Here is a 57,671-nt window from a genome sequence, read left to right on the forward strand (position 1 = left end):
GCTTCGGACTTGAGGGCGGCGAAGTCTCCATTCCGGCGCTGCATGCGGTCATCGATCAGGTGGCGCAGCAGGGCGTGAAGTCGGTCGCCATCGGCATGGCCCACCGTGGTCGCCTGAACACGCTGGTCAACGTCGTCCGCAAGCCTTACGTCGCGATCTTCAACGAGTTCGGCGGCGGCTCCTTCAAGCCCGATAATGTGGCGGGTTCCGGCGACGTGAAATACCATCTCGGCTCCTCCACGGATGTTGAGATCGGTGGTCACGCGGTCCACATCTCGCTGCAGCCGAACCCGTCGCATCTCGAAGCTGTTGATCCGGTTGTCTGCGGCAAGGTCCGGGCCGCGCAGGATGATGACGGCGATACCGAGACGCGTCTCTCGCACATGGCGATCCAGATCCACGGCGACGCGGCTTTTGCCGGTCAGGGCGTGGTCTATGAGACGATTTCCATGTCGCAGCTCAAGGGTTACCGCACGGGTGGCTCGGTCCATATCATCGTGAACAATCAGGTCGGTTTCACAACCAATCCCGAGAACGGTCATTCCGGCATCTACGGTTCCGACATGGCGAAGGCCATTGAGGCGCCTGTGCTGCACATCAACGGTGATGACGCGGAAGCCGTGGTCTATGCCGCACGTCTGGCCGCCGATTATCGGCAGAAATTCGCAAGCGATGTGATGCTCGATATCGTCTGCTATCGCCGGAACGGGCACAATGAAACGGATGAGCCCAGTTTCACCCAGCCGATAATGTACAAGGCCATCGCGGCGCATGAGACGCCTCATACGGTGTATGCCAACCGTCTGATCAAGGCGGGCGTCCTGACGGAAGACGAGGTGAAAGCCCAGTGGGATGCTTTCCACGCCCGTCTGGACGAGGATTTCAAGGCGGCCCAGTCCTATAAGGTTAATAAGGCCGACTGGCTGGAGAGCCACTGGTCCGGTCTGCAGGCTCCCCCGAAGGCTGGCGAAGTCACGAAGGTCGAGACCGGCATCCCGAATGATATGCTGACAAAAATCGGCTCGGCGATCACGCAGGTTCCGGAAAATTTCGATCTCAACAGCAAGATCGCCCGTCAGTTCAAGGCGAAGGCCAAGGCGATCGAGACCGGCGAAGGCATCGACTGGGCAACCGGCGAGGCGCTGGGCTTTGGCTCCCTGCTCATGGAAAAGCACCGCGTCCGTCTGTCGGGCGAGGACGTGCAGCGTGGCACATTCAGCCAGCGCCATGCCGTGGTCTTCGATCAGGCCAATCAGCAGCCCTACACGATGCTGAACCACATCGAAGGCGATCAGGCGCAGATCGACATCTGGAACTCGCACCTGTCAGAATTTGGCGTGCTCGGGTTCGAGTATGGCTACACCATGCACAACCCAAATACCCTCGTGTTGTGGGAAGCGCAGTTCGGTGACTTCGCCAACGGTGCGCAGGTCATCATCGACCAGTTTATCGCGTCGGGCGAGACGAAATGGCTGCGGATGTCCGGCCTCGTGCTGCTGCTGCCGCACGGTTACGAAGGGCAGGGACCGGAACATTCCTCGGCCCGTCTGGAGCGCTACCTCCAGCTTTGTGCCGAAGACAACATGTTCGTGTGCAACATCACGTCTCCGGCCAATTACTTCCACGCCCTGCGTCGCCAGCTGAAGCTGCCATATCGCAAGCCCCTCGTGCTGATGGAGCCGAAGTCCCTGCTGCGTCACAAGCTGGCGGTCTCCCCTCTGGCCGAGTTCGAGACGGGCACGAGTTTCCGTCCGGTGATCGGTGAGAGCGATCCTCTGACTGACAGTGCCGTCGAGCGTGTGGTTCTGTGCTCGGGCAAGGTTTATTACGATCTGCTGGAAGCCCGGCGCGCCCAGAGTCTGGATAAAGTGGCGATCATTCGCCTCGAACAGCTTTATCCGTTCCCGGAGGCCGAACTGGCTGCCGAACTGAAGCGCTATCCGAACGCGAAAGACATCGTGTGGTGTCAGGAAGAGACGCGCAACGCCGGTGCCTGGCATTTTGTCGATCGTCTGATCGAGGGTGCCCTTGGGGTTGCGGGGCATAAGGTCGGGCGACCGGCTTATGTGGGCCGTGCTCCCGGTGCGAGCCCGGCGACGGGTCTTGCCAAGACGCATGCCGCGGAACAGGCGGCTCTGGTCCGGAACGCTCTGGGACTGGCCTGAACGTGTGAGAAAGCCGGGCTGCCATGAGGTGGCCCGGTTCTGTTTGTATGCCCTGATGCCTGTCTGTCTCGCAGACGTGATGGTCAGGTGTCGGGGCCGTGAATTCCGAAGCTCCTCTATTAGGGGCATAACGCGATGAGACGGGATTGTGGGTCATTGACCGCAAGCCGTCGATTCGAAAAGGAAAGTGGGAAGCGAGATGTCAGTCGAGATCAAGGTGCCGACGCTGGGCGAGAGTGTCACGACGGCGACTGTTGCGAAATGGCTGAAAAAAGCCGGAGAGCAGGTGGCGGCTGACGAACCCGTTGCCGAACTGGAGACCGACAAGGTGACGGTCGAGGTTCCGGCCCCGCAGGCTGGTGTGCTGGGTCAGCCAGCCGTGAAGGAAGGCGATGAAGTCGAGGTCGGGGCGCTCCTGACCACGATCGATCCCAGCGGTTCAGCCAAACCGACTCCAAAGGCAGAAGCTCCCAAAGCTCAAGCGCCAAAAGCGGAAGTCGCGAAGGCGGCACCTGCTCCGGCGGTGAAGTCGGTAACGCCGGTGGATGCGGCTGCTGCTTTTCCTGCAGCGCGCAAGCTGATGGCGGAGAGCGGTGTGTCCTCGCAGCAGGTGGGCTCGGGGTCGGGCAAGGACGGTCGTATCACCAAAGGCGACGTGCAGACCTTCCTGACGCAGCCGCCGGTGACAGCGCCGGTTGCAGCCCGACCGCCACGCAAGGACGATCCGCGCGAGGAGCGGGTGAAGATGACGCGCCTGCGTCGGACCATCGCCCGTCGCCTGAAGGACGCGCAGAATACGGCAGCGATGCTGACCACGTTCAACGAGATCGACATGACCGCCGCGAAGGAAATGCGCGTCGAGTTTCAGGATCTCTTCGTGAAGAAATACGGTGTGAAGCTCGGCTTCATGTCCATCTTCTCGAAAGCGGTGATCGCGGCGCTCAACGAGTTTCCGGCCATCAATGCCGAAATCGACGGCGAGGACGTGATCTACCGTCACTTCGTCAATCTCGGCATCGCGGTCGGAGGCCCGAACGGGCTGGTCGTGCCGGTGATCCGGGACGCCGAAAAGCTGTCACATGCCGAGATCGAGAAGAAGATCGCAGGGTTCGGCAAGGCCGCTCGGGAAGGCACGCTGAAGATCGACGATCTGGCGGGTGGCAGTTTCTCCATCACCAATGGCGGTATCTACGGCTCGATGCTGTCCACGCCGATCCTGAACGCACCGCAGTCAGGCATTCTCGGTATGCACAATATCGTGGATCGCCCGATGGCGGTGAACGGCAAGGTCGAGATCCGTCCGATCATGTATGTGGCGCTGTCCTATGATCATCGGATCGTTGACGGCAAGGAAGCCGTAAGCTTCCTTGTTTCGGTCAAGAAATATGTCGAGGACCCGCGCAGTTTGCTGCTCGGGCTCTGAGAAATGCTGAAAGGCCCTTCTGTCGCAGGACCGAAGGGCCTTCTGATTTTGGGGGCTGTCGTCTGACGAGGCTCCCGTGCCTCCGTGAGTGAGGAGGCGGACACAGGGCGATGGGCGTGCGGATGTGGGACACCACGGGCGTCGATCGGCTTTCAATCGGGACGGGGAAATATGGCTATCGAAATCAAGGTTCCGGCTCTGGGCGAGAGTGTGACGACGGCCACGGTCGGCAAGTGGCTCAAGCAGCCGGGCGATGCGGTCGCTGTCGATGAGCCTGTGGTCGAGCTTGAGACGGACAAGGTGAGTGTCGAGGTTCCTGCTCCGGCTACGGGTGTGCTGGAAAGCCATGCTGCGAAGGAAGGTGACGAGGTTGAGGTCGGCGCAGTGCTGGCTATTCTGGCCGAAGGCGCGAAGGCTGCCGCGAAACCCGCTTCAGCCTCAAAAGCCGCGCCGGAGCCGAAAGCCGCCGCTCCTGCTGCTGAGAAAAAGCCTGTTCCAGCGGCCGCTTCCGCCGCCCCGCCTTCCGAGACCGACTATGATGTGGTGGTCATCGGTGCCGGGCCTGGCGGTTATGTCTGCGCCATCCGCGCCGCTCAGTTGGGCTTCAAGGTCGCCTGTGTCGAGAAGCGCGCCACGCTTGGCGGCACCTGCCTGAATGTGGGCTGTATTCCGTCGAAGGCGCTGCTCCAGTCGTCCGAGAACTACCACGCCGCCAAGGAAGATTTCGCGGTCCACGGGATCGACATCGCGGGCGTCAAGCTGAACCTCGCCCAGATGCAGAAGCGCAAGGCCGGCATTGTCGAGGCGAACGTCAAGGGCGTCGAATATCTCTTCAAGAAGAACGGCATCACCTGGCTGAAGGGCGAAGGCAAGGTGCAGTCCACCGGTCGTCTGACCGTTGACGGTAAGCCGGTGACGGCGAAGCACATCGTCATTGCCGCAGGCAGCGACAGCGCCGGGCTGAAGGGTGTGGAGGTCGATGAGAAGGTGATCGTCACCTCGACTGGCGCGCTGGAACTGGCCGCTGTGCCGAAAAAGCTGGTGGTCATCGGTGGTGGCGTGATCGGGCTTGAGCTGGGCAGCGTCTGGCACCGTCTGGGCGCCGAAGTGACAGTCATCGAGTTTCTTGATCGTCTTGTTCCCGGCACCGACAACGAAGTCGAAGCCGCTTTCCGCAAGGTCCTGGTTAAGCAGGGCCTTCAGCTTAAGCTGGGCCACAAGGTGACGAAGGCGGAAAAGACCGGTAAGGGCGTGAAGCTGACAGTTGAGCCATCACAGGGTGGCGCAGCGGAGACAGTGGAAGCTGACATCGTGCTGCTGGCGATCGGTCGCACCGCAGCAAGCAAGAACATGGGGCTTGCGGAAGCGGGCATCGCGCTGGACAACCGTGGTCGTATCGAGGTGGATGACCATTTTGCGACCAGTGTGCCGGGTGTGTATGCCATCGGCGACGTGATCCGTGGCCCGATGCTGGCGCACAAGGCCGAGGAAGAAGGCGTTGCCCTCGCTGAGATTCTGGCCGGTCAGGCTGGTCATGTGAATTACGATGCGATCCCCGGTGTGGTCTACACATGGCCGGAAGTCGCGACTGTCGGCTTCACGGAAGAGCAGCTCAAGGAAAAAGGCGTCTCTTACAAGGTCGGCAAGTTCCCCTTCATGGCGAACGGTCGTGCGCGTGCGATCGGCATGACGGATGGTTTCGTGAAGGTCATCGCCGACGCGACCACCGACCGGGTTCTCGGTGTGCACATCCTTGGACCGGTGGCGGGCGAACTGATCGCCGAATGCACCATGGCGATCGAATTCGGGGCATCGTCCGAAGATATCGGGCGTGTCTGCCACGCTCACCCGACGCTGAGCGAAGCGGTCAAAGAAGCGGCGCTCGGTGTGAACGGGATGTCTTTGAATATTTGATCGGGTGTCAGTGTAATACTGGCTGTTGTTGAAAAAGCGCATCGGATTTATATCCGGTGCGCTTTTTTTTTGGCCCCATTGTTTTGGAGTTTTTTTGGCGATTTCAAATGCAGAACAGGAACAAGGAACCTCATAGAGACATCTGTTAATGAACGGTTTTCATCGGTCTTTCCGAAAACTTATACATCCCGGAATACTACCTCTTTCAGGGGTAGAGGTTTTTTCAAGAAAGGCTCTGAGTATCCAAAAAATAGCTAGTGGCTAAAGTGCAAAGAGCAAGAGCCTACGGAACGGCACTCTCCAGTTCATGAATGCGTTTGTTCACATAAGTATGGATGACATCGAGGCGTTCATTTGAGTGTGTGGCCCAGAAATGAAGCAAAACCGGCGTGTGTGTCGCATTCGTAAACAAGCCAAGACCGGTGCCTGTTCCGACGCCGATCAGGGCGGATATGGAGTGTTCATCGACACAGGCAAGCTTGTGTAAAACGTAATTCAACGCTGCCTGATCCACCCAGCCGGTTGTTTCGGACAGAGCGATCATTCTGTTGATCATGGAGACGACGCACGCAAAAGCTTTCGCTGCCACATGTATGGTGGAAAAGCCGATGATTCCTGAATTGAAACCATATTTTGAGGTGGGAAAGAACTGGTCTTTTTCGAAAAAATGCTTTCCCACCGATTCCATTTCTGAATAAATGGATGGATACATAATAATGTTTTGATGATCTTCCGTTCCGACCGAGATGTTTGGCGAGAACAGAATGGGAAGGAGAATATCGTCTATTCTGTCATTACAGACGATATCGGTATCCAGATAAAGAATAGGCTGATAGCGGTCTATTCCGTGTAAGTTTTTTACCGTATAGCGGGCTCTCCACATTTCGATTCTGGAATGCGCTGTTTCTTTCAGGATATGTAATTTTCCCGAAAAACTATCAGGAATGAAAGATCGCATATCCTCTCTGTCGGTGACGATACAAAGGTCGCCCTTGAACTGACCGATAGTGAGCAGAGATCTAAGGCTTTCCTGCAGCAGTTTTACCTGTGTATCGGACCCGAATACGACAAAATAAATAAGAGGATCATATCTTATATAACGATCAACCTGCATGCCGCGTTGAAGAACGATCTCGCTGCAATTCAAAGAAAGAGTATTGAGGGCAGTCTGATTTTCAAGCCGGTCGTAATACAATCCATCAATATAAAATCCATCATTCGATATTCTGGTGTTTTGTGGAAGATGAATCTTCCTGTCATGGGCTGATACCCAACTATGACGAGCAATATCCAGAAACGAGGTTTCAAAAAAAGTTTTGGTTGCTGAATATGTTTCCCATCCGGATACAATCTCCCGGTTGAACATGATTTCCCAGCTATGCGGTTGGGCCGCACCAAAAAATCCGTCTTTTGATAGGTTTATTGTAAGGCTTTCTTCTGACAAACGTTCAGCCGTTACTTTGAAATCCGGCAGAGAGATGATCTTTCCCTCAACGATGATGCAAAGAATAGTGTTCGTATAATACACCGGTGTTGTGGTCGGGGTGGAGATGTACCCTGTTCCCCGAACAAGAGTTTTGGTTTCCCTGTTATAGTAAATGATCGTATCTGTATGGTCTTTTAAAATATAGGCATGCATTTCTGTTCTCTGGCCTTATTGCGGATTGAATGTAATTTTTTCCATTTCGGATCGCAGGGTTTTCATCTGCTCATCCGTTCGCCATGCCTGCCGGTAAATACTTTCATTCCATATTGCATCAAATATGATTCCATTTTCGCGAATGGCTTCCGGATTTCCGGATGATTCGGAATCAAGAACAGTCAGGCCATTGTTAATTGAAAGAAAACGGCAGTCGCGTGTGCCTTCTTTAAGAAGCGTGCCACCATACCCCGCCCGTATCATCCGCATCGTGTGCTCGACGTGTTCATGACCATACTGGCGGAACCGACTATCAAGATATCCAACATAATTCAGGGCCGTTCGTGTAAATCCTGAACACTGGCCCGTCAGAATTTCACTCTCCAGCGGATGATTCCATACGGCCTGTCCCGGAAATGTGGAAGGATACCAGTCCGGTGCATAATTGATGTGGTGATGGATGAGGGTCGCCAGAACCCAGCCTATATCCCAGTCGGGCCCTGTGGCCCTTACATCGTCCTCAATAAGAAGAATGACATCGCATTGCGCTATCTGCTGAAGATAAAATAATGTTCTGTTCTTGTTCCAGGCGATTCCCCGATTTTGTTCACTGAGCCAGCATATGTTTTTGATGCCTGCCAGTACGTCCGGGGTGCCATCAGTGGAGCCGTCGTCAGAAATAAAGATTTCCAAAGGAAGAAAAGCATTTGAACGGAGATTTTCAATGGTTTCTGCAATGACAGAAGATCTATTATAAGTCGTTATCCCGACGCCAACTTTGATATTCTGAAAATTATTTCCGTGGAATTGAAGGGTCCGGGGGAAGAGGTCGACAGATACATGTTTAACATCATTGAAAACAAGGATCAGCTTGCTGGAAAGAATGGTCGCCAGATTGGAACGTGAGTTCAAGGGAATATCCACAGAAAAGCGTGCATACGACGCTTCCGCTCCCCATGCCTGCTCCACATCAGGGCTCGCAACCCTCAAATGGATGGTGGGGCTTGCTTCCAGTTCATTGTCTGAGGCGATGATGATATTCTGAATGGGAGTGAGCGTCTCGCGGTCAAAAGCCCACCCGCGGATCTGGAAAAAGCCGTTCCGAAAAGTTTTTTCGTCTATCGTATAAATATCATGGCGATCAAAAGACATTTATTTCTTCCAATGGGCAATATTCTTAGAAAACATTTAACGAGCGTCTGGTGTCTATCCTAACCACGTTGCGATTCAATGCGATCTTCCGGTCACTGTTTCTATCGGTTTTCCTGCAAAATTCTAATGGTGATAGAGTTTCTCAAGTCTTAACAATTGCTTTCATTTGCTTTTGGGTTCCCATCATGCTTCATCCTTCGATAAAATTTGCAAAGTATGTAACCCAGTGAGCACTCAGAAGGAGATGAGCCGGATGCGGGGGTGGAGAACAGCATTGGGTATTATGGGAATGGCGGCTGTTGTCTGTTCTTCTCCTGCCAAATGTGAAGCATTGATGAATGAGCCGGATGGACAAGCAGCATCCAGTTCTCCCGCTCCCTCTTCAAACGGGACGAACGGACTTCCTTCACCCGTCGAGCCATCACCTGCTGTCGTCATTCCTCCATTGCCCTCTTTGGACGACAAGGCGGCCCGCGCCGAAGCGGTAAAACTCTCTGTTTCCTTGCATAAGGAGGTGGGAGGTGTCCAGCCACTCACGCCGACGCAAAAAGCGCACTGGATAAAACTGGCTCAGGACACGATCGCAGGCTCGGACTTCCGCATAACGCGGGCTCAGGTCATCACGGTCGTCGACCGCAATCCCAAGGTCCAGCGGCTCGCGCTGATCCTGGCGCTTCCTGATTCACCGGACTGGCAGGTGATCGGCAGTGTGAAGGTTTCAACCGGAAACACGGGCAGAAAATACTATTACATTACCCCCACTGGTGTTTTCCCGAATACGCCTGACCGGCTCGGCTACCGTGCTGAAGGCACGAAGAATGAGAACGGGATTCGCGGCATCGGTGCCAAAGGAATGCGCGTCTGGGATTTCGGATGGCATAATGCCGTCAAGGGATGGCTTGTCTCCGGAGAGACGGGGGACATCCGGCTGGAGATGCATGCGACGGACCCGGATTTCCTCGAAAGCCGTCTCGGACGCCCCGCTTCTGAAGGGTGTGTCCGCATCCCAGCCAAATTTAACGTATTTCTGGATCGTCACGGTCTGCTCGATGTCGAATATGAACAGGCCGCCAGCTATGATGATCGCTTCAAGGCTTTGCTGAGGAAGGACAGAACCCCTTCTCCGATTGCAGGAGAGGCGCTTGTCGTTGTGGATTCAGGCGGCGAGACGAAACCTGTTCCTCTACCAGCCCTGGCGTCTCAGAAATCCTGATTTTCCAGCCTGTCTGAGCGCCAAAGTTGATAAAGAAAGCCTTTCCCGTGATGCATGAGCCGGCATCACGGGAAAGGTCCTTAATCCGCCAGCAGGGCTTCCGGCTCGCTGCGGGTCCGCTTGACCAGCAGCTTGTTCAGCGCGTGGATATAGGAGCGTACCGCCGACACAACCGTGTCCGCATCCGCGCCCTGACCGTCCACCATCTTGCCGTTTTCTTCCAGACGAACCGTTGTGCGGGCTTGCGCGTCCGTTCCCTCCGTCACGGCGCCGACGGAGAACAGCGCCAGCCGGGCATCATGCGGGAAGGCGCTGCGGATGGCGTTGAACGCCGCATCCACCGGACCATTGCCATTGGCCGTTGTTTCCACGGCTTCGCCGTCGATCTCGAGATCCAGCGTCGCTTCGGCGGCACGGCGTGAACCAGACGCCACGTCCAGCGACAGGAAACGGATGCGGGCATGGTCCCGCACTTCGTCATCGACCAGCGCGACAATGTCCTCGTCGTAGACGACCTTCTTGCTGTCGGCCAGATCCTTGAAGCGCTGGAACGCCTCGTTCATCTTGTCATCGGCAATCGTGTAGCCGAGCGCTGCCAGCTTGTCGCGGAAGGCCGCGCGACCGGAATGCTTGCCCAGCACCAGCGATGATTTCGACCAGCCGACGCTTTCCGGCGTCATGATCTCGTAGGTCGCGGCGTTTTTCAGCACGCCATCCTGATGGATGCCGCTTTCATGCGCGAAGGCATTGCGTCCGACGATGGCCTTGTTCGGCTGTACGTCGAAGCCCGTCGTCGTGGACAGCATCTTCGACAGCTTCAGCAGCTTCGTGGTCTCGATGCGGTTTGTGTAGGGATACTGGTCGTGGCGTGTGCGGATCGCCATGATGATCTCTTCCAGCGCCGCGTTGCCCGCACGCTCGCCGATACCATTGATCGTGCACTCGATCTGCCGTGCGCCACCACGCAGTGAGGCCAGCGTATTGGCCACGCCCAGCCCCAGATCATTGTGGTTGTGAGCCGAGAAGATCACCTGATCCGCACCCGGCACCCGCTCCTGCAGCATGGAGAAAATGCGCTCCATGTCCTCAGGCGTGGCATAGCCGACCGTATCGGGGATGTTGATGGTCGTCGCACCGGCCTTGATAGCGGCCTCGACACAGCGGCACAGGAAATCCGGTTCCGTGCGCGAGCCGTCTTCCGCCGACCATTCGACGTCATTCGTCAGGTTGCGGGCGGCCTTGTTGCCCGCCGTGACGATGTCCAGAACGGTTTCCGGCTCCATTCGCAGCTTGTATTTCATGTGCAGCGGCGACGTGGAGATGAAGTTGTGGATACGGCCGCGCTCGGCATGGGCGATGGCGTCGCCTGCGGCCTGAATGTCGTTCTTGCCGCCGGAGCGGGCCAGCGCGCAGACGACGGCACCTTTTACCACGCGGGCGATTTCAGCGACGGACTGGAAGTCCCCTTTCGAGGCGACCGGGAAACCGGCCTCGATTACATCCACGCCAAGATCCGCCAGAGCCTCGGCCATACGCAGCTTTTCCTCCAGATTCATGGAGAATCCGGGGGACTGCTCGCCGTCACGCAGCGTGGTGTCGAAAATGAAAACGCGATCGTTGGTGATGCGGCCGAAGGAAGGATGGTCGAAGGTCATGAAAGCCTCGGAATGACGTGTCTGTGTCCCTGTTTCGCCCCGATATCAGGCACGAAACGCTCTTCTTACGATATCCCCTAAACGTACCGACATACGTCGGTATACTCGCTCAGGGGCGAATAAGTCGAAGGAGAAGAAGCTGGGAAAGGCCGCACGCGGTCGTGGCGCGAATGCGCTTCATCGACTCGGAAGGGGTGCGGACAATGGTCATATGGAACAAAATACCGGAACAGCGCGGAGATGCAACCAAAAGACACACACAACCTGCACAGGTGTCCTCACCTACAGGTCACTTGGTCAGATCAGGCCGGTGCACACGCTTACCTCCTGGCGCCTGAAAACGGGAGTGAAGAGCGTCCTGCCGACATTGGTTCGGCCGGCTTGCTTCCCGACGCAGCGCAGCCTGACGCCCTGAGACGTCAGGCTGTTTTGGGAGAAAAATGTCAGTCCTGCAGCGGAAGGATGAACGTGCCGTCATCCAGTTCGATCCCGCGCTGAGCCGCGTGGGCACAGGTCGCGGTGCGAATGTCGCTGTCTGCCGTATTCAGGTCCACCATCTGGCCGGGACCGACCATCAGCTGACCGACACCACCCGCGCCATAGGCGGGGTCCGCTTTGACATCGGAGCGCTTGGCAAGCGAGCGTCCGAGCGAACGCACCGTCGTGTCATCGTCGATATCGTGGGCGTAACAGTAGTACATCAGTCCGGCGATATTGCCGACAGAGGCATTATCCACGGTCGGCCCGGGACCCACTGGTGCCTGTGCGACAGACGCAGGTGCCACAGTGGCTGCGTGAGCACCTGCCATGGCAGAGGTCAGTGTCAGACCGCATACAGCGGCAATGGCCGCAGCTTTGGACAGTGATTTCATGGAAAACCTCCTGAAAGCGAAGTGATGCGTGCAATGTTCGCTTCACTCAGGCAGCGAGCAAGAGGTGTGGATGCTGGTCTGTTATGCGGGAGTTGTTTTGCATTCTGGAGAAATGCTTCTTAGGTATAATTATTTACCATGAAACTGAACCGGAATGGTCTCCATTATTCACTTATATGTAATTTCTGAGTATAATACTCTTCCATATAATGTATGGATTCTGAATGTTCCTGATCAGATCTCGTGCGGTATGAGCACACAGTCCGAATGACTGTATCTCATAGGATCAGGCGATCTTTATGGGAGCATTCGTGTCAGCGCAGGTCAGACGGGAGGAGTGCGAGCGTGCATCGCACCGCATGGGTCAGCCCTCCACATTCTCCGAAGGCGCTGGTCTGTCTGCCAGGCTGGCGATGCCCAAAACCCGACAGACAGATAAAGATGTGCAGTAAAATGCCTTAGATGAGGCCCTGCACCCACGCCTTCAGCTGGCTCTTCGGCATGGCTCCAACTTTCGTCTCGACCGGTTTGCCGTCCTTGAACAGGATCAGCGTCGGGATGCCACGCACACCGAAATTGTTCGGCGTCAGCGGGTTGTCGTCGATGTTGACCTTCGCAATCGTCACCTTGCCTTTGAACTCAGCACCGATTTCTTCCAGTGCCGGGGCGATCATCTTGCAGGGGCCGCACCATTCCGCCCAGAAATCGACCAGAACCGGACCGGAAGCCTTGAGAACATCTGTTTCGAATGTGGTGTCGCTGACGGCGACTGTGTTTTCGCTCATGTGCGTCGTCCTTACTCTGTAGGTCTGGCTGAACAGTTGGTGGGAGTTTGTTTCAGGTCAAGCCCCCGGGTGAGAAACGCCGGAGCCTAGCCCCTCAAACCGGCCAAAAGCAGCAGCTTTGTTCGTCTTTATATCCGACGACTCATTTCTGTCCCGGCCCGTAAACATCCAGCAAGGCTCCTGGCAGCACTGTAACGGTCGGAACTTCGGTCCAGACCAGACTGCATTCCACGTCCCGTCCCGGATACAGCGCCTGAAGCAGGGCGCGGTAGGCCGCCATCTGCCGCAGATAAAGCACCGGTGTCCGCTCTATGGATGATGGCGGTCGCCGGTTGGTCTTGAAGTCGCAGACCAGAACGCGGTCAGGCAACACCGCCATCCGGTCGACCTGTCCGACGATCACGCTTTCGCCCACTACGCCTGCCAGCCGCTGTTCCGCGCGGCTTCCTGTAGCGAACAGGGGAGCCAGTGCCGGGTCTTCCATCACTCTGAGCACACGGGTGATAAGCCGGAGTGCCTCCTGCTCGTCCAGACCATTGCCGGGCCGAAGCAGCCAGTTGTAACCGACATCCGTCCGGTCCGCTTCCGGGCGGTCGGGCAGGAACTGGAGCAGCGCATGGACCAGCGTTCCCCTTCGGAAAGCGGCTTCACGGGCCGCGTTCGGCGTCAAAATAGCCAGATCGAGCGGCGAGCGGGTGGAAGGTTGCTCACCGAGCGCCACGTCATCAGGACGGCTTGGGGAGAGAGGGCGTGCGAGTGCCGGTTCCATCGGCGGCGGCGCAGGTATCCAGTCCGGTGCGCGTCCGGTCCATGATGGCAGAGGTGCTGGGGGCGGCAAGCCAGCCTTTGTCGATGCCGTCCGGCTTGTCGTCGGACGTTCCTGAAGAACCAGCCGCTCCCCTTCCCACCCGAGATCGAACGGTTCGGATGTGGCCTCGGCAGCCGTGAAGCCGTCCACGCAGCGGGCATACCAGCTTTCCTCGCTGAGCGTTCTGCCCGCCTCCCATCCGCACACCACCAGACGGTCGCTGGCACGGGTCAGGGCGACATAGAGCAGACGGTTATATTCCTCAGCCGCCTGCTCGCGCAGCGTCTCCCGGACAGCTTTCGTGGTTTCCGTCGCGGTGTCGGTGCGCGGCACGAAAACCGGGAGTGCCAGCTGACCCGCCTGCGATGGCAGCCAGAGCAGGCGGCTGTCCGAGCGCGGTGTGCCGATCGTGTCAGGCAGGATCACCAGCCGCGCCTGCAAGCCCTTCGACCCATGCGCCGTCATCACGCGCACGGCGTTGCCACTGGCCTCCGCCTCGCGCTTCACGCTCTCGTTGGAGTTGCGGAGCCAGTGCAGGAACCCCTGAAGCGAATGGGCATGGGCCTCCTCATAGCGGAGTGCGGCCGAGAGCAGTTCATCGATTGGTTCGGCGGCTTCCGGTCCAAGGCGCGCAAGGATGCGGGCACGGCCGCCATGAACGCCCAGAGCCTCCGACAGCAGCGTGTAGGGCGAAGCATAATCCACGCGTCGGAACAGCGCCGACAGGTAGGACCATGCCGCCGACCAGTCCGGGCGCTGGGCATGACGCTCACGCAGCACGGTCCAGAGCGGTTCGCCGTCGCGATCCATGGCGAGGGCCATCAGGCTGTCATCACTGAGACCACCGAGCGGCGAGGTCAGCACGCAGGCCAGCGTCAGATTGTCCTGCGGCAGAAGCAGCGCGTCGCACAGCGCCATCAGATCCTGCACCACCGTCTGGTCGGCAAGCCCCGTACGCACGAGTGTCGCGACCGGCACGTCGGCGGTCTTGAGCGCGCGGATCAGCGCCCGCACAAAGGCCGAGCGGCGCGGCACGAGGATCAGCACGTCGCCGGGCGTGAGCTGTGTTTCACCCGGTGCGGGAGGTGCCAGCAGTTGCGCGGCAATCCAGCGCGCCAGCGTGTCAGCAAGGCGCTGCTGCGCCGAGATCTGGCCGACATTCTTTCTGGTTGCAGCCCACGGGTTCAGGTCTTCGGTCTCTTCCTCGCCTTCGCCAGTGCGCGGCACCAGCGGCCAGAGTTCGACACAGCCTCCCTGTCCGGGACGGGCGGACTCATGACGCGGCATCGTCTTGCCCGGTTCGCTGACCCCACGGGCGGCCAGTGGATTGCTGAACACGGCATCCACCAGCGACAGCACCGGCGTCGTGGAGCGGAACGAGACGGTCAGTTGCGGCTCCTGCCAGAGAGCCCCGGCGTTTTTCGCCCGCTTCTCGAAGGTCTGCCGCCATTCGCGGAAAGCTTCCGGGTCTGCGCCCTGAAACCCGTAGATCGACTGCTTGTAGTCACCCACCGCAAAGACGGTGCGGGGACCGGCGTTTTCATCATGCACGCCCGCACCGGAGAAAAACTCCTCAGTCAGATCTCCGGCGATGCGCCACTGCTCACGGGACGTGTCCTGCACTTCGTCGAGCAGGAGATGGTCGATGCCGCCGTCGAGCTTGTAGAGCACCCACGCTGCACCGGGTTCATGCAGCAGGCTGAGGGTGCGGAGAATGAGATCGTCATATTCCACCTGCCCACGCAGGCTCTTGCCGGTGCTGTAGGTCTCCAGAATCGGCGCGGCCGTGCGGAGAAGGGCGAGAGTCAGATTGACGAGGGTGATGGCGCGCCGGTTTTCCTCGATGTCGAGGATACGTCGGGCCTCCGCCTCGATCCGTTGGACAGTCTTCTCGTTGTTTTTGGCGTATTTTTCGCTTGTGCCTGCATGCTTGCGCGGCTCGCCTTTGGCTGTGAGAAAGAACTCCTGCCATTCCACCCACGCCGCCGCGCGTTCCGGTGGATGCTTCGCCAGCCAGTCCAGCATGGCGGTGGCCCGGCGTTGCGCGGTGGCCGGAGCCGTCTCCTGCATCGTTTTTAGGGCTTCCCGCAGCGTGCCCTCTTCCGGGATATTCGCGCAGGCCGCCAGCAACGGATCTTCGTCAGAGACTGCTTTTATCCCCAGCGCCCTGAACAGCATCGTCCGCAATGTCGCCGCATCGGTGCGTGCCAGAGTCAGTGCCTCTCCGCTTTGTCCACTGAACCGCAGTTCGGTGAGCAGGCTGAGCAGGTCCACAAGCGGGATCTGTGCTGCGAGAAGGGCCACGAGACCGGAGGGAAGGCGTGCCAGTTCTGTTTCCGTCGCATCCGACAGCGCCAGCGAGGCATCCGTGTCCTCCATCAGCGTGAAATGCGGATTGGTGGCGGCCTCCAGCGGAAAGCGACGCAGGAGGGACTGACAGAAGGCGTGGATCGTGCCGATGCGCATCCCGCCCGGCAGGTCGAGCACACGGGCGAACAGCGCGCGGGCTTCCGGACCCGCAGAAGTGGGGACGCTCAGCTTGCGAAGGGCCTTGTCCAGCGTCTCATCCGGCATCGTCACCCATTCGCCCAGCGTCCGCTGGAGCCGGATGGCCATTTCCGCCGCCGCCGCCTTGGTGAAGGTCAGGCAGAGGATACGTCCCGGATAGGTGCCGGGAATCAGTGGTCCGGTCGGATCGTGCGGGTTCTGGCGCGGCAGCATCAGACGCAGCAGACGGTCGATGAGCAGCTTGGTCTTGCCACTGCCCGCCGAGGCCGAGACGAAGACCGAAGCGTTCGGGTCCGAGGCCACGTTCTGCTGCTCATTGGCGAGGTCGATGGCGGTGATGGGTGCGGTCATGCCAACGGCCTCTTCTGTGTCTGCAAGCACGCTATCGCTAACCCGCTGGAGGCAATGCCTCTGGACGCCAATGATTCATCGGGGGAGTGAGAGGACGGAGTCCATGATACTTGCGGGGTTCGGGCAAAACCCGGCCTTTCTTCAGGACGGTCCATGACTATGTTTCCGGGCATCAAATGAAGCAGGAACCGTGGGCCGTCGTGTACAGCACGCGCATACAGGGTGGCTTGCGCAGCCCGACTGCGCGTGACAGCCCGTGCCGGAGTTTGGAGCAGAAACCAGTAACCGAGCCCGGTCATTCCCCACCATCCTCCCGCGCCGTGCTCCACTCGGCGACGCGGGCAAGCTGGGCATAATCGGCAAAGCGCGGCGGCTTGCCGGGATGCGGATGCGAGAGATAGGGCTGAGCCTTGCTGTCATACTCCGCCACGCGCAGGCGTAGGTTCTCCCATGCCTGCACGGCCAGTTCCCCGATGCTGATCTCCTTGCTCTTCACCACCGTCTCGGAGCCCGGTTCCGCTCCACCGGTCAGACGCCAGTAGATCAGGTCGCGGGTTTCAGGTTTCGTATCGGCGGAGATGTGCGGTGTTGCGTCAGGGAAGGCGCCGAGCGCCAGCATCGCCGCTTCAAGCGGTAACTGCGGACTCCAGCCGGCAATCACATCTTTCACAGAGGGCACCGTGCCGGTCTTGTAGTCGAGCAGGGTCATGGCGCCGTCCTCGAACAGGTCGATGCGATCCGCCCGGCCCGTCAGGGTGAACGGGCCACCCGGTGCGTCCGTGATCGTCGCACGCCCCTTGGCCTCGGTCAGGATCGCCCGTGGTGCCGTCGCTTCCCGGCGCGCCGCCTCTGCCTCAGCGACCCAGTCGGCGATGCGGAGCAGGCGCGGCCGCCACCATGAGGCGAGGGCAGGGCGTAAAGCGGCCTCGTCCAGACTGTCGAGAAATGCCCTGCGCAAAGACGATGCGGCATCGTGTGGCCAGTCTGTGCCATGTTTGTCGAACCATGCGTCGAGCGCGCCATGCACCAGCATGCCGTAATCCGAGGCATCGACCGATTGTTCCAGCGGATCGAGCGGGCGCAGCTTCAGCACATGCCGGGCGTAGATGGCATAGGGGTCGCGCATCCATGTCTCGATCTCGGTCACGCTCAGCCTGCGCGGGCGATTGCTGACCGGTGGGCGAGGTTCCGGCGCCGCAACCGGTTTGGCCGCGCCATCCGGACGGTCGATCTGCGACAGCCATGACTGGGCGGGATGTTCCACCAGCTTCTGTCCGCGTCCGGCGAGAAAAGCATCCAGTCGTACCAGCCAGCGGGCCGGAACGGCGGGCGCACCCTCCCGGCGACCCGGCGTGGACAGCACGATATCCCCGGCGGAAGACAGACAGGACGCGAAATCATGTGCGGCCTGTCCGATGGCCTGTTCCGGGGATGGCAAACCCACCCGCGCCCTCATCGGACGGCTGAGCCACGGGCCCGGATCGGTTGCTGGTGGCCACACCCCTTCGACCAGTCCGCCGAGCACCATGAGATCGACCGTCTGGAGCCGCGCTTCTGTCAGACCCCAGATGAACACGCGCGGATGGAGGGTTACGGTCGTGTCGCCGCGTCCCCTGAGCGCCCGGCGTCCCTGCACACGCTCTTCAGTGAAGACGGCGGCCAGCAAACCGTCGAGAACCGTCCAGGGCTGGGGAGGCAGGACATCCGTGGCGGTCAGCAGATCGGAGAAACGATGCGCCAGCGCGTTGCCATCCTCGCCGCGCCACAGTTTCTCGGCACCCGGCATGTCGTCCGTCGTCGTCAGGGCTTCGGCTGCCGTCAGAAGAGCCGTGAGTTGCTCCGGCAGGATACGATCCTTGCGGGCGGCTTCCAGAGCCGGGGCAAGGCAACGCTCCAGTGCGGTCAGAAACAGGGCAAGCGGCTGCGGTTCGTCGGGCCGGTCGGCAGATGCTCCGTCCAGCGAGGCTCCTTCTTTCTCCTGTTTGTCCTGCAGATGCCTGCGCAGCCCCTCGATCCCCGGCGTGGGAGCGGGACCGCGCAGAAGCTGACGTTCCAGCAGACGGGCGGAGGCGCGACAGGTGCCTGGCGACATGCCGCACGCGACGAGCGGATGCTTGAGCAGCGCCAGCAGCGCAACGGGAGCAAGCTGCTGGTCCACGGCCTGCGCCAGAAGACGCAGAAGCACGGCGGCGGGCGTAGTGATGAGCAACTCGCCAGCACTGTCATCGGCCAGAATCCCCCAGCGGGCGAGTTCGGCGGCTACCCTTCCGGCCAGCACCCGGTCAGGCGTGACCAGCGCGACACGCCTGTCTTTCTGTTCGATGCCCGAGCGAAGGATCAGCGCAATGGCGGCGGCTTCTTCCTGCTGATCCGCAGGCGTGAGGCGAAAGAGCCCGGTGCAGTCGGCACGCTCAGGATTGGTGGCCCAGTCGGAGAGGGCACTGGCAGGGAGTAGCGCTCGCGCGATGGTGCCGGTGCGTGTTGCGAGAACCGCACGACTTTCGTCATGCGACAGAACGGAGGGCCACACATCCACATCTTCGCGTCGGGCATCCAGACTGGTGAGCAACCGCGAAAGTCCCGCCTGCGGATGGCCGTCCGGGAGCAGGGTGAAGGTCTCCGCATCCATGTCCCGGTCGAGACCCGGCACGATCAGCCGTCCGTTTGGATGACGCAGCACGCCCCGCAGCGCATTGACGGTGGAGGGCAGCGCGTCCGTGAATCCGACGGCCCAGAGCCGTGACGAGGCTTCCGCCTGTTCCGCCCAGTAATCCGACTGCGCTTCAAGCAGGGCGAGCTGGCGCGCGACGGGGTTCATCAGCCCCTGTTCGCGCAGCCAGTCCGGCCATACCGCCGTGATGATGGCGAGAAATTTCAGCGTCGCCTGCCAGTGGGTGGCGAACCGTTCGTCAACAGCATCGGGCAACGCCTGCGACAGATCCACCCCGGAGCGTTCGGCTTCGTCCATGAGATCGGCCAGCGCCCGTGCCAACGGCCATGCCTGATCGAGCATCGGGCGCGTACCGAATGCCGTTTCGGCCTGAAGCACCAGTCGCGTGAGGATGGCCAGTCGCCGCATCGGCGGCACGGCGGGCGGCAACAGGAGCGCATCCGGGCTGGCGAGCGCGGTTTCCGCTTCGTCCAGTCCGCCGATGGGGATGATGCGCGGCAGAAGAATCGCGCGCCCGTCGGCGTGACGCAGAAAGGCTTCGGTCAGTGCACGGGCGGCGCGGCGGCCGGGCAGAACCAGCGTGCCGTCACCGATGCGTTCCGGGTCGTCGTCCACGCCTGCGGTCCAGCGTGCCGCGATTTCATCCAGAAAGCGGAGATGGGCGGGAATGGTGGCGAGGGCGGGGATCATCGCGGCAGGATTGTCCGTGTCGAGGAAGGATTCAAGAGGTCCGCCTTCGACCCTTCAATGGGATTGCCCTCGGCGATTGTCTGGAGCGGTCTCGGGCCTCTCTGTTTCACAGTCGGTCAGTCCAGCCGGTCACAGTCGCCTCGCGGGGCAGATCGTCCGCATCGGGATCGCCCCCAGCGACAGGCAGCGGTTTCAGCATGACATGCAGCGCATCGTCTGGCGTCAGGTCTTCCAGCCGCTCGGGCCATTCGACGAGAACGATACCGGCGCGCGCGTCATCCCAGCCCAACTCTTCCAGCGCCTCCGGGCCTTGCAGTCGCCACAGATCGAAATGCGAGACAGGCCCTTGCGGTGTGTCGTAGGGCTGTACCAGCGTGAAGGTCGGGCTGGGTACATCCAGCATCGGATCGTTGCACAACGTTCTGAGAAAGGCCCGTGCGAAGACGCTCTTTCCGGCTCCGAGCGGTCCGGAGAGCAGGATGGTGTCCCCGGCGCGGACAAGGCGCCCCAGTGTCTCCGCAAGTGCTTCGGTGTCCGACCGGGTGTGCAGCGTCAGGATGCGGGAGGTCATCAGGGGAATTCCGTGCGGTTTCAGGGAACAACGGCGAACGTGTGCCTTGTTCCATTCCTGTTACCTGTCACAGTTGCGCTTGTGCAGAGATTTAAGTCAGTCAGGCGGTTATTCCACTGGCCCTTTGTACTGGCACAGTCCGTCTTCGCGGTTACAGGTCCCGCGTGCGTTCCTGAATCACACGCCGCGCCGACAGGTCGTCCAGCATCGCCTGCTCACGTTTCTGAGCCAGTTCCTGCTCTTCTTTCGCCCGTTTTTCCGCCAGTTTCTGGGCCGCTTCCAGAGCCGACCGCGCCAGATTCACCCGCGTGCGACAGGATTCGACGTCCAGTGCCGCGTCCTGCTCCCGCGCCCGCGCGCGATCAAGGGCCGCCCGGCCGATGGGGAGCCAGCGGGAATAGGCTTCCACAACCCGGTCGTCCGATGCCAGATCCAACGCGGCGTCGCGTTCCCGTACCATGTTCTGTTCCGCCCCTTTCACGGCATCCGATGCGGTCATCGCCCGAGCCAGTGCCTCTGAAAGCAGCTTCTTTGCTTCATCAAGTTCCTGGTCCCTCAGTCGGAGGAGGGAATCGAGCGGTGTGCGTTGCATTGGATTTATCCCGGTCTGGGGTGAACTGATGAGAAGGGTCAGGAAACGGCCATGGCGGGTGTGACCGGCTTGTCCCGTGCAGGTTGCCCGGAGAGGGCGTCACGCAAAGCCGCGAAGCTTTGCTGGAGAGTGGCCCGCTCGTGTTTGTCCTGCGTGAGAACATTCTCGAGGATCGGTTGCAGGGTGATGGCTTCATCGACCTTTGGATCCGTACCTCGCCGATAGGCGCCCAGCCGGATCATGTCGGCCATTTCGGAATAGGTCGCGAGAATGGCGCGTGCCCGGCGGGTGAGGGCATTCTCATCCGGCGAGTTGCATCCCGGCACCGTGCGGGACAGAGACCGCAATACGTCGATCGCGGGATAACGCCCGGATTCGGCGATTCGGCGATCCATCACGATATGACCATCCAGAATGCCGCGCACCGCATCCGAAATGGGTTCGTTCTGATCGTCGCCTTCCACAAGGACGGAAAACAGCGCGGAAATCTGTCCCGCCGATCCATCGGGCCTGACGATGCCCGGACCTGCGCGTTCCAGCAGGCGCGGCAGTTCCGCAAAGACGGAGGGCGGATATCCCCGTGTTGCCGGAGGTTCCCCCACTGACAGGCCGATCTCGCGGAGCGCCTGACAGAAGCGGGTGACGCTGTCCATCAGGAGCAGGGCCGACTTTCCTTCGTCGCGGAAATATTCCGCCACGGTCAGGGCGGCATAAGCCGCTTCCCGGCGCATCAGTGGTGGCGAGTCCGAGGTGGCGACAACGACGACGGACCGGGCGAGGCCCTCCGGTCCAAGATCGTCCTCGACGAATTCCCGGACTTCTCGGCCGCGCTCACCAACAAGAGAAATGACGGCGACATCGCAGGCCGTATTCCGCGCCAGCATCGACATGAGGGTGGATTTCCCCACGCCAGATCCTGCGAAAAGACCGAGTCTCTGCCCTTCACGACAGGTGGTGAAGAGATTCATGGCGCGTACGCCGAGATCGATGCGCGGCCCGAGACGCGCACGAAGAGTCGCGTCCGGCGGCGATGTGCGAACTGGTCGCGAGGGGCCGGGCGGAAGAGGTCCTTTCCCGTCGAGAGGACGACCGAGCGGGTCGATGATCCGGCCGACCCAGCCGTCGGAAACACGCAGGCTTCCACCGGGCTGTGGTGCGCGCGATCCGATGAAGACCGGGAATCGCACGTCGCTGCCACTGGCCAGCCCGTCCAGATTACCAAAAGCCATCGCCCGAGCGTGCTCTCCCGAGAATCCGATAATTTCTGCCGGGATGGAGTCGCCGTTGCGCCGCATGAGCGACACACGGTCGCCCACGGACGCCAGACCGCCGAGTCCGGCAATTGTGACGGCCAGCCCGGATAGCGCCGTGACTTTGGCGGACGCCATGGCTGCGGGAATACTCGCGCAGGTTGCATTTAGCTGAGCGAGAAACTCCGGATTCATGGGGGTTTTTCCGTTCATGGCCGTTTCAATTCCTTGTTTTCAGCTCAAATGTATAAAAAAAAAGACAATTTGCGTATTTATAACGATAGACGAAAATCTTTATACAATCTTTACGTGAAATTTCCGTGGACGGTTACAACCCATGGTGGTAACTAATGGTCAACAACGAACCGGGGGTTATTACGATGCGTGTTCTGCTCGTTGAAGACGATCTTGCTGCTGTTGGTGAAATCACCCAGATCATGAGGGGTGCGGGTTTCACGGTCGATCACGTTCAGGCCGGAGAAGAGGCCGTCGAAATGCTCCGGCATTACGATTACGACCTGGCCGTCCTGGAACTGATGCTGCCCGATATCGAAGGGTATGAAGTTGTGCGCCGTGCCCGCGCCGCCCGTGTGACGACCCCGATCGTGGTGCTGTCCGGCCTGACGCGCCCACAGGCCAAGGTGAAGGCTTTCTCCGTCGGCGCTGACGATTATCTCACCAAGCCGTTCGATCCGGATGAACTGGTCGCACGTATGCAGGCGATCCTGCGGCGCTCGAAAGGCTTCAGCGAGCCGACGTTGCGTGTGGGCGCGCTCAGGCTCAGCCTCGATAGCCGGGAAGTGATGGTCAATGACGTTCCGGTTCATCTGACGGGGAAGGAATATGCCATTCTGGAACTGCTGGTGCTGCGCAAGGGTATGGTTCTGACAAAGGATGCGTTTCTGAATCATCTATACGGTGGCATGGATGAACCGGAGATGAAGATCATCGACGTTTTCATCTGCAAGCTTCGCAAGAAGTTGCAGGCTGCCGGGGCGGGCAACCTGATCACCACCGTCTGGGGTCGCGGTTACATGCTTCGCGAGCAGCTTCAGCGCATGGATATGGAAGAGCAGCCTGTTGTTCAGAAGGAGCGCGAGCAGGTCGTCGCGGCCTGATCCTGCCATCCGGGACCGCTTTCCGTGCCCCTGAAAGGGAGCGGAAAGCGGTTTTATTCGTTGTTCAGGCGGTCCACTCGGCGGAAATGGTAATGCCATGGTCGAGTGGACCGGCTCCCTTGCCATAGCCGGGAGCATGAGCAATCGCCTTGATGAGATAGCTGCGGGCTTCCTGTACCGCATCCCGGAGTGACCGCCCCTGAGCCAGCCGCGTGGCAATCGCGCTGGCGAGCGTGCAGCCGGTGCCGTGCGTATGACGGGTGTCGATCCGCTGCGTGGTGAAGATCTCGACGGTGTTCCCATCGACCAGCACATCCGAAAGACGTGGCCCTTCCATATGGCCGCCTTTGACAAGAACAGCAGGCACCCCTTTTGCGCGCAGGGCGTGCGCCGCATCAATCATGTCCTGTTCATGCTTGATGCGAACGCCAAGAAGGGCCTCCGCTTCAGGGATGTTGGGCGTCAGAAGGGTGCAGAGTGGGAGGAGCGTGTCGGTGAGAGCCGAAATGGCCTCGGGCACGAGCAGTTTCGCACCGCCTTTGGCTACCATGACAGGATCCAGTACGAACGGAATTTTCCCATAGCGGCTGACCTCTTCGGCCACGACATGAATGCTTTCCGCACGCCCGAGCATCCCGGTCTTGAAGGCGTCGGCGCCGATATCGTCCAGAACGCAGCGAATCTGGGTGCGCAAGAATTCAGGCGGCACATCGAGAATGTCGATGACACCCATCGTGTTCTGCGCCGTCAGGGCCGAAATTGCCGTCATCGCGAATCCGTCCAGCGCCGTGATCGCCTTGATATCAGCCTGAATCCCCGCGCCGCCGCCCGAGTCGCTTCCGGCGATACTGAGAACCCGTCCCCGCATCGGTCAGGCTACCGCGTGCGCGGCGTTGATTGCATCGCACATATCATTCACCGCCCGTTCCACCTCTTCCGCGTCCTCGGCTTCAACCATCACACGCACCAGAGGTTCCGTCCCGCTTTCACGGAGAACTAGACGGCCTGTCGTCCCGAGGCGTTTTTCGATCTCCTTACGTGCGGCCTGCACGTCCGGCAGGCGCAACGGACTGGAACCGGAGAAGCGGATGTTCTTCAGAAGCTGAGGGTAGGGGGAGAAAACCCGGCAGATTTCGCTCGCCGGACGACCATCCTCGATCAGGACCGCCAGAACCTGCAAGGCAGCAAGAAGACCATCGCCCGTCGTGGCGAAGTCGGACAGCACCACATGCCCGGACTGCTCACCGCCGACATTGGCATGATTTTCCCGCATCCGCTCGACAACATACCGGTCGCCCACGGCCGTCCGTTCAAGTGTAAGTCCCTGATCCGCCAGAAAGCGCTCCAGCCCCATGTTGGACATCACCGTCGCCACAATGGATGGGGTAGCGAGCCGTCCGGCTTTCGCCCATGAGCGGGCGATCAGGCCCAGAATCTGGTCGCCGTCAATCAGATGGCCGGTCTCGTCGGCCAGCAGCATCCGGTCCGCATCGCCGTCGAGGGCAATCCCGAGATCCGCGCCATGTTCGACAACGGCCTCGCAGAGTTTTTCCGGATGCGTGGAGCCGCACTGCTCATTGATGTTCACGCCATTGGGGTCGCAGCCGATCCGGATGACATCGGCGCCAAGTTCCCAGATGGCCGCGGGAGCGACGCGGTAGGCCGCACCATGCGCGCAGTCGATTACGATCTTGAGGCCGTCCAGACGGCACCCCTTCGGCAGCGACGCCTTCGCATGTTCAATATAACGGCCTGCCGCATCGTTCAGACGGGACGCCCGGCCGATTTCGGAAGGGGACGCAAGCTGCTCCGACAGATCTGCCGTCATGAGCGCCTCAACGGCGGTCTCTTCCTGATCGGACAGCTTGAATCCATCCGGTCCGAACAGCTTGATGCCATTATCGCTGAAAGGATTATGAGACGCCGAGATCATCACACCGAGATCGGCCCGCAGCGAACGCGTGAGCATGGCGATCGCCGGTGTGGGCAGAGGCCCGACAAGGGTGACATCCATGCCGGCCGAGAGAAAGCCCGCCACTAGTGCGCACTCGATCATATAGCCGGACAGGCGCGTGTCCTTGCCCACCACGACGCGGTGCCGGTGATTACCGCGTCGGAAATGCAGTCCGGCTGCCTGCCCGAGTTTCTGGGCGATTTCCACGGTCATCGGGAACGCGTTGGCCTTTCCGCGAATGCCGTCAGTGCCGAAAAACTGTCGTGTCTTGATCATGCCGTGCCTGAAGTTGCTTGCCCGGGGCGGGATGGCCGCCGTGGCCTCTCTTTACCCTTCCCCCTCCGGGGGGGCCAGAGGGGGAAAGTGCACTTCAGGATTCCGGTATCTTCGCCACGCGGATCGTGTTGGTCGAACCACTGATGCCAAACGGCACGCCCGCCGTGATGACAATGGTGTCGCCGGGTTTGGCCATATGGCTCGCCAGCGCGGCTTCCAGTGCCATCGAAACCATCGATTCCGTGTCACGCACGGGCTTATCTTCGGGAGGGACGAAGGGCTTCACGCCCCAAACCAGCACAAGCCGTCGCGCCGTGCCGATGGTAGGGGTCAGGCCGAGAATATGCGCAATCGGGCGTTCACGGGCGATCCGCAGGGCTGTCGGACCAGCGTGAGTGTAGGCGATAATCGCCGGGGCAACGAGGGTCGTCGCCACCTGCTTGGCGGCGTGGGCAATGGCATCCGCCGTGTAATGTTCGGGTTCCAGACTGCTGGCCTGCATCAGGGTGCGCCAGCCATCATCGGCTTCCACGCGTTCCAGAATGCGATTCATCATCGTGACCGCTTCAACCGGATAGCTGCCAGCAGCGGATTCGGCGGACAGCATGACCGCGTCCGCACCGTCGAACACGGCGGTCGCGACATCCGATGCCTCGGCGCGGGTGGGAGTGGGGGCCGAGATCATGCTCTCAAGCATCTGCGTGGCAACGATGACCGGTTTGCCGAGGCGGCGCGCATTGCGGATAATCCGCTTTTGCGCCAGCGGCACGCTCTCGGGAGGCAATTCCACCCCAAGATCGCCACGGGCGACCATCACGGCGTCCGAGGCGTTCAGGATGGCGGCCAGATTATCGAGCGCCTGAGGTTTTTCGAGCTTGGAGATAATCCACGCCCGGCCGTTCACCAGTTCGCGCGCTTCAAGCACGTCTTCCGGACGCTGAACGAAGGAGAGGGCGATAAAATCGGCGCCGAGATCCAGCGCAAAGGCAAGGTTTTCCTTGTCTTTTTCGGTGAGTGCCGGAATGGGCAGGACCACGTCGGGGACGTTCACGCCCTTGTGGTTGCTGAGCGCGCCACCGACCACCACTTCCGTTTTCAGAAAATCCTTCCCGACGGTCCGGATGATCAACTTCAGCTTGCCGTCATCCAGCAGGAGCGCGGAGCCCTCTTTCGCCACGGAGATGATTTCGGGGTGAGGCAGAGTGACGCGGGCTGAATCGCCCGGGGCCGGATCGAGATCCAGCCGAAAGGACTGACCTGCTTCCAGAATGACCTTGCCGTCGCTGAACTTGCCGACCCGGAGCTTCGGTCCCTGCAGATCGGCGAGGACACCCAGTGGACGCCCGATGTCCTTTTCGATCTGGCGAACGATCCGGTAACGGGCCGCATGGTCTTCGTGAGTGCCGTGGGAAAAATTGAAACGAAACACATCCGCGCCTGCCAGGGCGAGGCTGTGGATCGTTTCATGCGTCGATGAGGCCGGTCCGAGTGTGGCGACAATCTTCGTTCGACATTGAGCAGCGACCATGGGTGATCCGTCCTTCGTGCTGTCCGTTCGAGCGGAGACTGGCGCAGCGGCGAAGCCTTGTCACCCATGAAAGCAGGCGTCAGGAGGGGGGATAAGCCTCGTCTGGCAGCAGTCCCCAGATCTGGTTGCGACGCACCCATCCCTCATAACGCTGCACCGAGACCCTGCACCACTGGGAGCCGGAAGCGCAGGTCTTGACGGTGCCTACCGAGCCCGGTGTCAGCACGGCAACCGCAGCAGAATCCTCGTCGCCCGAGGTGTGCAGCACGACAGCCCCCGGGATCTTCGCCACGTCGGCACCCGTCGCGACGTGTTCAATGATCCGGGATTCCGTGTGCTTTCCGGTGGGCTGGCCCTCGGGTTTCGGAGCAGCGGAAGGGGCGGTCTGGGTGCTTGTGGGCGGTGCAGAACCTGCCGGAGAGGGCACAACAAAATCGCGCGATCCGACAAGGGTTGCCTGATGGACCCATCCCTTGACGCCGTCAGAATCCTCAATGAGACGCCAGACGTCGAATTCACGTTCGATCTGCACCGGCAATCCACGGCGGTGATAGACCCACTGGATGGGATAACGCTGCCCGGGTCCTGCCCGCATGTTCACGTCATCGGCGCGCAGGGCGGCGAAACGGGGGAGCGGCAGACCGGTATTGCTGCCTTTTGTCGGGTCCTGACCGTTTGCATTGTCCTGTGGCGCATCGTCTGCCGCTGGCGGACTGCCGTTGTCCCCGGCTGCCGCTCCCGGCAATGGCGCTGCAAGAGGCCGTGCCGTCTCTGCTTCCGGGGCCGCAGGATGTTTCGCGGCATGCGGCTTGTGGTGCGGCGTTGGCTTGTGGGCCTGCGCCTCATGTTCGGCGTTCTTCCGCGACTCGGGGTGCCGGGCGGGATGCTTGCTCGAGGCCGCCTTCTCTTTGGCTTTCGTCGCGGTGGTATGATGAGAAGGCTTGTGCGCTTCTTTCTTGGCCGCCGTGTGGCTGGCCGCATCCTTTTTGTGGTGATGCACGGCGGGGGTGGCCGATGCGGTCGACGATGCGGCGTGCGCGTCGATTGTGAGCGACACGGTTGTGACCGCGGCCAGAAGCGTGGCGGCGGCGCGCAGGGAGCAGGAAGCATTCATGGCCGCATCCGTGCCAAGCCCTGAGCCTGTCGGCAAGAGGGTTCTTGCGTCCAGTCCCCGGATCCGTGTGTTTCCGTCAGAAAGTGACGAGCTTGTAGCTGTCCGAAAGATCGAGAAAAGTCGGCATTCCGACGATTTCCACCCCTTCCAGAAGGTCTTCCGAATTTCGGCTGGTCCGCAGCAATCCCGTTTCGCAAACGAGGAGTCTGGCGTTCATGCTGACGACCGCATCCCGCAGCATCATCAGGGTTGCGATTCCCTGCGAGGCAAGCACGGCATCCGCCTTCTCCCATGCGGGGTCGGACCGGCCCTCCCTGCACAGAACGAGCGCGCCGGGACCTGTCGCGAACAGAATGATGTCCCGGTTCATCGCCAGAGCGCTGGCCGCCAGCATGAATGCCGTGTGCAGCCGGTTGAAATCATTGTCGCAAACCAGGAACGCGAGGCCTTTCTCAGCCATGGGAAGAGTCATGTGAAGCCTGTCCTCCGCAAACCGGGCAGGCCGGGTCACGGGTGATGGAGATGGTGGTGAAACGGGCGGCGAGGGCGTCCCAGAGAAGAAGGCGTCCATCAAGGGACTCGCCAAGTTCCAAGATCTCCTTCAACGCTTCCGTGGCCTGCAGCGTTCCCAGCACGCCCGTGACAGCTCCGAAAATCCCGCTGTCACCACAACTTGGAGCGGGGGTGTCCTTTTCCGGACGCGGGAACAGGCAGGCGTAGCAGGGACCGCCGCGGTGAGGTCGGAATGTGGAAATCTGGCCATCGAACCGAAGGACAGCGGCGGAAATCAGCGTCTTGCGCTGGCGGACACAGGCGGCGTTGACCAGATAGCGGGTCTCGAAATTGTCGCTTCCGTCGCAGACAAGGTCATAGCGGCTGACAAGATCGTCCACATTGTCGTCCGTCAGCTGCGCTTCATGAGGCTCGACAGTCACTTCCGGATTGAGCGCCTCAAGCATGTGTCGCGCCGAAGTCACTTTCGGCATCCCGACCCGGTCGGTTGCGTGCAGGAACTGTCGCTGAAGGTTCGACAGTTCCACGCGGTCATGATCGACGAGACCTATCCGCCCCACGCCCGCCGCCGCGAGATAGCAGGCGACAGGAGAGCCGAGGCCGCCAGCACCCACGATGAAAACAGAGGACTGGCGGAGCCGCATCTGGCCGGTTCCCCCCACTTCAGGGAGAAGGATGTGGCGCGAGTAGCGCTGGATTTCATTTTCCGTGAGGTCAATCGACATGGAATTCCGAGCAGCCGGATGCAATGCCAGCAGTGGGGATGGAAATAAAAATCACATTTCCGTGATTTCGGGGGTTCTTATTAAACGATAAATGCATAACTGTGTTGCATGTGTTATACCGTTCACATGGATATGAGGAACCTAGCCATGCAGTCCGCAGAAATCGCACATACCTCTGAAGCATGGGCCTGCCCCGCGCGGAAGCGGGCGCGCGGTATCTGTATCGCTTCTCTTGCCGCCTCGCTGGGCCTGTATGCCCTTTCCCCTTTCATGACGCTCTGGACAATCGCCGACGCGGTTTCCAGTCACGACATGGTCGCTCTCGGTCAGACGATCAACTGGTCCTCCCTTGACGCTTCGCTCAAGGAGCAGGTGCTGGACGGTCTCAATCTGCGTCATGCGACTGCAGCGGCTGAAGAACTGCCGGAGTTCGGTTCCTCCTTCGCGACGACCGTCGTGTCCAATGCGGTCGATCTGACCGTCAATCAGCAGAATCTCGGCTTTGTCGTCGATCAGGCGTTCTCGTCCGGGTCCGCGAAAATGAGTGCGGGCTCCATTTTCTCAGCGGTCAGCCACGCTCTGGTCCGGTTCACCGGCGCGAACACGTTCGAGGCCCAGATGGTGGTTCCCGGTCATGAGCAGGAAACACCCTTGCGTGTCGAGCTTCGCATCGAGCGCTGGCAGTGGAAACTGACACGGGTCGATTTCCCCACCACGCCTCATCGTCCGGTGATGGAAGCGTCTGTGTCACAGCGTCACGCCTGACACGTATTTCCTCTGAGACGATAACCTCGAAAACTCCGTGAACCCCGGTCCTGACCTTTCAGGACCGGGGTTTCTGGTTTCAGGCAGCGGGAGGAAGATCTTCTTCCAGAAGGATGATGTTAATGGTGTAGGAGACTTCGCCCTCATCATCGTCCCGATGCACGGTGCCGATCACTTCTCCATCGACAGCCAGTTCGACGGACAGACCTGCGCGCGGCGGGGCGTTGACGCTTAGTCCCTTGGCGCCAAGGAGGCGGCGGAGGCAGATTTGCAGGCGTGAGATTTCGCTCGACGAGATCGTGCTCATGATGGGTATCTCCGGAGACAAGAGGCAGGGTGCGGCGCCAGCCTGATGGCATGAGAGCGGTCACATGCCGGGTGGCGACCATTACGGGTGACAGGTGGCAGGCTAATAAGCATTGCGGCTGCAGCCCGCAACTCCACGGCGGAGGATTGCTGTCTTTTGTTGCAAAATCCGTTCGGGCATAGCCCTATGTCCCTGAAGAAGAGCACAGTGCTCTTTTACTGCCGTAAGGAACCTGCATGTTGAAACCGGGATTTTGTGTCGTGTTGCTGGGGGCTACTCTTGGCCTCAGCGGCTGCGGCTACTTTGATTCGCGCTCGGCACATAAAGCCCAGTTTACAATGATCGGGATGACATCCAACGATCTTCAGTCCTGTGCCGGGACACCTGACAAGGTCACAAAGCTGAACGCCACGACGGACCTGTATCAGTATAGCAACAAGCCTTCCGCAACAGGCGCCTTTTCCATCAATCCGTTCGGCATGGGCCAGACGAGTTACAACGGCACCGGCAGCTCCTGCACCGCGTTGTTCAGGGTGGATCACGGTCAGGTCACCGAAGTCCATTATACGGGCGACAACGACAAGACGATCGGTCACGAAGGAATCTGCGAGCCCATCATCCGTGGCTGTATCCGCCAGCCGGAAGCGACGATGAGGCCTGTTAATAATGGTGTGTTCGGCCCCGTATCCGGCTTCCATTCCCCGGCAGTCCCGGCTCAGAGCCAGAGCGCAGTGTGGAACGGCCCCGCAGCCGACCTGCCAGCCCTGAAGACACCTGCGACCGGTGCAGCCGCGGCGTCAGCGGCTTCTTCCGCAGCCACCTCGGCCGCGTCTCCGGCGACCGCCGTCATCACCACTCGTGGTGCAGCCGCGACGACAACGACGGGTCAGTAAGGTCTGGCAGGCTTCCCCGTCATCCCAGCATCTGCCCGATCACCCGGGCGGTGTAGTCGATGACGGGGATGATGCGACCGTAATTGATGCGTGTCGGTCCAATCACCCCGATGGCGCCAACGATTCTGTTGGCGTCATTGCGGGCCGGCGCCACTACCATCGACATCCCCGAGGCACCGAACAGGCCGCTCTCGGAACCGATGAAGATGCGCACCCCATCCGAATTTTCCGCCAGTTCCAGCAGGCGCAGCATCGCATCCTGCTTTTCCAGCCGCTCGAACAGATTCTGGATGCTTGAAAGCCGTTCGATCTCCGTGATGTCCGTCAGCAGATTGGCCTGCCCACGAATGATGAGCGTGCCGCTGCGGCCTTCATCGTTCCATGTCGCGAGCCCGCTGGCGACGACCTCCGTGGCCAGCTGATCGAGTTGCGTCTGGGCAGCGGCCATCTCGTCATTCACACGGGTGCGCAGTTCGCCCAGCGTACGACCGGTCAGGCGCGCATTGAGATAGTTCGCGGCCTCCGTCAGCGTGGAAGGCGGCATGCCTACCGGGGTTTCGATCACCCGGTTTTCGACCTGCCCATCCGCTCCGACCAGCACCACCAGCGCCCGGTTGCCACCCAGCGCCACGAATTCGATATGCTTGATCGCGCCATCGCCTTTCGGCGCGATGACAAGGCTCGCAGCCTGCGACAGGCCGGAAAGCAGGGATGATGCCTCTGTCAGCGTGTCCTCAAGTGACCGGCCACGCGCCTCCAGCGTGCTGGAGATGGATTCCTGCTCCTCCTCGCTGAGATGACCGAACTGAAGTAACCCGTCGACGAACAGCCGTAGTCCTTTCTCCGTCGGCAGGCGTCCCGCCGACGTATGCGGCGAGAACAGCAGCCCGGCATCGGTCAGATCCGCCATGACATTACGGATAGTCGCAGGGGACAGACCAAGTGGCAGCCGGTGGGACAGCGTGCGGCTGCCGACAGGATCGCCCGTTTCCAGATAATGCTCGACCAGCTCGCGCAGAATGGTGGCGGAGCGGGAGTTCAGGCCCGAGGTGGCCCCGAACAGTTCGGCTGCACGGGGCAGGGAGAGCACGGACTTGGTGGGTGGGCGGACGATGGGCGTTGCTCCTTGCTTCTCTCACTGAGAGACTTCTTCTGACTCTGGGATGCCGCACTGGCTGTGACAAGAGCCTGCGGGGTGGTCAGCCCTTTATCACCGGTCTATTGAGCAGATCTCTCACAAGACGTGGTTCATCCTTGCCGCGTCCAGCTTTCGAGGAGCCTGCCCATGCGTCCCTCCGGCCGCGTTTTTGACGCCATGCGTCCTGTCACCATCGAAACCGGATTCGCGCGGCACGCGGAGGGGTCGGCCCTCATCCGTGTCGGCGGCACGGAAGTACTGTGCACCGCCAGCATCGAACAGCGCGTGCCGCCGTTCCTCAAGGGCAAGGGCACCGGCTGGGTGACGGCGGAATACGGCATGCTGCCGCGCGCTACGCACACTCGCGGCAGCCGTGAGGCGGCAAAAGGCAAGCAGTCCGGGCGGACTCAGGAAATCCAGCGTCTGATCGGCCGCTCCCTGCGCGCCGTGACCGACCTGGTGGCTCTCGGTGAAATGAGCATCACCCTCGATTGCGACGTGCTCAACGCCGATGGCGGCACCCGCTGCGCCTCCATTACCGGCGCATGGGTGGCGCTGCGTCTGGCTCTGGGCAAGCTACAGCGTGAGCGTGTGCTGAAGACTATCCCGCTGATCGGGCAGGTTGCCGCCGTTTCCTGTGGCCTGACGGCCGAGGGTGCGGTGCTTGACCTTGATTATGTCGAGGACAGCAGCGCCGCCGCCGATACGAATTTCGTGCTGACGTCTGAAGGCGGCATCGTTGAGATTCAGGGAACGGCCGAAGACAAGCCGTTTTCAGAGGAAGAATTCTTCAAGCTGCTCGCTCTGGCCAAGCAGGGCACCCAGGTCCTGTTCGCTGCGCAGGACGCCGCCATCAAGGCTGCGGAAGCCGCATGAGCACGCCACGCCCGCTGGAACGGGGCAGTCGCCTCGTTCTGGCCAGCCACAACAAGGGCAAGCTGGCCGAGTTTGCCGCCCTGCTGGCGCCTTACGGCGTGACAGTCGTGTCAGCAGGGGAACTCAATCTGCCCGAGCCGGACGAGACGGCCACGACGTTCGAGGGCAATGCCCGCATCAAGGCCGAAGCAGCCGCCACGGCCACCGGCCTGCCTGCTCTGGCTGACGATTCCGGCCTGTGCGTGTCCGCCCTTGGCGGTGCACCAGGTATCTACTCCGCGCGCTGGGCTGGTCCCGACAAGGATTTCGCCGGTGCGATGCACCGCATCGAACTGGGCATCGGCGAAGACGAACGGGAAGCTTGGTTCATCTGTGTGCTGTGTCTGGCGTTTCCGGATGGTGCCGTTCAGTGCTTCGAAGGCCGGATCAACGGAACGATCGCCCCTGAACCCCGTGGAGCTGAGGGGCATGGCTATGATCCGATTTTCGTGCCGGAAGGCGAAACGCGGACCTTCGCCGAGATGAGCGATTCAGAGAAGAACGCGATTAGCCACCGTGCGCGGGCATTTGAAGCGTTCCAGAAGACCTGTCTGGCGTAAGGGTGGGGGGAAGAGTTTTGTCTCTTCCCGTCCGTCACAAAGCCCACCTTTCGGCAGCCCCCTTTAATGACGTAACGACCATTTCTGGGATTGGGGGCCAAAGCCCCCTTTCCAGAAATGGTTATTACGATACTGCTTCCTGTCTGCGCGCTTCGATATCGGTTTTCATATGAGCCTGCACCTTCTCGAAGGCGCGGGTCTCGATCTGGCGGACACGCTCGCGGGAAATGCCATAGTGCTGGGCAAGTTCCTCCAGCGTTACGGGATCATCCTTGAGGCGCCGCTCTTCGAAGATGTGACGCTCACGGTCGTTCAGTGACTCCATCGCACTCACGAGAAGCGCCTTGCGATCAGAGAACTCCTCATGCTCGCCAAGAGCGTGTTCCTGATTCTCAGTGTCATCCACGAGCCAGTCCTGCCACTCCCCTTCGCCATCGCTGCGGAGAGGTGCGTTCAGACTGTGGTCACCGGCAGCAAGCCGCCGGTTCATCGCTACGACATCCTGTGAAGGCACGCCGAGGGTCTTGGCGATATGAGCAACCTGCTCCGGCGCAAGATCACCATCGTCGATGGCTTTCATCTCGCCCTTCAGGCGGCGCAGGTTGAAGAACAGCTTCTTCTGGGCGGACGTCGTACCCATTTTCACCAGAGACCAGCTGTGGAGAATGTATTCCTGAATGGCAGCGCGAATCCACCACATGGCATAAGTGGCCAGACGGAAGCCGCGTTCCGGATCGAACCGGCGAACAGCCTGCATCATGCCGACATTACCTTCGCTGATCAGTTCGTTCAGCGGCAGGCCATAGCCACGATAGCCGAGGGCGATCTTGGCCACGAGACGCAGGTGCGATGTCACCAGTTTGTGGGCGGCTTTTACGTCACCACTATCGCGCCAGCGACGGGACAGAGACGTTTCTTCTTCAGGGGAGAGGAGGGGATATTTGCGGATTTCCTGCAGATAGCGGGAAAGGCTCGCTTCAGGACCAATGGTGAGGGACGTTGATGCCATGGAGACTTCTCCTTCATCCCGATCACTTGACCTTCATGCAGCCCGGACTTCTTTTATGAACGTCGGGCTTGAAGGCCTGTGCATGTCGGGCGACGCTGGGGAGTGGACTTGATGTGTCCCCGGCAGTCTCCCCCATATGCGGCGAAAGACTCCGGGACGCCCATTCCGGCGGCCGCATAGGCGCGTCGAAAAGACCGCTTTTCTATAAAAGACGTAGAGCGAAACGTCAAGATTAACAAAAAATCATCTTAGATAATCATTTGCTAACGTCTTTTCAAGAGTCTGAAAATCCTCGGGAGGCATTGTTTCAAACAGCATGACTTCTCCCGTTCGCGGATGGGTGAATCCAAGCCGCGCCGCATGAAGCGCCTGTCTCGGGAAATCGAGCGCGTCGTCGCGTGCCTCTCGCGGGCATGTCTTCGAAATCGACGGCACGCGCCGGAGGTAAAGCGGATCGCCGATCAGAGGATGGTTATTGGCCGCGAAATGCACGCGGATCTGGTGAGTCCGTCCCGTGGCGAGCCGACACTCCATCAGTGCGGCATACGTCCCGAATGCGCGCAGGACAGTATAACGGGTCAGCGCTTCCTTGCCCCCGTGGTCCACCACCGCCATCCGCTTCCGGTCCCGCTTGTCCCGGCCGATATTGCCTTCATATTCCCCCTTGGTTGGGGAGGGGACGCCCCAGCAGAGCGCGAGATAAGCACGATCGATCCGCCGTGCGGCAAAATCCTCGGAAAGTGCGCGGTGCGCCAGTTCCGTCTTCGCCACGATCATGAGACCCGACGTGTCCTTGTCCAGCCGATGCACGATTCCCGGTCGCCGCTCCCCGCCGATTCCCACAAGACTGTCGCCGCAATGTGCGATCAGCGCGTTGACCAGCGTGCCGGTCTCATTGCCCGGTGCCGGGTGGACGACCAGCCCCGCCGGCTTGTCCAGCACGAGCAGATCGCTGTCTTCGTAAAGGACGGGCAGCGGAATGTTTTCTCCTTGCGGCATGGCAGGCGTGGGAACCGGAATGTCGAGCACCAGCGTAGCGCCCGCCCGCACCGGTTCGGCCGGTTCGGTCAGGGGTTCGCCATTGCGGGTCAGGCGACCGTCGTCGATCAGGTTCCGGATGCGGGACCGCGAGAGGTCGGTGAAGCAGGCCGCCAGCACGCGGTCTGTCCGCTGGCCGGTGAAATCCTCGGTGATGGTCAGGGTGCGGAGGCCATGGGTTGTATCTGTCATGGGTGTCATTTACAGGCCGACCGCACCAGCAGGGAAGGAATGACGACATGGAGCAGGGCACTTTCGCACGGCGCGGCCTTCTAGCCGTCGTCATCGGCATGGGATTGCTGATCGTTCTGGGGACGGGCGGGCTTGTGGCGATCCTCATTCATCGGATGTCGCATCCCCGGCAGGCCACGATTGTCCCTGTAGCATCCACAATTCTTTCAGAAAAACCATTCCTCCTGCATGAGCCAGCCGGAACGCGGATCGAGAGTATCGCCTGGCAGAATGGTCCGGTCATGGCTGTTCGCCTCAGCGGTGGTGGTCCGGACCGGATCGTGCTGTGGGATACGGCAGCCGCCCGCACGGTTGGTGAACTGGATCTGGTGCAGTGATCGTCTGTTGCGAATAATTATTTTTTAAGAGCGCTTGTATTGATACCCCTGTTGCCGTAAGAAGCCGCCCACGGCCAATGTCCCATTCGTCTAGAGGCCTAGGACGCCGCCCTCTCACGGCGGCAACAGGGGTTCGAATCCCCTATGGGACGCCATTTTTAACGGTTTTCTAAAACCAGCTCATCAGCATAACATTCTTTGCACCACCCCTCGGAAATTTCTCGGAGGGTGGGTATGGGCACGATATTTCTCAGATCTGAAAATCAAAACTCTGCTGCTTGCCAGTGTGACCCCTTTCTGGACATCCAAAAATGGATCGTCAGGCACGTTGCTGTTTAAAAAGCGCTCTCCCTTGCCATAACGGGCGAACCCATAGAGGTCAGGCTGGCAGGCAAGGTGATGAGGGTGGAACAGCAGGTCGAGCCGTTCGTCTGCCATTGATTGCTGCCCAGTTCATCGCCAGCAAGATATGAGAAGGATTGCTGGCTGCTCTGCCCGAAAAGAGACTACCGTCATCATCGATCGGTGATGTGGCAGCAATATCGGGTGCCTTTTTGCCCATCAGGATGTCAAGCTGCTTTATCCCGCCGAGCAAAAATAGAAAAATATCGGACAGGTCTATCTGGGCTCTTTATAAAAAATTCCGGTACATACAAAGCATATCTGCACAATTCAAACGCTGGAAATACATTGCTGCGCGCAGGAAAGGGGTGCTCATTACTCCATGTAAGAAATTTGAATTGTTTATTTTAAAATAAATAGTTTTAAGGGATATGGCAGAAAACTTTCCAGGGTGAGCTACACAGTGCTCCCTCAGAGGAAGAAGCTCTTTCCACCGTTCAATCTGACTCGCAGGCCAAAAGGGCAGCCATCACTTTTGCCGACCGGGATACTGAAAAAAAAGAGCTCTTCATCACACGAAGGTTTGTCCCCAATCCGTATGGATGGCGCATGCCGGTGGGGAACTGCGCGCTACCCTCAGGAAGGTGAACCAACAGATACGTCTTCCTGCATCGGTCCTCGCTACGGCGATCACCAGCATGCACGCGCTTGCCGTTCCGCATGGAACGAAGGGCGGAGAAAGGCATTTCCTCTTATTGTGAGCGCCTGTAAGAAACCATCTCCGTCGCAGGATAACGAACTTTAGCGTATGACCGTTTCTCATTCTCCCGTGCGCCGCCGCACTCAGGCTGATCGCAGCGCTGTAACGCGAACCAAAATCATACAGGCGGCCGTCAGTCTGCTGCAGACCCAGGGGTATGCCGCGACAACTATCCAGCGCATCGCAAAGACTGCTGAAGTCAGCCTAGGCGCGCTGCAACATCACTATCCGACAAAGGCGCTGATCATGGCCACGGTGCTGCGGCATTATGCGGTCAAGCGCGCTGGACTCTATCGTCACGCCATGAGCCTGAAGGGACGTCCCGAAGAACGGGTGGACGCCATGCTGGACGCCATGTGGGCGCTGGTCACAGATGGTCCGGATTTCATCGCAACGGTTGAGATCGAACTGGCAAGACGTAGCGATCCTGAGCTTAAAGCCGCAACGGAACCGGTCCTGGCCCGCATCGACCAGTTCATGACACGCTGGCTCTCCGGTAGCCGCAAAGCGCCGCCTGACGCCCATTTCGTCCGCCTTCGCCAGATCAATTCCGCCCTTTTGCGGGGTATCTCCGTGGAAATCGCCCGCGGCACATCCGTCAGCGAATTGAAAGACAGCTACATGCTCTGGCGGAATTTTACGCGTCAGGAACTCCTGAAAATCACAGTCGATAAGCCCTGAAACCCGCATTGGGCTGCCGGTGTCGGGGGATTTTATTCCTTTTCCGTAATTAATATGCTTGACGAACATAAAACAAGTAGGATGTATTGTTTGTTGTTGACCCCGGTATGATCCACCCCGGGCCGTCCATATTGAACACAGAAAAGGTCAGGTCAGGACAATGGCAATCCCACCACTGAGTGCCGGACAGGTCTCGCAGCCCGAAATTCAGGAACGCCTGAAGAAAGTGCGGGAAGGGTGTGAAAAGGCTGGTTTTTCCGCTTACATTTCCTTCGATCCGGATAATATCTATTACCTGACTAACTTTGCGAACTTCGTTCATGAACGTCCGTTTATCCTCGTCATAACTGCGACCGAAACGTTCTTTATTGTTCCCAGACTCGAAATTCCCCATGTCGAGCGCCATAAGGTGGGTGATCTGACACTGCTGGAATATGCTGAATTTCCAGCTCTCGTCGGTTCACGCTGGTCTGATCGACTGCAAGATGCGCTGCCGACACAGGGCACGATCGGTATCGAAGGGGCCTGTCCGGCATGGTTGCGTGCCGCCGTTACCAACCCGACAGAAGTTCTCAATGTTGTAGACAAAATCAGAGAGATTAAGTCTGCTCATGAAATCTCCCGCATCGCCTGGACCAGCGATGTGATGACAAAAGCCCTGCAGCTCATGCTTGCAGAAATGAAAAATGGCACGCTCGTCGCTCACGCCATCAGTGGCGTCACACCATATTTCTATCAGCGCTGTCTGGCCGATGCTCCCCACTACAATGTCATGTCCAGCCGCGCCGCCGGTCTCATCCAGCCCCCAGCCTATACCGATGATCCGCATAATTTTTCCTGCCTGACGGCACCGTGCCTGCCGGGTGGCCCTTTTCTGGCGCTGATTGCCGGAAAACTGAATGGCTACGGCGCGGAAATCGAGCGGACAGTCTTTTTGGAGCACATCCCGGAAGAAGCGAAACGTCCTTTCGATACGATGATGGAAATGCGTTATAAAACCTACGACATGTTGAAGCCGGGTGCCATTGGATCGGAAATCGACGCCGCCTGTCAGGCGATCGCTCACAAAGCCGGTTACGATACACCGCTCCATCGAACAGGCCACAGCTTTGGCGTCACGAGCCATGAAGCACCATTCCTCGCTCTGGGTGAAGACAATGTCATCCAGCCGGGAATGCTCTTCAGCGTCGAACCCGGCATCTATGTCAAAGGTAAGGGTGGATACCGGCATTCGGATACGGTGCTGGTGACAGAGACCGGCTACGAAATACTGACTCCCTACCCAGACAGTAAAGAAGAGCTGATCTTTTCGTAATTCTGTATTTCTGGATATGAGGCATAAAGCCATCCCATGCGTCATGTGCAGAATGACCAGACCAGCAGTCGCTAAACGGTGCCTCTCTCGTTCGGATTCCTTCAACGCCGGACCGTTCAGGTCCTGACGGGATATAAGCTGATGTCCATTGCAGACAGGCTGGAAAACCTTCCATTTTCCCGGTTCCATTACCAGCTTCTTCTTCTGGGAGGTCTGGGTTACTGCTTTGACGGTCTGGACGGCGCCATCCTCGCCTTCGTCATGCCGTCACTTCAGAAACTCTGGGCACTGTCGACCACACAGCTCGGACTGCTCGGAAGCGCGGCTTTCCTCGGATACTTCATGGGTGCTCTCTCAGCAGGCATCCTTGCCGACCGGTATGGACGACGCCCCGTCATGATGTGGGCGCTCGCCTTTTACTGCATCGGGTCTTTCGCATCGGCTTTTTGCAGTAGCTGGCACAGTTTTATCCTTTGTCGCGTTTTCGCCGGGGCCGGGACAGGTGCGGAATCTGCCATCATTGCGCCCTACCTTTCGGAGTTCGTCTCAAAACGCTACCGCGGTGTTTTTACCGGTGCTCTGGCTGGATTTTTCTCTTTCGGATTCGTGGGGGCTGCTGTTCTCGGATATCTGCTTATCCCCGGTTCTGTCGAAGGCTGGCGCGTCGCGCTGGTTTTGACCTCCTGCCCGGTCGTCATGCTGCTCTGGTGGAGACGAGCCCTGCCAGAATCTCCGCGCTGGCTCGAAAAGAATGGACAAATCCAGAGCGCCCATACGATCCTCTGCAAAATCGAAAAAGCAACAGGCGTTTCATCACCGGAATACCCGACCGCACCGGATACTCCGGAAAAAAGACCCTCGTTCAGCGAACAGATCCTTCGTTTCCGAACAAAAAAGCTTCGGAAACTGACACTGATGATCTGGAGCCTCTGGATTGCGGTGACATTCAGCTATTACGCGTTCTTTTCCTGGCTGCCGACTCTGCTGATCGCCCGCGGCTTCACCGTTGCCCATAGCTTCGGTTTCTCGATCGCGATCTTTGCTGCACAGATACCGGGATATTTTAGCGCGGCTTACTGCAACGAGGCATTGGGCCGTAAGGCAACGCTGGCCACATATCTTTCTGCTGCCGTCATAAGTGCGCTGGGAATGGCTCTTTCGGATTCCTCCGCTACCATTCTGGTGTCGGGAATGCTGCTCTCATTCTTCATGAATGGAACCTATGCCGGGGTGTACGCCTACACACCAGAAGTTTTCCCCACGGACTTGCGTGCGACCGCCATGGGCATGGCTTCGGCCGTTGGTCGCATTGGCGCCATCGTTGCGCCGCTGCTGATTGGCGTCCTTTATCCTCGTGCCGGTTTTCCGGGTGTCTTCGGTCTGACTGCCTTTGTCCTGTTACTGGGAACTTTTTCGATCATTCTATTTGGACCCTCTACGACAAACCGGTCTCTTGAAGAAATATTTGATGAATATCCACAATGAAACTGACAATAAAATATCTCGATAATTAACCTTAACAATCTCAAGTTCCTGAAAATATCGTCGAAAAACCTAAGGGAGATCAGAAATATGCCTATATTATTCCGGTATCGAAACCATATTCTGCTCTGCACCAGTGCTTTGGCGTTGTCCGCAGTGGTTTCGTCCCGCAATTCGGTCGCAGCGACTCCAAAAACAGCACACGCCTCCGATCACGCCGGGCGCGGCAATGCTCCGTTAGGGCCCATGAGAAAGCACGCTCTGGCGAAGGGATCAGAAAATATCACCGTCAGCCGGTCTCGAAATGTTTTTGGTCAAACAGCCAGACAACATGAAGGTGTTTCTGTCACCCATATCGACAGCAGCACGCTTGCTCGACATCAGGTGACGGATGTGAAAGGGCTGATGAACCTGGCCCCTAATCTGACAGTCCAGCCCCAGGGTACTGGTTCGAGTGTCAACTTCACGCTGCGCGGTGTTGGCCTGAACGATTTCACGGCCAACAACACGCCGTCTGTCATGACCTACGTAGATGGGGTAGCCCTGCCGATTGGCTATATGGCCGGAGCGGCAATGTTCGACATGGCAGGGGTGGATATCAATACTGGTCCATCTGGATTTACACACGGTCAGACAGTCACTGCTGGCGAAATCAATGTCAAAACCGCAGACCCGACAAAAACATTTCATTATGGTGCTTCAGAAGACATCGCCAGTTATAATCGTAGTATTACCAATGTTTACGTCTCGGGGCCTATTGCTTCAAACCTGCAATATCGGATTGCAGGTTTCACACAGCAGGGTGGTGGATTCCAGAAAAATATCAATACAGGCCAGACCCTCGGGAATGCCGATAAAGGAGGCCTGCGCGGCAAGCTTGCCTGGCAGCCGGACGATAAGACAAACATCGTGTTCAGTGGAAACTGGATGCAGGACAACTCTCAGGCCATGGGCGCGTATAATATTCAGGACCTCTCGCGCAATACGCCAGCCTATACAAATAACCTAGATACCGGATGGGGTTTTCGACCTGCATTCCTGAAACTGACAGGAAATGCGAAAGCTACAAAGCCGTCTTACAACAACACTTTCTGGGGCGGTGGCATCAATTTCACCCGTAATCTCGGTTTTGCCGACCTGACAACCATCAGTGCATTTCAGCAGATGTATGTTCATAACCTGATGGATCTCGATGGTACCCGCTATGCAATCTATGATGATGATGTCAACACAGATGCAAATATGTTCTCCCAGGAGGTCCGGCTCTCATCAAGGCCCGAGCAGAAGCGGATAGAGTGGGCCGTCGGCATGTATTATGACCGTACGGATATGCACTCGACATTCTTCAACGACTTCACGCAGTCCGGCTCCCGTCCCTACGTGCAGCGCACAAGCTACAATCAGGATCAGCAGGCATTTAGCCAGTACGGTCATCTGCGTTTTGAAGTCACAAAGAAACTGCATCTCATCGGGGGCATTACGCACGAATCCGATGATCGAACCCTCAGCAATATGGAAACATTGCGCTATAATACGCCTCTGTACACGACCCCTTTCGATGCTCACTATGGTCGTCATGGTGCTCTGACAAATCAGTTCTCCGGCATGGGCGGTATTGAATATCAGGCCCTGAAAAACCTGATGTTCTACGGATCAATCCGTAAAGGCTTTAAGCCCGGTGGCTTTACGGCCAACAACACTGTTATTGAATCTCAGCTCACACCCACCAAACCGGAATCCCTGCTCGCCTATGAAGTGGGATTCAAGTCGGATTATCTGAACCATAAACTCCGCATCAACGGAGATGCGTTCTGGTACGATTACCATGACCAGCAGGTTGTCGGACTTGCTTTTGTTCCGGACTATGGTGTTGTCGGTCAGTATCTCAATATTCCGAAAAGCCGGATTTGGGGACTGGAAATGGAGATCGATGCTAATCCTATCCCCGGCCTGCTGCTGCATCAGCACATCGGTTACGAACGGGGAAATTACAAGGACTACAACGCGCTCGATTCAACCGCCATGACGGTTGCCTACATGAAAACTGGCGTCCTGAGCCCGTATTATCGGAGCTACGATAATGTGGACATGGGTATCCCCAAACTGACTCTACAGGGCTCGGCCTCTTATAAAGCCCGTCTTGGCCGCGAATGGACCCTGACGCCCTATATTGATTACAGCTATCGTGGTGCCCAGCAGAATGTTCCCGGCAATACGCTCTATCGCATGCGGGCCTATTTCCTGATGGATATGGGACTGACTTTTGCGCCGAAAAGCAACAAATGGTCCATCTCAGCCTACGCCAACAACATTCTTGATCGTCATTACGATATCACACGTGAAACAGGCCTGAACGGCATTTTTGGTGTGCCCGGAGCGCCCCGTATGGTCGGGGGACGCTTCCGCGTCGATATGTGATCGGGAAGACCGTCAGGGTGGTATTTTATGGGGGGTAGCCCGCCTGACGGCCTGAAAGCAGGCGGTTATCGGGCCACCTTTTATCCACTCACTAAGGGAAGCGACCTCTTTTCCAAGCAGAGAGGCTGCCTCCAGGTGAGGCGGGGCGAACTGTTATCCCCCGTGTGAGCGGCAGATGACAGGCCGGCCCGCAGACGGTTTTGTCCGTGAAACCGCGCACAATGTTTCCGGGCTCAGTTTTGGCCATATCGACTGATCGAAAGATCGCACAGGCCGAAACAGGCCCCTACTATACTGCTGAGTTTGCGCACAAATAAAGAAAGGCACACATTGAGGCGACGGTATTTCAGGAGATCGCGGGCTGTGTAGGCCGGAAGAAGTAAAAGACGCTTCATTATTCTATAAAAGATATCTTTTTTGGTGTTATATTTCATTTCGGCTTTTGTCTGGTACATGCCCGTCGACAAGGATCTGAACACCAGCCCGGAAAGGGTCAATCTGTCTTTCGGAATAATTTCAGTCACTTCAGCTTTCGGTGCCCACGCCAATTTGGCTCCGCTCTTGAAAGCGAAAAGGAAAAACTCGAAATCTTCACCACCGCTTTTTCCAAAATTCGGATCGAAAGGCTTTCTCTCAAGGCGCCGCAGGAAAGCCGTCGCGATTGCCAGATTACCGCCCTCGTTGAGCATATCGACATAGCCTTCCTTGACGGGAAGGTAGGACGTATTGGTGGCGCCTTCACCCCAATATGTTTCGATGGACGGGACTTTCGCAACAGGCCCACCAATCAGGTCTGCTTTCGTTTTCTCCGCGACTTTCATCAGTTCCTGAAGCCAGTCGGGTGACGGAACCTGATCATCGTCTATGAAAACAACCCACTGAAGATTCACGAATTCCGTGAGGCAGTATTGTATGAGCGTATTTCTGACAGCGGTGACGCCACGTTCCGTGACGAAGATTTCGGTGAATTTCTCCCGGTCGGCCTCACCAAAATCGTGGTCTTCAAACACACTGACATTGTCATTGTTGCCCACAATGATGACAGTATTTTCGTTCTTATTTATGGATGATATGAGCTTCTTGAGAAGTTTATAGCGTTTATATGTAGGAATACAGATCGCAATTTCTGTGTTTTTTTTATCATTAATCATTTTTGACCTCACATATCCCATTTCTAGCCGATTGTTTGCCATGAGGAAAGTATGGTCAATTGGTTTCTGGGGCGGGGCATTGCTTCGAAAATAAATGTAATACTAATGTATTTTCGTGGTCATCAGAGTGTATTTCAAAGTAGTGCGTTCTGATAGCTGGAGTGCGATACGGCTTCTTCATAAAGGACTGGCAGTTGCGTGACGTAGTGAACGCATAAAATAGCCACAACCCCCGATGCAAACATCAGGTTTTCCATCAGGAAGAGGTTCCCTGCCTGAAAAGACAGGGAACCTCCTGTTTCTGGAGTCAGTTATTCATTGCTTCGAAGAAGTCGTTATTGGATTTGCTGTATTTCAGCTTGTCCAGCAGGAACTCCATAGCATCCATCGTGCCCATCGGTGCGAGGATACGGCGAAGCACCCACATCTTTGACAGCGTGGCACGATCGACCAGCAGTTCTTCCTTACGGGTGCCGCTCTTGGTGATGTCGATGGCCGGGAAGACGCGTTTGTCGGCCAGCTTGCGGTCGAGAATGAGCTCGGAGTTACCCGTGCCCTTGAACTCCTCGAAGATGACCTCGTCCATGCGCGAACCGGTATCGATCAGCGCGGTGGCAATGATGGTCAGCGAGCCGCCTTCCTCGATGTTACGGGCCGCACCAAAGAAGCGCTTCGGACGCTGGAGGGCATTGGCGTCCACACCGCCGGTCAGCACCTTGCCCGATGAAGGCACAACGGTGTTGTAGGCGCGGGCCAGACGGGTGATCGAGTCGAGCAGGATGACGACGTCGCGCTTGTGCTCGACAAGCCGCTTGGCCTTTTCCAGCACCATCTCCGTGACCTGCACGTGACGCTGTGCTGGTTCATCAAAGGTCGAGGCCACGACTTCGCCACGCACGGAGCGGGCCATGTCGGTGACTTCTTCTGGACGCTCGTCGATCAGCAGAACGATCAGGAAGACTTCCGGATGGTTGGCCGAAATCGAGCTGGCGATGCTCTGCAGCATCACGGTCTTACCGGTGCGCGGCGGAGCGACGATCAGGGCGCGCTGACCCATGCCGATTGGCGAGACAAGGTCGATGACGCGGGACGTGAAATCACGCTGTGCGCCCTTTTTGCTCTTCGTCGGTGCCTCAGTTTCAGCCGGGGTCTGACCCTCGACTTCCATCTTGAGGCGGCGCTCAGGATAAAGCGGCGTGAGGTTGTCGAAGTTGATCCGGTGACGGACGGCCTCCGGAGCCTCGAAATTGATCGTGTTGACCTTCAGCAGCGAGAAGTAACGTTCGCCATCACGAGGTGCGCGGATCTGACCCTCGACGGTGTCACCGGTGCGCAGGCCGAAGCGGCGCACCTGAACCGGAGAGATATAGATATCGTCGGGACCGGGGAGATAATTCGCTTCCGGGGAGCGGAGATAACCGAAGCCATCCGGCAGGATTTCCAGAGTTCCTTCACCATAGATCGCCTGGTCATTGTCGGCCAGCGTCTTGAGAATGGTAAACAGCAGCTCCTGCTTGCGAAGCGAGGAGGCGTTCTCCACGCCGAGTTCTTCGGCATAGGAAAGAAGATCGGCCGGAGACTTGGCCTTGAGTTCAACGAGATGCATGCAGAGTGCGCCTTGATTTGGCAGGCAGAACAGGGGGGAGAGTCAAGTCTTTCGCAGGTCTGAAGCCAGTTGGCACAGTTCCTGAATTCGGTGGGCGCAAGGCCGGTTTCCGGATGGCGAAAATCTTGATCGTAAGGAACGCATCAACAGAATTACCCATTGATGGTGTGTTTCCCCTATTCCGCGTCTCTGTGCCTGTCAAGTATATCTCTTCAGATCAGACCCGCATTACCGCGGTGAAAGGGCGGTTGTGGGGGAAAGAGCCTCACGAAAACCGACTGCCGTGAGCCAGTACTGATCCAGAGAGAAGGACGGCGAAACGACATTCTGAAACTGCGCGCTCAGCAAGACAGGCTTATTGCGGGTGCGGAAGCTGCCGGAAAGACTGTCCGGTGTGCATGTGCCTTTAAAGGCCAGCACCCGGTCGGGTAGCCTGACGGTGAAAGCACATGAAACGGCAATGCCCGGCGGTGCAGGAGATATCGTGCCCGTCAGTGAACCGGCCAGAACGGGGCGCATGGACGCGTCGAGTGCGGCGAATTCTCCGGAAAGGGAGGACGGTCCGGTTCCATGAAACCCAATAACCAGCCGCTGCGGCATGGTCCCCGACAGGCCGCCATAACGCCAAGGCTCCGTGGTCATTCTGTCCAACAGGCTTTTGGGGGAGGGAGATTCGGCTTTCGCCGGCGCGGTCAGGGCGAGCGACGAAAGCACAAGAACGGGAACGACACTCATCCGGAGCATGAAGGAAGCCTCCTCTTTGATGCAGGGCCTGAAGGGACAGGATGATTCGTCATCGCCCTAGGTCCGCAGTCCGATAAGCCACGATAACGTCTCAGGAGGAAACGGATAGAGTCCTAGCGGGTTCCGGCCTTGAGCCAGCCCCGGTGCCAGAACCACAGAAGTGGCAGAATGACCGAAGTCGACATCGCGGAGAGTGCATACCAGTAGCCATAGGCCCAGGTGAGCTCCGGAATATCCTTGAAGTTCATGCCATAGACGCCGGCAATCAGCGTGGGAGCGACGCCGATGAAGCTGACAACAGTCAGGATCTTCATGCTGTCATTCTGTTCGATGCTGATGAAGCCGAGCGCCGCATCGAGCAGGAACTGAATCTTGTTGGAAAGCTGCGCCACGAAATCCGTCAGGGAGGTGACATCGCGGCTGACCGTGGACAGGCGTGCTGCCAGCGGACGAGGCAGCGTCTGTTTGCGGGTTTCCGAGATGAAGATGGCTATCCGGTCCAGTCCCAGCAGACTGTCACGCACCAGCGAAGAGAAATCCTCGGCATGACCCACACGTCTGAGAATGGCGCGCTGCCATGCCGCCAGCTGGGTGCCGGATTTCGGATCGTAACCCGAGAAAACATCGCGGGAGAGCTGGTTCAGATTGAGGCCGACATGCTCCAGCACGTCCGCAAGTCGATCCACGATGCACTCGAGAATCATCACGAACGCATCTTCGCTCGTGATGGCCTCCGGCGTTTCGACGATACGCCGGGCGGCATTGTCGAACGAGGCGTAGTCCGAGAAACGGATGGTGACGAGCCGGGCCGGAAGCAGAACGAAACCGATCGGCGAGGAATACAGGTCAGTATCTGTACGCCGCACGAGTGGCAGCGACATGTAAACAGCATCTTCTTCCAGATGCAGCCGCGAAGAACTTTCGATCTCTTCCAGATCGGCGCGCTGGGGAATGATCTTGCCGACCAGCCGTGCCGCCAGATCGCGTTCGGTCTCCGTGGGATCGACAAGATCAAGCCAGATCGCACCGTCGGCGTCTGCCTCGGTTTCGACGGCTCGGGCCGGTTGGCCGTTCCGGTGGGCCAGAAACATGAAGGCACTCCTGAGGTGTCCGGTCGTCGCGTTCTGATGATGTTCTTACAGAATACGCCTTGCGCCGCAAATACAGCCCGGCACGACGTTCACGGAACTTTAAAGTTTGTAGCGATGAAATCGCCTGCAACGATCAGACATGTGGGGGAGCCGTGACGAATCTGAGTGAGCATGATGAAGCGCTTCTGCAGGAAAAGACGGGTCTCACCCGCGAGGCGATCAGGACCATCGAAATGTTGGGCTTTACCCTGACGCGAACCGCCTCTCTGCTGAGCTACATGAAGGATCTGGCGGAAGCCGCGGAAACGCAGGCCGTGTCCGAGAGAATTCCCTCAGGAGAGGGGGCAGCGTCCCGCACAACCCCTGATGCCGTCAGTAATGCCGCGAAACATCAGTGATAGCCTGCGCTTTTTCTGATCCGTAAAAAGACCGAAGACAACAAAGAAAATCAGGACACGGCGCAGGAAATACAGTTTCCAGGCCGCTCTGATGTAAGGCCGACGGACGAGCAGAAGCGCATTCCGCAACGCGTAATAGTCCCGGATCGGGGCATGGAGCGTGATGCTCCTGCCGAACAGTTTCTTCCTGCCGGACCCTATCGTGTGCGCCATGACATGTCTGTTCGTCAGGAAATGCCTGTAACCCCGTGCTGCCGCCCTTAGTCCCCACTCGACATCCACAAGGTCGATAAACAGCCCCGCATCCATCAGGCCGGTTTCACGAAGAGTGGCAACAGGGATCAGGGAGCCGGACGCGATGATGAAATCGGCTTCAGCAACCACATCCGGCCCTGAATCGACCGGCTCACGTTTGATTCCAAGGCCGTGCGCCCGCCAGATCGCATTTAGCTGGCCATCATGCGTGTCACGGAAGAAATTCCCCACGGCACCCACGCGGATATGACGGGATTCGAGGTCGCTGCAAAGATCGAGAAGAGCGCGGACCGTCCCCGTTTCCAGAACCGTATCCTGATCCATCAGCAGGATATGACTGGCCCCGGCCGCCATGGCATGCCGGATTCCGACATTCTGGGCGTGCGCTATGCCCTCATTGTCCGGCAGTTCCAGAAATTCATGTCCAAACGGGGATGTAAGCTGCCGGAGCGCGCTTGCATTGGCGGAATGATTATCGACGACGATGGCAGCGTCGATCTCCCGTTCCAGCGACGTCAGGACATTTTGAAAAGTCGCCGGGTCCGGATTGTAAGTGACAATGATGGTCCAGACTTCACAACTCATCAGGCAATTCCAGAAAAAGATGTGTGCATCGGCAGATTCCGGAAACGCCGCAGCGATATCGTGGAAATCGGATAGACTTTTTCCGTTCGTCCAGCATGTCCGGAAGGGATTTCGCAGTCATTATGCCAATGGATTCTGGTCGGGCTGAGGCGGAAAGTCGCTCCAAGACCCGGTGGTTCCAGCCTGCGTTTTTGGGAGACAAACAGGCTTTCCGGCGTTGTCACTCGATATCGCTGGAAAGATAAAATCGTTTTTGCATCTGTAAACACCGCTGGAGAGTCCCTCAAGGCAGGAATCCCCAGCGGATAAAGCAGAAAACTACGCCGCTTTGTCAGAGAATAGCGTGTCCACCGTCCGGGCAACGCTCACGCGCCAGTCGGGCATTTTCACGCCGAACACACGGTCGAGCTTGCCATTGTCCATACGGGAATCAGCCGGGCGCTTGGCCGGTGTCGGCCAGTCTTCCGTGCGGATGGCCGATACGTCAGGCATTTTCTGCCCATGCCGGGCAGCGTCCTGCAACGCGGCGACGGCCAGTTCATGCCAGGTTGCTTCACCGGTCCCGCAGGCGTGATAGATGCCGGCATAGTCATCTTTCCAGCCACCACGCTCGATGAGCCCTATGATGGAGAGAATCGCCTCAGCAAGATCGTCGGAACTGGTGGGATTGCCGCGCTGGTCACCCACAACCTTGAGGGCCGGGTTCTTGGCGCCTGCATTGATCATCGTGCGGACGAAGTTCTTGCCGTGCGCGGAATAGACCCATGAGGTGCGCAGGATGATGGCCTTTGGATCGGCCGCTATCACCTTCTGCTCACCTTCGGCCTTGGTGCGGCCATAGACGGTCTGTGGCGAGACTGGGTCGCTTTCCAGATAGGGAGCGCCCTTGTCACCGGAAAACACATAGTCCGTGGACACATGGATGAAGGGAATGTTCCGCTTCGCACAGGCGGCAGCCAGAAGAGCGGGCCCCGTGCAGTTGGCGGCGTCCGCTCCGGCGACTTCCTGCTCCGCGAGATCCACGGCCGTCCACGCGGCAGCGTTCACCACCGCAACGGGCTTGTGGGCGTCGAGCACCGCTTCAATGGTGTCAGGCTTCTCGAAATCGAATTCAGGACGTCCGACGCGGTCAATGCGACTGCCGCCCAGATTGGCGAGAGACGTGGCGAGCTGGCCATTGCCCCCGGTCACGAGGATCGGGCCGTTATCAGATGTACCGGTCATTTGTACTGGAACCATCCCTTGGCTTCTGAGAACTCTGGCGCTTGCAGATCTTTCTCGGACAGAATGGTGTCCTCGGCCTTCATCGGCCAGTCGATCGCCAGTTCCTTGCTGTTCCAGATGACAGCACGCTCGGAGGCCTTGTCATAAAGCGCCGTGCATTTGTACTGGACTTCGGCATTGTCCGTCAGCGTGCAGAAGCCATGCAGGAAGCCCGGCGGAATCCAGAGCTGGGACCAGTTGTTCTCGGACAATTCCGCAGCCACCCACTTGCCATAGGTCGGGGAGCCGGTCCGTGCATCAATGGCGACATCCCAGATCGCCCCCCGGGTGCAGCGGACAAGCTTGCCCTGCGCGTAAGGGTCGAGCTGGCAGTGCAGGCCACGCACAACGCCTTTTTCGCGGGAAAGACTCTGGTTGTCCTGCACGAAAGGCAGGTCGATCCCGGCTTCCTTCATGCGCTGGATATTGTAGGTCTCTGAGAAGAATCCCCGATTGTCGGAAAAACGCGGCGGGGTGACGAGAATGACGTCAGGAATAGCCAGACGCTCGACCTTCATAGATTCTGCTCCAGTAAATGAAAAAATGGCCGGAAGCCTGTCAGGATTGCTTCGGCTCAATCATCCCCGCCAGAAGAATCCGGCGGGGAAATTGGGCAATGTTCAGCCCTGATACCCGTGATCGGCGAGTTCCTTGAGCAGGCGACCGAGTTCGGTCTTGCCCATTTTGGCGGCGTGGGAACGCAGTTGGTCGGCAGTGATGTAACCCATGCGGAACGCTACTTCGCCCGGCGAGCCGACGAGCATGCCCTGACGCGCTTGAATGGTGTGCACGAACTGACCTGCCTGCATGAGGCTTTCCGGCAGTCCGGCATCAAGCCAGGCACAGCCGCGTCCGAGGCGATCGACCTGCAGGCTGCCTTCTTCCAGATAGAACCGGTTGAGGTCGGTGATTTCCAGCTCGCCACGGGGGGAGGGCTTCACCTTGCGGGCAAAGTCATAAACCCGTTCATCATAGAAATAGAGACCGGTGATGGCCCAGTTGGACGCCGGTTCGGCAGGCTTTTCCTCGACGGTGAGGGCCTTGCCCGTCTCGTCGAAGCTGACGACGCCGTAACGCTCCGGATCGCGGACCTGATAGGCAAAGACCGTTGCGCCCTTCTTGAGCTGGGCGGCCTTCTGCAGCAGGGTCGAAAGATGGTCGGCGAAGATCAGGTTGTCGCCGAGCACCAGCGCGCAGGGACTGCCCTTCAGCCATTCACCGGCGACCAGAAACGCCTGTGCAATGCCGTCCGGCGAAGGCTGCTCGCGATATTCGAAGCGAACCCCGAACTGCGAACCATCGCCGAGAAGCCGCTTGAACTGCGGCAGGTCGGCGGGTGTGGAGATGATCATGATGTCCCGGATACCGGCGAGCATGAGCGTCGTCAGCGGGTAATAAATCATCGGCTTGTCGTAAACCGGCAGCAACTGCTTGCTGGCGGCAAGAGTCATTGGATACAGGCGTGTGCCTGATCCGCCAGCCAGAAGAATACCCTTCATGCTGGTCTCGACAGGGGCTGTCTTGCTCATGTTCGCTCTATCCCGGAACGTTATTTCTTGGCCTGACCGAGACGCTCGCCGGTATACCGACGGGCGCGGATGGCTTCCCACCAGTCCCGATTGTCGAGATACCACTGGATCGTACGGCGGATGCCGGTCTCGAAATTGTGCTTCGCCTTCCAGCCAAGCGCATTTTCCGCGTGTGTCGGGTCGATCTCGTATTTGAAATCATGACCCGGACGATCCGTGACAAAACGGATCAGGCGTTCGCGCGGACCCGCCGGATCAGGCTTCAACTCGTCCAGAACCGCGCAGATGGTCTTCACCACCTCAAGATTCGTGCGGGGCTGACGGGCACCGATGGCGTAGGTCTCACCCGGCTCGCCAACTTCCACAGCCTTTACCAGCGCTTCGGCATGATCCTCGACGAACAGCCAGTCACGGACGTTCTCGCCTTTGCCGTAAACGGGAAGTTCCTTGCCCTCGATGGCGTTGATCGTCACCAGCGGGATCAGCTTTTCCGGGAAATGCCAGATGCCGTAATTGTTCGTCGTGTTGGTGACGAAGGTCGGCAGACCATAGGTGTGATACCATGCGCGGACCAGATGATCGGACGCCGCCTTGGACGCGGAATACGGGCTGCGCGGATCGTAGGGCGTGGTTTCGGTGAACGGAGGATCGTCGAGTTCCAGCGCCCCGAAGACTTCATCGGTGGAAATATGGTGGAAGCGGAAGGCCGTGCGGGCGGCCTCGTCCAGCTTCTGCCAGTATCCACGGGCGGCTTCGAGCAGCGTATAGGTGCCGACAACATTGGTCTGGATGAACACGCCCGGGCCGTCGATCGAGCGGTCCACATGGCTTTCCGCCGCCAGATGCATGACCGCGTCCGGACGGAACTCCGCGAACAGCTTCGCCAGAGCCGGGCCGTCGGTGATGTCCACTTCCGCGAAATTGTAACGGTCCGAGGATGCCACTTCCGCCACTGTCTCGGGAGAGGCGGCATAGGTCATGCAGTCGACGTTGAGAACCGTGTGCCCGGTCGCCCCGATAATGTGGCGCACGACAGCGGACCCGATGAACCCACATCCGCCTGTAAGAAGAATTCGCATCAAACCATCCCGTTTCGAGAACCTACCAAGGATCTCCGTGCCTAATAGCGGAGGCGAGGCATGACTGCCAGTGGATGTGCGGTTAATTGCCTCTGTTAACAGCCTGCTACACCTTGAGTATCCGATTAACCATAGTTGTGGCATCCTTGATGTTCATTTAACGGCAAATGGACGCCCCATCTTGGCACCTCTCCCTGCGTCGGCAGTCTCCGCGTTTCTGGACCGTCCGGATCTCCGTTTCGTCGCGGATGAAGCGCGCTTACGAATCGACTCCGGCAGCCCACTTCCGTTTCGGGTCCTGTCCGCAAGAGAGATCCTCATTTCTGAAGCGCTGGCAGGTAATCTGAGCCGAGGGCAGGGCGTGTGGCGCGTCCGGCACGCGCTGGAACTGGCGGCCCTGCTCGCTGATGAGGGAGCGGACGGCGGCACGGTGTCTCCAGCCTCCACTCAGGGGCTGCGCGCCTGTTTTGCAGCAGCCCGGACCGCTGCTCTTTTCCGGGCTTTCGATGGAGCCGAGGGTGAAGGAAAGCAACGGGAGCCAGACTGGCCGATCGTGCTCGCCGGACCGCACGCGCCCTCCGCCGCCACGCTGGCGAAGATCTGGCCGCTGTTGCGGGGGCTTCTCCCATCGCCGTTGATCCATGGCGAGGAACTCGTTCCGGAAGCGTTCGAGGATCTGGCCGCATGGCTCGAACGCTCATGGGCGCTGATCGGGCCTTCAGAGACCCTGATGGCGGCCGGAGGCGATGCGCGCCTTCAACTCGATCCCCGGACCGGTCTCAACCATTACGGGTGTTCGCATCGCCCGCGTCCCTGGGCGGCGACCTTCGCCTCATCAACAGCATCCTCTGTCTCGGAACGGGGATTCGCCGCAGCCGAAGACGCGCGCCTGACGCTGCAACGGGCCCTTCTGCGCGACAGGGGGCAAACCGTCCTTGCCGACATGGCGCGGCAGGTCCGCACCACGCTGGCGCATTATTACGGCCTGCCCGACGGCGATCACGTCATTCTGGCTCCCTCGGGAACCGATTGCGAACTGGCCGCCCTCGCCATCGCGGAAATGAATCCCGATGCTCTGCCCGTCACCAATATTCTGATCGCCCCCAACGAGACAGGGCGCGGTGTTCCCCTCGCTGCCGCTGGCCGCCATTTCGCTGACGATACCGCGCGTCTGGCGCATGTGCCCGCTGGAGAGGCGATCAAAGGTTTCGGTCGGCCGGGGTGCGCCGAAGTCGAGGATATTCCGCTCCGTGCCCCGGACGGCAGCGAGATCGCGGCGGCTGTGCTGGCAACCCGCTGCGCGCAGCAGGTGGAGCGGGCCATCGAAGCGGGGCGGCATGTGCTGCTTCATCAGCTAGATCTGTCCAAGACAGGATTGCTCGCACCCACAGAAGACGTGCTGCAAAGATTCGCCCTTCAGTTTGGCAGGCAGTGTGACATTGTGGTGGATGCCTGTCAGGCCCGACTGGTGCCCCAGCGGGTGAGTGGATGGGTGCGGGCCGGACGTGCTGTGATGGTGACGGGTTCCAAATTCTTCACCGGCCCACCTTTCTGTGGCGCGCTTCTTTTGCCGGACACATGGCGCAAAAGGCTTGATGACGGCGCACTCCCTATCGGACTTCGGGCCTATGCCGGTCGGAGCGAATGGCCGACCTGCACAGCATCCGCCTGTCTGTCCGATGTGGTGAATCACGGCCTGATCCTGCGCTGGACAGCAGCTCTGGCGGAAATGGAGGCGCTGAAGGCCGTCCCTCCTGCCGAGACCCGCTGGCGTCTGGCCCGTTTCCTCACCGCCGTGACTGAAGCCATCGCCGAGCGCGAAGATGTGCTGCTGCTTGAAGCGCCGGTGCCCGATCGTCCCCAGATTCCGGACGCATGGGACGACATGGTGACCATTCTCAGCTTTCTGGTCCGGGCTCCTGGCGACGATGGCGCGGCCTCCTTCGTGCCGCTGGGGCTGGCGGAGGCCCGCTGTCTTTACCGCTGGCTGAACGCCGATCTGCGGCCGGTTTTCACGCGGGACGAACCGGAACGTCAGAGCGCCGTGGCGGGATTGCTGTGCCATATCGGCCAGCCGGTGGCGGTGCCGTCTGGAGCACTCGACGGTCGATTGGCCGGTGCGTTACGGATTTCGGCGGGGGCAAGGCTGGTGTCGGGGGAACCCTCCCACGCCGCTCTCGGGACGGATGTGCGGCTTGCGCAGGAGATTTCAGACGCCCGCACGGTGCTTGAAAAGATCTCCCTGATCCGGCGTCACTGGCAGCGGATTGCCCGTTACGACCCGCTGCCTACTTATGCGCCTGCGACCGATGCGGCACTGGTTTCGCGCAGTGTGTCACAACAGAATGGAGAGAACTGATGGCGGCCGCCTCGTCTGGCCCTTGTCCTGAAGGACAGCAGAATCATGGTAATTTTCTTGATGCACCCCGGCTGGAGCGCGGCGTTACACGCTTCTGGCTGATCCGGCACGCTCTGGTGGAAGAGAACGCCCGCGCCATGATGTATGGCACGATGGACGTGCCCCTGTGCCCGGACAGTCTCGTGGCGCAGCAGCCGATGTATGAAGCGCTCGCCCACCGCCTCCCGTCCGATGCATGCTGGTTCATCACACCCCTCTCCCGAACGCGTTCCACGGCACAGGCCATCCAGAATGCAGGCTATGGATCGCGGGACGTCACGGTCGAACCGGGGATGCTGGAGCAGGAGTTGGGCGAGTGGCAGGGGCTTTCGCATGGAGAGTTCCCGAAACGCCTTGAGCGTGCGCCGCACTATTTCTGGCCGCTATCGGGAGAAGAAAAACCACCGGGCGGCGAGAGCATGATCGATGTCTGTGCCCGTGTGGGAAGCACGCTGGAGCGACTCGCGGGTGCCTATCCGAAACAGGATATGGTGCTGGTCAGTCATGGAGGCGCAATTCGTGCCGCTCTGGCGCATGCCCTGAAAATCAGCGCCGATACGGCCCTGCATTTCTCCATCCAGAATCTTTCCCTGACGATTCTGGAGTGTCACGACGGCATCTGGCGTGTCGTCACCGTTAATGAACTGCCCGGAATCTGAGGAGGCCGCGCTGTTCTTTTCGGGAATGGAGCAGCTCGTCGTTTTTTCTGAAAAATCTCTGCAATGGGACTTGCGCACTCCGAAAGCCTGCTTTAAATCACCGCTCATCGCAGACGGTGCGGGCGTAGCTCAGGGGTAGAGCACAACCTTGCCAAGGTTGGGGTCGTGGGTTCGAATCCCATCGCCCGCTCCAGATTTTCCAAGGAAAATCAGGCGGTTAAAGACGTTCCTTCGGGACCGTTTTTTGTTTACAGTGTGCCGTAGCACAGGAATGTAAGCATTTTGTAAGCAGCCCGGAGCAAATCGGGGGTGGCTACGGCGTAGCGTGCCGAATCCCGTGGCACACATCGTCAGGATGTTCGGGCGGGTGATGTTCATAAGTAGAACAGCGCTCTTGAACGAGATGCCGGCTAACAAGAGTATGGCAAAGGCCGTCATGCCTGTGCTCCTGGCCGTTTCGCGATGCTCGTGACCCATGCATGCAGGGCGGAGGCCTCGTCTGGCAATGCCAGCTTCAGTCGGCTACGGGCGAAATCCAGCGTGACGAACGCGGTGATGTCAGCGATCGAGAAGGCATTGCCCGCGACATAGGGTACATCGCGCAGCCGGGTGTCCAGATCGGCCATGAAATCGGCCAGCCTCTGACGGCCGCGCGCGGTAAGCTCGGGGATTTGCGCATAGCCGTGTGGTCCGACCAGTGCGCGGCCCGACAGTCCCGGCAGGCTGTTCCGTACGGCTTCCATCGCGGCAAGATAGCCGTCGATCTCCATGCGCCGGTCCCACATGCCGATGATGGCGCGTTGTTCTCGCGTCGCGCCCATCAGAGGGGGATCGGGATGCAACTCCTCCAGATAACGGCAGATGACGGGCACCTCGCTGATCGCGGTGCCGTCGTCCAGTTCCAGGACGGGAACGGTGCAGGAGGGGTTAAGGAGGCGGAACGTGGGCGCGAACTGCTCGTGCTTCGCCAGATCAACTGTAACGATAGGAATCGTCAGCCCTTTCTCGGCGATGAAGAAGCGCACACGCCGTGGATTGGGGGCGGTGGGGTAGTCGTAAAGCTTCATGGCAATGCTGCGCGCGGGTGATGAGAGGGCGGAGACTCCGACTGTTCCCGGATGGTCGCGAGCATGCGGCGGCGGATCAGGCCGCTGACCGGGCGGATCAGATACCAATAGGGCGTGAAGCGACGCCTGGCCCGGTCCGTGACGCAAAACACGCGGGTTTCCGTCAC

The 57,671-nt window shown here is 59.1% G+C and carries 48 protein-coding genes, 2 tRNA genes and 1 pseudogene (2 of these 51 running past the window's edge); 19 read left to right on the forward strand and 32 right to left on the reverse strand.

The window, feature by feature from the left end:
- The 3 genes from GOB81_RS07305 to lpdA form a co-directional block, all read left to right on the forward strand.
- A protein-coding gene (locus GOB81_RS07305) for a 2-oxoglutarate dehydrogenase E1 component (RefSeq protein ID WP_173569710.1) crosses the window boundary here: on the forward strand, positions 1-2,165 show its 3' portion. Its footprint begins 706 nt before the window's first position; only the last 2,165 of its 2,871 coding nucleotides appear in the window; its start codon lies off the left edge, out of view; it ends in the stop codon at positions 2,163-2,165.
- A gap of 199 nt (positions 2,166-2,364) precedes the next feature.
- Positions 2,365-3,588 carry a 2-oxoglutarate dehydrogenase complex dihydrolipoyllysine-residue succinyltransferase gene (gene odhB, locus GOB81_RS07310; RefSeq protein ID WP_173569711.1) on the forward strand — a complete coding sequence of 408 codons (1,224 nt, stop codon included), beginning with the start codon at positions 2,365-2,367 and terminating at the stop codon, positions 3,586-3,588.
- 171 nt (positions 3,589-3,759) lie between these two features.
- Positions 3,760-5,502, forward strand: coding sequence for a dihydrolipoyl dehydrogenase (lpdA, locus tag GOB81_RS07315; protein ID WP_173569712.1), 1,743 nt, complete (start codon positions 3,760-3,762; stop codon positions 5,500-5,502).
- A 283-nt stretch (positions 5,503-5,785) separates the two neighbouring features.
- Here lpdA and GOB81_RS07320 read toward each other — a convergent pair whose 3' ends face one another.
- Both GOB81_RS07320 and GOB81_RS07325 read right to left on the reverse strand, forming a co-directional pair.
- Entirely contained in the window at positions 5,786-7,141 is a 1,356-nt protein-coding gene (locus GOB81_RS07320) for a hypothetical protein (RefSeq protein WP_173569713.1), read from the reverse strand.
- Between the two features lie 15 nt (positions 7,142-7,156).
- On the reverse strand, positions 7,157-8,293 hold the full coding sequence (locus GOB81_RS07325) for a glycosyltransferase family 2 protein (RefSeq protein WP_173569714.1): 1,137 nt from the start codon (positions 8,291-8,293) through the stop codon (positions 7,157-7,159).
- A 334-nt stretch (positions 8,294-8,627) separates the two neighbouring features.
- Between GOB81_RS07325 and GOB81_RS07330 the strand changes: the two genes are divergently transcribed.
- Entirely contained in the window at positions 8,628-9,506 is an 879-nt protein-coding gene (locus GOB81_RS07330) for a L,D-transpeptidase (protein ID WP_408736912.1), read from the forward strand.
- An 80-nt stretch (positions 9,507-9,586) separates the two neighbouring features.
- On the opposite strand, the gene GOB81_RS07335 is transcribed toward GOB81_RS07330, so the two are convergent.
- The 8 genes from GOB81_RS07335 to fliI all read right to left on the reverse strand — a co-directional run bounded on the left by GOB81_RS07335 (position 9,587) and on the right by fliI (position 22,454).
- Positions 9,587-11,161: a 2-isopropylmalate synthase gene (locus GOB81_RS07335; RefSeq protein ID WP_173569716.1), complete on the reverse strand. Its 1,575-nt coding sequence runs from the start codon at positions 11,159-11,161 to the stop codon at positions 9,587-9,589.
- A 443-nt stretch (positions 11,162-11,604) separates the two neighbouring features.
- Positions 11,605-12,033 (reverse strand): hypothetical protein, encoded by a 429-nt coding sequence (locus tag GOB81_RS07340; RefSeq protein WP_173569717.1) that lies wholly within the window; start codon positions 12,031-12,033, stop codon positions 11,605-11,607.
- Positions 12,034-12,491: 458 nt separating this feature from the next.
- Positions 12,492-12,818, reverse strand: a complete 327-nt coding sequence (gene trxA, locus GOB81_RS07345; RefSeq protein ID WP_173569718.1) for a thioredoxin TrxA — start codon at positions 12,816-12,818, stop codon at positions 12,492-12,494.
- Between the two features lie 142 nt (positions 12,819-12,960).
- A complete protein-coding gene (gene addA / locus GOB81_RS07350) occupies positions 12,961-16,485 on the reverse strand; it encodes a double-strand break repair helicase AddA (RefSeq protein WP_173569719.1) in 3,525 nt (1,174 codons plus the stop codon).
- A 295-nt stretch (positions 16,486-16,780) separates the two neighbouring features.
- On the reverse strand, positions 16,781-19,846 hold the full coding sequence (gene addB / locus GOB81_RS07355) for a double-strand break repair protein AddB (protein WP_173569720.1): 3,066 nt from the start codon (positions 19,844-19,846) through the stop codon (positions 16,781-16,783).
- A gap of 106 nt (positions 19,847-19,952) precedes the next feature.
- Positions 19,953-20,417 (reverse strand): tRNA (adenosine(37)-N6)-threonylcarbamoyltransferase complex ATPase subunit type 1 TsaE, encoded by a 465-nt coding sequence (tsaE, locus tag GOB81_RS07360; RefSeq protein WP_173569721.1) that lies wholly within the window; start codon positions 20,415-20,417, stop codon positions 19,953-19,955.
- Between the two features lie 151 nt (positions 20,418-20,568).
- The gene (locus GOB81_RS07365) at positions 20,569-21,009 is read right to left on the reverse strand and encodes a flagellar FliJ family protein (protein WP_173569722.1); all 441 of its coding nucleotides are present in this window, start codon (positions 21,007-21,009) and stop codon (positions 20,569-20,571) included.
- 38 nt (positions 21,010-21,047) lie between these two features.
- Positions 21,048-22,454, reverse strand: a complete 1,407-nt coding sequence (gene fliI, locus GOB81_RS07370) for a flagellar protein export ATPase FliI (RefSeq protein WP_173569786.1) — start codon at positions 22,452-22,454, stop codon at positions 21,048-21,050.
- A 185-nt stretch (positions 22,455-22,639) separates the two neighbouring features.
- On the opposite strand from fliI, the gene GOB81_RS07375 reads away from it, so the two are divergent.
- Positions 22,640-23,377 (forward strand): response regulator transcription factor, encoded by a 738-nt coding sequence (locus GOB81_RS07375; RefSeq protein WP_173569723.1) that lies wholly within the window; start codon positions 22,640-22,642, stop codon positions 23,375-23,377.
- Positions 23,378-23,441: 64 nt separating this feature from the next.
- On the opposite strand, the gene thiD is transcribed toward GOB81_RS07375, so the two are convergent.
- The 6 genes from thiD to GOB81_RS07405 all read right to left on the reverse strand — a co-directional run bounded on the left by thiD (position 23,442) and on the right by GOB81_RS07405 (position 29,487).
- Positions 23,442-24,245, reverse strand: coding sequence for a bifunctional hydroxymethylpyrimidine kinase/phosphomethylpyrimidine kinase (gene thiD, locus GOB81_RS07380; protein ID WP_173569724.1), 804 nt, complete (start codon positions 24,243-24,245; stop codon positions 23,442-23,444).
- Positions 24,246-24,248: 3 nt separating this feature from the next.
- Entirely contained in the window at positions 24,249-25,607 is a 1,359-nt protein-coding gene (glmM, locus tag GOB81_RS07385; RefSeq protein WP_173569725.1) for a phosphoglucosamine mutase, read from the reverse strand.
- 94 nt (positions 25,608-25,701) lie between these two features.
- The gene (pyk, locus tag GOB81_RS07390) at positions 25,702-27,135 is read right to left on the reverse strand and encodes a pyruvate kinase (RefSeq protein ID WP_173569726.1); all 1,434 of its coding nucleotides are present in this window, start codon (positions 27,133-27,135) and stop codon (positions 25,702-25,704) included.
- A 79-nt stretch (positions 27,136-27,214) separates the two neighbouring features.
- Positions 27,215-28,249, reverse strand: coding sequence for an SH3 domain-containing protein (locus tag GOB81_RS07395; protein ID WP_173569727.1), 1,035 nt, complete (start codon positions 28,247-28,249; stop codon positions 27,215-27,217).
- A gap of 76 nt (positions 28,250-28,325) precedes the next feature.
- Positions 28,326-28,709: a DsrE family protein gene (locus GOB81_RS07400; protein ID WP_242010118.1), complete on the reverse strand. Its 384-nt coding sequence runs from the start codon at positions 28,707-28,709 to the stop codon at positions 28,326-28,328.
- Entirely contained in the window at positions 28,702-29,487 is a 786-nt protein-coding gene (locus tag GOB81_RS07405) for a HesA/MoeB/ThiF family protein (protein ID WP_173569729.1), read from the reverse strand. The genes GOB81_RS07400 and GOB81_RS07405 overlap by 8 nt, the downstream gene beginning before the upstream one ends.
- Positions 29,488-29,634: 147 nt before the next feature.
- On the opposite strand from GOB81_RS07405, the gene GOB81_RS07410 reads away from it, so the two are divergent.
- Positions 29,635-30,252: a DUF2939 domain-containing protein gene (locus GOB81_RS07410; RefSeq protein WP_173569730.1), complete on the forward strand. Its 618-nt coding sequence runs from the start codon at positions 29,635-29,637 to the stop codon at positions 30,250-30,252.
- Positions 30,253-30,331: 79 nt separating this feature from the next.
- Here the strand turns inward: GOB81_RS07410 and GOB81_RS07415 are convergent, their stop codons facing one another.
- Entirely contained in the window at positions 30,332-30,559 is a 228-nt protein-coding gene (locus GOB81_RS07415) for a DUF3126 family protein (protein WP_173569731.1), read from the reverse strand.
- A gap of 236 nt (positions 30,560-30,795) precedes the next feature.
- Here GOB81_RS07415 and GOB81_RS07420 point away from each other — a divergent pair, with 236 nt between their 5' ends.
- On the forward strand, positions 30,796-31,452 hold the full coding sequence (locus GOB81_RS07420) for a hypothetical protein (protein ID WP_173569732.1): 657 nt from the start codon (positions 30,796-30,798) through the stop codon (positions 31,450-31,452).
- A 19-nt stretch (positions 31,453-31,471) separates the two neighbouring features.
- On the opposite strand, the gene hrcA is transcribed toward GOB81_RS07420, so the two are convergent.
- Positions 31,472-32,542, reverse strand: a complete 1,071-nt coding sequence (hrcA, locus tag GOB81_RS07425; protein ID WP_173569733.1) for a heat-inducible transcriptional repressor HrcA — start codon at positions 32,540-32,542, stop codon at positions 31,472-31,474.
- Between the two features lie 195 nt (positions 32,543-32,737).
- Here hrcA and rph point away from each other — a divergent pair, with 195 nt between their 5' ends.
- Both rph and rdgB read left to right on the forward strand, forming a co-directional pair.
- Positions 32,738-33,466, forward strand: coding sequence for a ribonuclease PH (gene rph, locus GOB81_RS07430; RefSeq protein WP_173569734.1), 729 nt, complete (start codon positions 32,738-32,740; stop codon positions 33,464-33,466).
- On the forward strand, positions 33,463-34,065 hold the full coding sequence (gene rdgB / locus GOB81_RS07435; RefSeq protein ID WP_173569735.1) for an RdgB/HAM1 family non-canonical purine NTP pyrophosphatase: 603 nt from the start codon (positions 33,463-33,465) through the stop codon (positions 34,063-34,065). The genes rph and rdgB overlap by 4 nt, the downstream gene beginning before the upstream one ends.
- A 124-nt stretch (positions 34,066-34,189) precedes the next feature.
- Here rdgB and rpoH read toward each other — a convergent pair whose 3' ends face one another.
- Together rpoH and GOB81_RS07445 are read right to left on the reverse strand one after the other, a co-directional pair.
- Positions 34,190-35,074: an RNA polymerase sigma factor RpoH gene (gene rpoH, locus GOB81_RS07440; RefSeq protein WP_173569736.1), complete on the reverse strand. Its 885-nt coding sequence runs from the start codon at positions 35,072-35,074 to the stop codon at positions 34,190-34,192.
- A 243-nt stretch (positions 35,075-35,317) separates the two neighbouring features.
- Entirely contained in the window at positions 35,318-36,304 is a 987-nt protein-coding gene (locus GOB81_RS07445; protein WP_173569737.1) for an RluA family pseudouridine synthase, read from the reverse strand.
- 47 nt (positions 36,305-36,351) lie between these two features.
- Between GOB81_RS07445 and GOB81_RS07450 the strand changes: the two genes are divergently transcribed.
- Together GOB81_RS07450 and GOB81_RS07455 are read left to right on the forward strand one after the other, a co-directional pair.
- Entirely contained in the window at positions 36,352-36,681 is a 330-nt protein-coding gene (locus GOB81_RS07450) for a hypothetical protein (protein WP_173569738.1), read from the forward strand.
- A gap of 79 nt (positions 36,682-36,760) precedes the next feature.
- A tRNA-Glu gene (locus GOB81_RS07455) sits at positions 36,761-36,836 on the forward strand.
- 28 nt (positions 36,837-36,864) lie between these two features.
- Here GOB81_RS07455 and GOB81_RS07460 read toward each other — a convergent pair.
- Complete coding sequence (locus GOB81_RS07460) at positions 36,865-37,119, reverse strand: hypothetical protein (protein WP_173569739.1); 255 nt, start codon at positions 37,117-37,119, stop codon at positions 36,865-36,867.
- A 712-nt stretch (positions 37,120-37,831) separates the two neighbouring features.
- Between GOB81_RS07460 and GOB81_RS07465 the strand changes: the two genes are divergently transcribed.
- From GOB81_RS07465 to GOB81_RS07480, 4 genes are all read left to right on the forward strand, one after another.
- Positions 37,832-38,464 carry a TetR/AcrR family transcriptional regulator gene (locus GOB81_RS07465; RefSeq protein WP_173569740.1) on the forward strand — a complete coding sequence of 211 codons (633 nt, stop codon included), beginning with the start codon at positions 37,832-37,834 and terminating at the stop codon, positions 38,462-38,464.
- Between the two features lie 160 nt (positions 38,465-38,624).
- Complete coding sequence (locus tag GOB81_RS07470) at positions 38,625-39,779, forward strand: M24 family metallopeptidase (protein WP_173569741.1); 1,155 nt, start codon at positions 38,625-38,627, stop codon at positions 39,777-39,779.
- Positions 39,780-39,920: 141 nt separating this feature from the next.
- A complete protein-coding gene (locus GOB81_RS07475) occupies positions 39,921-41,264 on the forward strand; it encodes an MFS transporter (RefSeq protein ID WP_173569742.1) in 1,344 nt (447 codons plus the stop codon).
- An 87-nt stretch (positions 41,265-41,351) separates the two neighbouring features.
- Complete coding sequence (locus GOB81_RS07480; protein WP_173569743.1) at positions 41,352-43,679, forward strand: TonB-dependent receptor; 2,328 nt, start codon at positions 41,352-41,354, stop codon at positions 43,677-43,679.
- Positions 43,680-43,912: 233 nt separating this feature from the next.
- Here the strand turns inward: GOB81_RS07480 and GOB81_RS07485 are convergent, their stop codons facing one another.
- The 4 genes from GOB81_RS07485 to GOB81_RS07500 form a co-directional block, all read right to left on the reverse strand.
- Positions 43,913-44,830 carry a glycosyltransferase family 2 protein gene (locus GOB81_RS07485; RefSeq protein WP_173569744.1) on the reverse strand — a complete coding sequence of 306 codons (918 nt, stop codon included), beginning with the start codon at positions 44,828-44,830 and terminating at the stop codon, positions 43,913-43,915.
- Between the two features lie 307 nt (positions 44,831-45,137).
- Entirely contained in the window at positions 45,138-46,436 is a 1,299-nt protein-coding gene (gene rho, locus GOB81_RS07490; protein ID WP_173569745.1) for a transcription termination factor Rho, read from the reverse strand.
- 228 nt (positions 46,437-46,664) lie between these two features.
- Complete coding sequence (locus tag GOB81_RS07495) at positions 46,665-47,180, reverse strand: hypothetical protein (protein WP_173569746.1); 516 nt, start codon at positions 47,178-47,180, stop codon at positions 46,665-46,667.
- A 113-nt stretch (positions 47,181-47,293) separates the two neighbouring features.
- A complete protein-coding gene (locus tag GOB81_RS07500) occupies positions 47,294-48,271 on the reverse strand; it encodes a magnesium transporter CorA family protein (RefSeq protein WP_173569747.1) in 978 nt (325 codons plus the stop codon).
- Between the two features lie 152 nt (positions 48,272-48,423).
- Between GOB81_RS07500 and GOB81_RS07505 the strand changes: the two genes are divergently transcribed.
- Entirely contained in the window at positions 48,424-48,669 is a 246-nt protein-coding gene (locus tag GOB81_RS07505) for a hypothetical protein (RefSeq protein WP_173569748.1), read from the forward strand.
- Here the strand turns inward: GOB81_RS07505 and GOB81_RS07510 are convergent.
- From GOB81_RS07510 to rfbB, 5 genes are all read right to left on the reverse strand, one after another.
- Positions 48,604-49,509 (reverse strand): glycosyltransferase family 2 protein, encoded by a 906-nt coding sequence (locus GOB81_RS07510; RefSeq protein WP_173569749.1) that lies wholly within the window; start codon positions 49,507-49,509, stop codon positions 48,604-48,606. The two genes, GOB81_RS07505 and GOB81_RS07510, sit on opposite strands and share 66 nt — an antisense overlap.
- Before the next feature lie 318 nt (positions 49,510-49,827).
- On the reverse strand, positions 49,828-50,733 hold the full coding sequence (rfbD, locus tag GOB81_RS07515) for a dTDP-4-dehydrorhamnose reductase (protein ID WP_173569750.1): 906 nt from the start codon (positions 50,731-50,733) through the stop codon (positions 49,828-49,830).
- A complete protein-coding gene (gene rfbC, locus GOB81_RS07520; protein WP_173569751.1) occupies positions 50,730-51,290 on the reverse strand; it encodes a dTDP-4-dehydrorhamnose 3,5-epimerase in 561 nt (186 codons plus the stop codon). Before rfbC ends, rfbD begins: the two co-directional genes overlap by 4 nt.
- A 102-nt stretch (positions 51,291-51,392) precedes the next feature.
- Complete coding sequence (gene rfbA / locus GOB81_RS07525; RefSeq protein ID WP_173569787.1) at positions 51,393-52,271, reverse strand: glucose-1-phosphate thymidylyltransferase RfbA; 879 nt, start codon at positions 52,269-52,271, stop codon at positions 51,393-51,395.
- 50 nt (positions 52,272-52,321) lie between these two features.
- Positions 52,322-53,380: a dTDP-glucose 4,6-dehydratase gene (gene rfbB, locus GOB81_RS07530; RefSeq protein WP_173569752.1), complete on the reverse strand. Its 1,059-nt coding sequence runs from the start codon at positions 53,378-53,380 to the stop codon at positions 52,322-52,324.
- 181 nt (positions 53,381-53,561) lie between these two features.
- Here rfbB and GOB81_RS07535 point away from each other — a divergent pair, with 181 nt between their 5' ends.
- From GOB81_RS07535 to GOB81_RS07545, 3 genes are all read left to right on the forward strand, one after another.
- The gene (locus GOB81_RS07535) at positions 53,562-55,739 is read left to right on the forward strand and encodes a hypothetical protein (protein ID WP_173569753.1); all 2,178 of its coding nucleotides are present in this window, start codon (positions 53,562-53,564) and stop codon (positions 55,737-55,739) included.
- The gene (locus tag GOB81_RS07540; protein WP_173569754.1) at positions 55,739-56,437 is read left to right on the forward strand and encodes a histidine phosphatase family protein; all 699 of its coding nucleotides are present in this window, start codon (positions 55,739-55,741) and stop codon (positions 56,435-56,437) included. Before GOB81_RS07535 ends, GOB81_RS07540 begins: the two co-directional genes overlap by 1 nt.
- Before the next feature lie 118 nt (positions 56,438-56,555).
- Positions 56,556-56,630: transfer RNA gene (locus GOB81_RS07545), tRNA-Gly, on the forward strand.
- Positions 56,631-56,871: 241 nt separating this feature from the next.
- Here GOB81_RS07545 and GOB81_RS07550 read toward each other — a convergent pair.
- Both GOB81_RS07550 and GOB81_RS07555 read right to left on the reverse strand, forming a co-directional pair.
- On the reverse strand, positions 56,872-57,504 hold the full coding sequence (locus tag GOB81_RS07550; protein WP_010516374.1) for a glutathione S-transferase family protein: 633 nt from the start codon (positions 57,502-57,504) through the stop codon (positions 56,872-56,874).
- Positions 57,501-57,671: pseudogene (locus GOB81_RS07555) on the reverse strand (hypothetical protein) (its annotated part continues 60 nt past the right edge of the window); the annotation flags it as partial. The pseudogene GOB81_RS07555 and the gene GOB81_RS07550, both read right to left, overlap by 4 nt.

Source organism: Acetobacter conturbans, assembly GCF_011516755.1.
GTDB lineage: Bacteria > Pseudomonadota > Alphaproteobacteria > Acetobacterales > Acetobacteraceae > Acetobacter > Acetobacter conturbans.

Excerpts from the sequence above, each read along its gene's own strand:
- odhB (WP_173569711.1), top strand. The coding sequence starts at position 2,365 with ATGTCAGTCGAGATCAAGGTGCCGACGCTGGGCGAGAGTGTCACGACG.
- lpdA (WP_173569712.1), top strand. The coding sequence starts at position 3,760 with ATGGCTATCGAAATCAAGGTTCCGGCTCTGGGCGAGAGTGTGACGACG.
- GOB81_RS07320 (WP_173569713.1), bottom strand. The coding sequence starts at position 7,141 with ATGCATGCCTATATTTTAAAAGACCATACAGATACGATCATTTACTAT.
- GOB81_RS07325 (WP_173569714.1), bottom strand. The coding sequence starts at position 8,293 with ATGTCTTTTGATCGCCATGATATTTATACGATAGACGAAAAAACTTTT.
- GOB81_RS07330 (WP_408736912.1), top strand. The coding sequence starts at position 8,628 with ATGAATGAGCCGGATGGACAAGCAGCATCCAGTTCTCCCGCTCCCTCT.
- GOB81_RS07335 (WP_173569716.1), bottom strand. The coding sequence starts at position 11,161 with ATGACCTTCGACCATCCTTCCTTCGGCCGCATCACCAACGATCGCGTT.
- GOB81_RS07340 (WP_173569717.1), bottom strand. The coding sequence starts at position 12,033 with ATGAAATCACTGTCCAAAGCTGCGGCCATTGCCGCTGTATGCGGTCTG.
- trxA (WP_173569718.1), bottom strand. The coding sequence starts at position 12,818 with ATGAGCGAAAACACAGTCGCCGTCAGCGACACCACATTCGAAACAGAT.
- addA (WP_173569719.1), bottom strand. The coding sequence starts at position 16,485 with ATGACCGCACCCATCACCGCCATCGACCTCGCCAATGAGCAGCAGAAC.
- addB (WP_173569720.1), bottom strand. The coding sequence starts at position 19,846 with ATGATCCCCGCCCTCGCCACCATTCCCGCCCATCTCCGCTTTCTGGAT.
- tsaE (WP_173569721.1), bottom strand. The coding sequence starts at position 20,417 with ATGACCTCCCGCATCCTGACGCTGCACACCCGGTCGGACACCGAAGCA.
- GOB81_RS07365 (WP_173569722.1), bottom strand. The coding sequence starts at position 21,009 with ATGCAACGCACACCGCTCGATTCCCTCCTCCGACTGAGGGACCAGGAA.
- fliI (WP_173569786.1), bottom strand. The coding sequence starts at position 22,454 with ATGAATCCGGAGTTTCTCGCTCAGCTAAATGCAACCTGCGCGAGTATT.
- GOB81_RS07375 (WP_173569723.1), top strand. The coding sequence starts at position 22,640 with ATGCGTGTTCTGCTCGTTGAAGACGATCTTGCTGCTGTTGGTGAAATC.
- thiD (WP_173569724.1), bottom strand. The coding sequence starts at position 24,245 with ATGCGGGGACGGGTTCTCAGTATCGCCGGAAGCGACTCGGGCGGCGGC.
- glmM (WP_173569725.1), bottom strand. The coding sequence starts at position 25,607 with ATGATCAAGACACGACAGTTTTTCGGCACTGACGGCATTCGCGGAAAG.
- pyk (WP_173569726.1), bottom strand. The coding sequence starts at position 27,135 with ATGGTCGCTGCTCAATGTCGAACGAAGATTGTCGCCACACTCGGACCG.
- GOB81_RS07395 (WP_173569727.1), bottom strand. The coding sequence starts at position 28,249 with ATGAATGCTTCCTGCTCCCTGCGCGCCGCCGCCACGCTTCTGGCCGCG.
- GOB81_RS07400 (WP_242010118.1), bottom strand. The coding sequence starts at position 28,709 with ATGGCTGAGAAAGGCCTCGCGTTCCTGGTTTGCGACAATGATTTCAAC.
- GOB81_RS07405 (WP_173569729.1), bottom strand. The coding sequence starts at position 29,487 with ATGTCGATTGACCTCACGGAAAATGAAATCCAGCGCTACTCGCGCCAC.
- GOB81_RS07410 (WP_173569730.1), top strand. The coding sequence starts at position 29,635 with ATGCAGTCCGCAGAAATCGCACATACCTCTGAAGCATGGGCCTGCCCC.
- GOB81_RS07415 (WP_173569731.1), bottom strand. The coding sequence starts at position 30,559 with ATGAGCACGATCTCGTCGAGCGAAATCTCACGCCTGCAAATCTGCCTC.
- GOB81_RS07420 (WP_173569732.1), top strand. The coding sequence starts at position 30,796 with ATGTTGAAACCGGGATTTTGTGTCGTGTTGCTGGGGGCTACTCTTGGC.
- rph (WP_173569734.1), top strand. The coding sequence starts at position 32,738 with ATGCGTCCCTCCGGCCGCGTTTTTGACGCCATGCGTCCTGTCACCATC.
- rdgB (WP_173569735.1), top strand. The coding sequence starts at position 33,463 with ATGAGCACGCCACGCCCGCTGGAACGGGGCAGTCGCCTCGTTCTGGCC.
- rpoH (WP_173569736.1), bottom strand. The coding sequence starts at position 35,074 with ATGGCATCAACGTCCCTCACCATTGGTCCTGAAGCGAGCCTTTCCCGC.
- GOB81_RS07445 (WP_173569737.1), bottom strand. The coding sequence starts at position 36,304 with ATGACAGATACAACCCATGGCCTCCGCACCCTGACCATCACCGAGGAT.
- GOB81_RS07450 (WP_173569738.1), top strand. The coding sequence starts at position 36,352 with ATGGAGCAGGGCACTTTCGCACGGCGCGGCCTTCTAGCCGTCGTCATC.
- GOB81_RS07460 (WP_173569739.1), bottom strand. The coding sequence starts at position 37,119 with ATGGCAGACGAACGGCTCGACCTGCTGTTCCACCCTCATCACCTTGCC.
- GOB81_RS07465 (WP_173569740.1), top strand. The coding sequence starts at position 37,832 with ATGACCGTTTCTCATTCTCCCGTGCGCCGCCGCACTCAGGCTGATCGC.
- GOB81_RS07470 (WP_173569741.1), top strand. The coding sequence starts at position 38,625 with ATGGCAATCCCACCACTGAGTGCCGGACAGGTCTCGCAGCCCGAAATT.
- GOB81_RS07475 (WP_173569742.1), top strand. The coding sequence starts at position 39,921 with ATGTCCATTGCAGACAGGCTGGAAAACCTTCCATTTTCCCGGTTCCAT.
- GOB81_RS07480 (WP_173569743.1), top strand. The coding sequence starts at position 41,352 with ATGCCTATATTATTCCGGTATCGAAACCATATTCTGCTCTGCACCAGT.
- GOB81_RS07485 (WP_173569744.1), bottom strand. The coding sequence starts at position 44,830 with ATGATTAATGATAAAAAAAACACAGAAATTGCGATCTGTATTCCTACA.
- rho (WP_173569745.1), bottom strand. The coding sequence starts at position 46,436 with ATGCATCTCGTTGAACTCAAGGCCAAGTCTCCGGCCGATCTTCTTTCC.
- GOB81_RS07495 (WP_173569746.1), bottom strand. The coding sequence starts at position 47,180 with ATGCTCCGGATGAGTGTCGTTCCCGTTCTTGTGCTTTCGTCGCTCGCC.
- GOB81_RS07500 (WP_173569747.1), bottom strand. The coding sequence starts at position 48,271 with ATGTTTCTGGCCCACCGGAACGGCCAACCGGCCCGAGCCGTCGAAACC.
- GOB81_RS07510 (WP_173569749.1), bottom strand. The coding sequence starts at position 49,509 with ATGAGTTGTGAAGTCTGGACCATCATTGTCACTTACAATCCGGACCCG.
- rfbD (WP_173569750.1), bottom strand. The coding sequence starts at position 50,733 with ATGACCGGTACATCTGATAACGGCCCGATCCTCGTGACCGGGGGCAAT.
- rfbC (WP_173569751.1), bottom strand. The coding sequence starts at position 51,290 with ATGAAGGTCGAGCGTCTGGCTATTCCTGACGTCATTCTCGTCACCCCG.
- rfbA (WP_173569787.1), bottom strand. The coding sequence starts at position 52,271 with ATGAAGGGTATTCTTCTGGCTGGCGGATCAGGCACACGCCTGTATCCA.
- rfbB (WP_173569752.1), bottom strand. The coding sequence starts at position 53,380 with ATGCGAATTCTTCTTACAGGCGGATGTGGGTTCATCGGGTCCGCTGTC.
- GOB81_RS07540 (WP_173569754.1), top strand. The coding sequence starts at position 55,739 with ATGGCGGCCGCCTCGTCTGGCCCTTGTCCTGAAGGACAGCAGAATCAT.
- GOB81_RS07550 (WP_010516374.1), bottom strand. The coding sequence starts at position 57,504 with ATGAAGCTTTACGACTACCCCACCGCCCCCAATCCACGGCGTGTGCGC.